This is a genomic window from Streptomyces termitum (assembly GCF_014650175.1).
Taxonomy (GTDB): Bacteria; Actinomycetota; Actinomycetes; order Streptomycetales; family Streptomycetaceae; genus Streptomyces; species Streptomyces termitum.
This window is the reverse complement of the sequence record NZ_BMUL01000012.1, coordinates 1-56494: the sequence shown is the minus strand read 5'-3', so window position 1 is coordinate 56494 and position 56494 is coordinate 1. Positions and strand designations below refer to the sequence as shown.

Here is a 56494-nt window from a genome sequence, read left to right as displayed (position 1 = left end):
GCGGAGGAACGCCTCCTCGACGGCCTGGGCGCGCTCCAGCAGGGAGGAGGGCGGCAGGGTGGTCCGGACGAGGGCCACGGCGTTCAGGTACGAGGGCTGGCTGCCGGGCTCGACGCCCCAGGGCTCGGTCTCGTACACCGGGGAGACGGCCTTGACGCGCAGGCCGGGGGTGTCGGCGAGGGCGTCCAGCGCCCCCTGGAGGTTCTCCAGGCGGTTGCCGAGGTTGGCGCCGAGGGCGATGACGGCCCAGCGCGGGTTGGAGAGGGTGGTGTCGGCGGCGTCCACGGCGGCGACGACGGAGGCCGGCACGGGCTGGACGGTGGGGTCGCTCTGGGTGGGTTTCATCGTCGGCTCCGGGTGATCGTGACGGTGACGTCGTCGAAGGGGACGGTGATGGGGGCGTCGGGCTTGTGGACGACCACCTCCACCTCCTGGACGCCGGAGTGGCTGAGGCACTGCTGGGCGATGCGCTCGGCGAGCGTCTCGATCAGGTCGACGGGGTCGCCCTGGACGACCTCGACGACCTCCTCGGCGACGATGCCGTAATGGACGGTCTTGGTGAGGTCGTCGTCGGCGGCCGCCGGGCGGGTGTCCAGACCGAGGACGAGGTCCACGATGAAGGTCTGGCCCTCTTCGCGCTCCTTGGGGAAGACGCCGTGGTGGCCCCGGGCCTTGAGGCCGCGCAGCGCGACACGATCCACGCGAATCACTCCTGCTGTCGTAGTTGCGGGGGCACACAGCCGGGTGCGGACGGCCGGGTGTCCTCTCTCGAATCTACCCGCGCCCCCCGACAGCGCTTGCCGTCGGGGCCGCCGGGTGGGAGATCAGGGCTGGTCGGAGGGGGGTCCGGGAGGTGCGTCCTCGTCCGGCTCGGTGAGGACGGGGGAGGCGTGGTGGGACCAGATCCGCCAGCCCTCGGGGGTGCGGCGGAAGGCGTTGGTGGCGACGACGAGCTGCCCGACGAGGGGGCCGAGCTCGGCGCCGTCCTCGGCGGGGCCGCCGCTGAGGATGTTCTCGGTGCAGGTGACGAGGGCGGTGTCGCCGGCGAGGGAGATCCGCAGGTCGGTGAGGAAGAACTGGATGTAGTCGGTGTGCGCCATGATCAGCGCGTACGAGCGGAGCACCTCGGCGCGGCCGGTGAGGACGGGCCAGCCGGGGTGCACGCAGGAGGTGTCGGTGGCGCCGTCGTCGAGCCAGAGCTCCTTCAGCCCGTCGAAGTCGCCCTCCTCCAGCGCGGTGTAGAAGGCGGTGTTGGCGGCCTCCACGGCGGCACGGTCGGCGGCGGAGCCGCTGCCGGCCCGGTCGGCGGGGGTCCCGGGGTCGCCGGGGGTCCCGGGGTCGCCGGGGGTCTCCGCGGGGTCCGGGGGCGCGTCGCTCATCCGGCTCCCTCGACGGCGCGGGCGACGCGGACGGCGTCGGCGGTGGCGCGCACCTCGTGGACGCGGACGGCCCAGGCGCCCGCGTGGGCGGCGAGGGCGGAGACGGCGGCGGTGGCGGCGTCGCGCTCGCGGGCGGGCGGCGGGGCGGCGCCGGGTCCGCGGGTGAGGACGTGGCCGAGGAACCGCTTGCGGGAGGCGGCGACGAGGAGGGGGCGGCCCAGGGCGCGCAGCTCGGGGAGGTGGGCGACGAGGGCGAGGTCGTGGGGGGCGAGCTTGGCGAAGCCGAGGCCGGGGTCGACGACGATCCGCTCGGGGTCGACGCCGCCGTCGACGACGGCCTCCAGGCGGGTGCGGAGTTCGGTGACGACCTCGGTGACGACGTCGTCGTAGACGGCGAGGCCGTTCATGTCCCGGCTGAAGCCGCGCCAGTGCATGACGACGAAGGGGACCCGCGCGGCGGCGACGGCGGGGACCATGGCGGGGTCGGCGAGGCCGCCACTGACGTCGTTGACGAGGACGGCGCCGACGTCGACGGCGGCGGTGGCGACGGAGGCCCGCATGGTGTCGACGGAGACCGTGACGCCCTCGGCGGCGAGGCCCCGGACGACGGGGACGACCCGGCGCAGCTCCTCGTCCTCGTCGACGCGGACGGCGCCGGGCCGGGTGGACTCGCCGCCGACGTCGACGAGGTCGGCGCCCTGGGCGACCAGGTCGAGGCCGTGCTTGACGGCGGCGGTGGTGTCGAACCAGCGACCGCCGTCGGAGAAGGAGTCCGGGGTCACGTTGACCACGCCCATGACCGCGCAGCGGTCCCACTCCGGGAGGCCGGGGACGCGGCCCCGGTGGTTCGTCGTACTCATATGACCAGCGTAGGGCCCGTGGGGGCGGTGAGCGGTGTCAGGCCGCGCTGACCTCGTGCTCCCGGTGGCTCCGGGCGGGCACGGTGTGGAGGCAGGGGCGGGGCGCGCGGGCGGGCCGGCGGCGGGCGAAGGGGCGGGGCAGCGCGAGGGTCAGGAAGCCCTCGGCCTGCATGGCGGCGAGGCCGATGCGGGGCAGGTCGCGGCCGGTCCGGTAGACGACGAAGCGGGGTTCCCAGCGCGGCTGGAACTTGTCGTTGAACTTGTAGAGGGACTCGATCTGGAACCAGCGGGAGAGGAAGAGGAGGAGGCCGCGCCAGAGGCGGAGGACGGGGCCGGCGCCGAGGCGCTCGCCGCGGGCGAGGGTGGAGCGGAACATGGCGAAGTTGAGGGAGACGCGCCGGATGCGGAGCTCGGGGGCGGCCTGGAGGGCGGCGACGATGAGCAGCTCGTTCATGCCGGGGTCGGCGGCGCGGTCGCGGCGCATGAGTTCGAGGGACATGCCGTCGGGGCCCCAGGGCACGAAGTGGATCATCGCTTTGAGGTCGCCGTAGGGGCTGTCGGCGTCGTCGCCGGGGTCGGTGCGGTGGGCGGTCGCTATGACGGCGTCGCCGTCGCCGGGGGCGCCGATGCGGCCGAGGGCCATGGAGAAGCCGCGCTCGGTGTCGGTGCCGCGCCAGGCGGCGGCGGCCTCGCGGACGCGGGCGAGTTCGTCGGCGTCGAGGTCGCGCACGCGCCGCACGCGCGTGGTGTAGCCGTTGCGCTCGATGCGCTTGACCATCTGGCGGACGTTGCGCATGGCGCGGCCGGAGAGGGAGAAGTCGGCGACGTCGATGACGGCCTCGTCGCCGAGTTCGAGGGCGTCGAGTCCGGTCTCGCGGGTCCAGACCTGGCCGCCGGTCTCGGAGCAGCCCATGACGGCGGGGGTCCAGGAGTGGGCGCGGGCCTCGTCCATGAAGCGTTCGATGGCGCCGGGCCACGCCTCGACGTCGCCGATGGGGTCGCCGCTGGCGAGCATGACGCCGGAGACGACGCGGTAGCAGACGGCGGCCTTGCCGCTGGGGGAGAAGACGACGCCCTTGTCGTGGCGGAGGGCGAAGTGGCCGAGGGAGTCGCGGCCGCCGTGGCGTTCGAGGAGGGCGCGCAGCCGGGTCTCGTCGTCCTCGGTGAGGAGGGAGGCGGGGTGCTCGGGGCGCAGCGCGAGGTAGATGGTGGTGAGCGCGGTGAGCATGCCGAGGGCGCCGAGGGAGTAGCCGACGGTCCAGTCGACGCCGTGGGTGTAGGCGACGGGGCCCTCGACGCCGAGCAGTCCGAGGAGGACGTGTTCGAGGCGGTCGGCGAGGCTGGGGTCGCCGACGACACGGCGGGGGTGGGCGCTGACGACGACGAGGCCGAGGGTGAGGGAGGCGGCGCCCAGGACGACGAAGTTGGCGAGGGCGCGCCAGCGGCTGCGCGGGTCGGGGAGGGCGGCGAACTGGTCGCGGTGGTGGTGCAGGAGGACGAGGAGGGCGACGGAGAGGAGGGCGCCGAGGACGGAGTGGCGCCAGACGAACTGGGCGGCGGCGCCGAGGGGGAGCAGGAGGACGGCGGCCCGCCAGGCGCGGCGCTTGCGGCGCTTGAGGCCGTGGGCGAGGAGGAGCAGGAGGACGCCGATGCTCAGGGAGAGGGCGGCGGAGAGGGGGCCGAGGGTGCCGGGGAGGACCTCGGCGAGGGCGTGGACGCGGCTGGCCCGGAAGCGGGGGAAGACTCCGGCGGCGATGTCGACGGCGCCGATGAGGGCGCAGGCGGTGCCGATGAAGGAGGGCACCCGTTCGGGGCTCGGTCCGCGCAGAATTCGGCGGACCCGAGCCGGAACCGATGATGTTTTGTCTCCATCTACCGTGACAGACATCGCTTCCTGCGCTTCCCGTGCTTCCGTGGTCTTTTGCGGCCCCGTGCGGGGCGCTCCTTAGGACGGAGCAGAGCGGGGGAGGGTTCATCGGTGTCCGGAAAATCTCGGTAAGTGACCGGTCCGTCCGGTGGTGGGCGTCGGCCGGTACGGCGCCCGGCCGCGGGCCGGCGCGGTGCTGGGCCGCCGGTGGGTCCGGTGGCGCGCGTGACAGGAAGGTTCGTCCGTCTCATGGGTCTCACCAGCGGCGTTCTGCTCGTCAGTACGGTGGCGCTGGCCGTCGTGCTGTTCTCGGCCACAGTGATGCTGTGGCCCCGGCTGGCACGGCGGGGGTGGCTGCCGGTGTCCGGCAGGGTCGGGCTGCTCCTGGCGACGCAGCTGGTGCTGTTCGCGGCGGTGGGCCTGGCGGCGAACCGCTCCTTCCTCTTCTACGGCTCGTGGGCGGACCTGTTCGGCCAGGAGCAGGAGATCGGGGTGGTGGTCGACCACGGCGCCGCCTCGAAGGACCTGCGGGTGGTGGGGACCCGGGCGATGGACGTGCCGGGGGGCTCCCGGCCGTCGGCGGGCGGGCAGATACAGGAGGTGGTGGTCCGGGGCGAGCGGTCGGGGATCACCTCACCGGCCTTCGTCTACCTGCCGCCGGAGTACTTCCAGGCGCGGTACGAGGGCCGGTCGTTCCCGGCGGCGGTGGTGCTGACGGGGTACCCGGGCACGGCGGAGAACCTGATCAAGGGGCTCAAGTACCCCCAGACGGCGTACCTTCAGGCGAAGGCCGGGAAGATGCAGCCGATGGTCCTGGTGATGCTGCGGCCGACGGTGGCGCCGCCGCGCGACACGGAGTGCGTGGACATCCCGGGCGGGCCGCGGACGGAGACCTTCTTCGCCGAGGACCTGCCGAAGGCGGTGTCGGGGGCGTACCGGGTGGGGACGAAGCCGCGGAACTGGGGCTTCATGGGGAACTCGACGGGCGGCTACTGCGCGCTGAAGATCGCGCTGCACCACCCGGACCGGTTCGCGGCGGGCGCGGGCCTCTCGGCGTACTACAAGGCGGCGGAGGACATGACGACCGGTGACCTGTTCCACGGCGACCAGGCGCTGCGGCAGCGCGGTGACCTGCTGTGGAGCCTGGACCACCGGCCGCCGTCGGCCTCGTCGTTCCTGGTGACGACGTCGAAGAAGGGCGAGGGGAACCTGAAGGCGACGCGGCAGTTCATCGCGAAGGTGAAGAAGCCGGCCCAGGTCTCGTCGATCGTCCTGGACAGCGGCGGCCACAACTTCCAGACCTGGCGCCGGGAGATCCCGCCGGGCCTGGTGTGGCTGGGCGGGAAGCTCCAGGCGGACTGACCGGGCAGTCCCTAGGCCCTGTCCGGCGGATCTTCGCCGGACAGGGCCTGGACCCGCTCCGGGGAGGCGCGGCGCAGGGCGCGGTGGACCCCGGCGGGGGTGAGGACGCCGGCGGGCCGGCCGTCCGGGCCGGTGACGGTCAGGCGGCCGGAGTCGTCCTGGAGGAGCAGGGCCAGGGCGTCCTTGAGGGAGCCGCCGAGGGGGACGGTCGTACGGGCCGTGCCGCCGGTGTCCGTACGCGCGCGCGTGCCGCCCGTTCCGCCGTCGGGGGCGCCGCCGTCCGGCAGCGGTTCCAGGTCGTCGGCGGTGAGCGGGGTGACGGCCAGCCGCTTGAGGGCGCGGTCGCCGCCCACGAAGTCGGCGACGTACGGGGTGGCGGGGGCGGCGAGCACGGTGGCCGGGGTGTCGAACTGCTCGATGCGGCCCTGCCCGTAGACGGCCATCCGGTCGCCCATCCGGACGGCTTCCTCGATGTCGTGGGTGACGAGGAGGACCGTCTTGCGGACGGTCGCCTGGAGGGCCAGGAACTCGTTCTGGAGCCGTTCGCGGACGACCGGGTCGACGGCGCCGAAGGGCTCGTCCATCAGCAGGACGGGCGGGTCGGCGGCGAGGGCGCGGGCGACGCCGACGCGCTGGCGCTGCCCGCCGGAGAGCTGGGCGGGGTAGCGGGGGCCGTGCACGGCGGGGTCGAGGCCGACGAGTTCGAGGAGTTCGGCGGCACGCGCGCGTGCGGCGGCCTTCTTCCAGCCGAGCAGGGCGGGCACGGTCGCGGTGTTGTCGAGGACGGTGCGGTGGGGGAAGAGGCCGACCTGCTGGATGACGTATCCGATCTTGCGGCGCAGGGCGACCGGGTCGGTGCCGGCGATGTCCCGGCCGTCGACGAGGACGCGCCCGGAGGTCGGTTCGACCAGCCGGTTGACCATCATCATGGTGGTCGTCTTGCCGCAGCCGGAGGGGCCGACGAGGGTGACGAGCTCGCCCTCGGCGACCTCGAAGGAGAGGCCGTCCACCGCGGTGGTGCCGTCCGGATAGCGCTTGGTCACCTGTTCGAACCGGATCATGGATCCATTCTGGCCCCCCGTCATCCGCCATGTGTGAAGACCGCGTTGCGGGGACGTGGCGGAACGGCGGTACGGGCTCCGGATCGCCTCCTCTGTCGGTGGCGGCGGCTAGGGTCGCCATACACACGTTCTAGCGGCGGCGACCTGGGGGAGGTCCGGAAATGAGCCCGTCGAACTGCCTGGTCGCCAACGACTGGATCTGCGGGGAGTACCTGCGCACCCGGCGCGGCGAGCTGACCGACGCCCTGGTGCAGCACGTCGGCATCACCGCCGCCTCGGTGGCGATCGCCCTGCTGGTGGCCGTGCCGCTGGCGCTCCTGGTCCGGGCCCGGCCCCGGCTCGCCGCCCCGGTCCTCGGCCTCACCACCCTGCTCTACACGGTGCCGTCGCTCGCGATGTTCTCGCTGCTGCTGCCGGTCTTCGGGCTCTCCTCGGCGCTCGTCGTCACCGGTCTGGTGCTGTACGCGCTGACCATCCTGGTCCGCAACGCGCTGGCCGGCCTCGAAGCCGTCCCGGCGGAGACCCGGGAGGCCGCCCGCGGCCTCGGCTACAGCCGCGGGCAGCTCCTCTGGCGGGTCGAACTGCCGCTCGCCCTGCCGGTCCTGATGGCCGGCGTCCGGATGGCGACCGTCTCCACGGTCGCGCTCACCACCATCGGCTCGGTCGTCGGCCGCGGCGGCCTCGGCAACCTGATCGAGGACGCCCTGCCCACCTTCTTCAAGGCGCAGGTGCTCGCCGCCTCGGTGCTCTGCGTCCTCCTCGCCGTCGTCGCCGACCTGCTGCTCCTGGGCGCCCAGCGGCTCCTCACGCCCTGGGCCCGGCACCGCGGCGCCCCGGGAGGTGCGTGAGATGGGGGTCGTGGCGGACGCCTGGACCTGGCTGACCACCGGCGCGCACTGGACCGGCGCCGAGGGGATCGGCGCGCGCCTCGCCGAGCACGCGTACGTGAGCGGGCTGGCGCTGCTGATCGCCGGGGCGCTCGCCCTGCCGCTGGGCCTGTGGCTCGGCCACCTGGGGCGCGGCGGCGCGCTGGCGGTCAACGTGTCGAACGTGGGGCGGGCGGTCCCGGTCTTCGCCGTCCTCGCCCTCTTCATGGTCTCCCCGCTGCGGAACGCGGGATACGTGCCGACGGTGACCGCCCTGGTGCTGTTCGCCGTGCCGCCGCTGCTCACCAACGCGTACGTGGGCGTGCGCGAGGTGGACCGGGCGGCCGTCCGGGCGTCCCGGGGCATGGGCATGACCGGCGGCCAGGTCTTCCGGCGGGTCGAACTCCCGCTGGCGGCGCCGGTGGTGACGGCCGGCATCCGGTCGGCCGCCGTCCAGGTGGTCGCCACCGCGACCATCGCCGCGCTGGCCGGACAGGGCGGCCTCGGCCGGATCATCACCGCCGGCTTCGCGCTGTACGACACCGCCCAGGTGGTGGCGGGCGCCGTCCTGGTGGCGCTGCTCGCGCTGCTGGTGGAGGGCCTGCTCGTGCTCCTGGACCGGCTCCTCGTGCCCCGGCCGCCGAGGACCTGAGACGGACCGGGCCGCCGGGGGCCCGGCGTGGACAAGCCGCAACCGAAAGCGAAGGACGGAACTCGTGAACAGGATCTCGCGCGCCACGGGCGCGCTGCTGGGCGCCGCCGCACTGGCCGTCTCGCTCGCCGCCTGCGGCGGCGACAGCCTGGAGCAGGGCAGGGAGAAGGCGTCCGGCCCCTCCGGCGGCGGCAAGGGCCCGCTCGTGGTGGGCGCGGCGGCGTTCACCGAGTCGAAGGTGCTCGCCGAGCTGTACGCGCTGGCGCTGCGCGACGCGGGCTACTCGGTCTCGGTCACCACGGTGAAGAACCGGGAACTCTACGAACCCTCGCTGGAGAAGGGCGAGATCGACGTCGTGCCGGAATACGCGGCGACGCTCGCGGAATTCCTCAACGCCAAGGCGAACGGTCCGAAGGCGCCGGAGGAGAAGCCGGTCGCCTCCGGTGACGCGAAGGCCACCGTCGACGCGCTGCGCGCGCTCGCGGAACCGCGCGGACTGAAGGTCCTGGACGCCGGGGAGGCCGTCGACCAGAACGCCTTCGCGGTCTCGAAGGAATTCGCCGCCGAGAACAAGCTGGCGACCCTTTCCGATCTCGGCGCGGCGAAGCTGAAGGTGAAGATCGCGGCCGGTGACGAATGCGCGGTCCGCCCCTTCTGCGCGCCCGGCCTGAAGAAGGTGTACGGCATCGACGTGGCGGGGATCGACCCCAAGGGCGTCGGCACCCCGCAGGCCAAGCAGGCCGTCAAGGACGGGGTGGACCAGCTGGTCCTGACCACCACGACGGACGCCACGGTGGACTCCTTCGGCCTGGTCTTCCTGACCGACGACAAGAAGCTCCAGAACGCCGACAACGTGCTGCCGGTGCTGAACGCGAAGGACGCCGGGGACCCCGCCGTCGCCACCGCCCTCGACAAGATCACCAAGGTGCTGACCACGGCGGATCTCGCCGAACTCAACCGCAAGGTGGACGCCGAGCGGGCGAAGCCCGAGGACGTCGCCGCCGCCTATCTGAAGGAGAAGGGGCTGGTCGGCAAGTAGCCGCCGAAGTGGGGAAGTCGGCCCGAAACGGAAGCGGAACGCGGTCTCTCCGATTCCGGCGTCGAGAAGTGGCCAAGAGATTACCGGGCCGACCTCCCACGCCCTCCCTACGCACGGTAAATTTCAGGCCATGCCACGTGGACGCCACCGCCATTCCCCGCCTCTGCACAAACTGATGCCGCCCTCCGCGGTCGCCGGGGCCGCGGCCGTCTGCGCCGCGGCCGCCTGGCTGCCCGGGGAACTCGTGGTCGTCCGGCTGCTCGCCACCGCGGCGGCGGCCGCCGCCGTCACCGGCGCCGTCCTCATGCGCGGCTGGGACCGCAGCGCCGGCCGCCAGGTCGCCGAACTGTCCCGGGCCCGCACCGCCGACCAGTGGAAGGCCGAGGAGCGCCTCGCCGAACTGGAGGCGGACCTGGAGGAGTCCCGCGCCCTGCGCATCCGCCTCGACGCCAAGCTCCGCGCCAAGCGCGTCGAACTCGCCGCCCTGCGCGGCGAGCACGCCGACCTGCTCCGCCGCTACGCCACCGCCGAGACCGAGCGCGCCGGCGCTCTGGAGGAGACCCGCCTCCTCGCCCGCAACGCCGCCGAGGCCCCTCGGGAGCTGACCGCCGCCGGCACCGCGCCCACCCCGGAGGCGTACCGGCGCGCCGCCGGGGCCCTGCGGGACCTCGCCCGCAACGCCGCCGCCCAGAAGGCCCGCCGCACCGCCGAGGCCGCCCGCGCCCGCGACCTCGCCGAGCGCGCCGCCGAGAGCGAGGAGCCGCGCGGCCGGCACGCCGCCGAGCAGCACACCCGCCCGGAGGCCCCGGCCGCCCTGCCCCCGGCCGCCCCCGCCAAGGCCCTGCCCCCGGCGGCCCCCGCCGCCCCGGACCGGACCCCGGCCGTCCCGGTCGCCCACGCGATCGTCCCGTACACGGCCCGCCGGGTCGCCCGCACCGAGGGCGGCTTCGACTTCTTCGGCACCCAGAAGACCGCCATCGAGGCCGTCGAGGACACCGACCTCGCCGACGTGGTGGGCCAGGAGGCCCTGGAGGAGGCCCGCGCGGCGGCCCTCCCGCTCACACCGGTCCCGGCCCCCGCCCCGGTCCGCCCGCCGACCGCGCCCGGCGCCATCGGCCAGGTCATCGACCTCACCGCGCACGACGAGACGGAGCAGCTCGACGTGGCCGAGCTGCGCGGCGCCGTCAACCAGTGACCGCCCGCACCGCCCCCCTCCCCCGCGAGGAGGTGCCCGGCCGCCGCGACGAGCTGATCGCCCTGTGCGCCCAGGCGTTCGGCGGCGCCCCCTGGCACGACCCGCCGCGCGGCGCCGTACGGACCGCCGACCGGCTCGTCGCCTCCGCGGCCCGCCGCGCGGACTTCCGCGCGGTGGCCGCCCTCGGCCCCGACGGCGCCCTGCGCGGCCTCGCCGCCGGCTGGACCGACACCGCCCTCTCCGGCGCCGGCCCCGCCTTCGAACTGGCCGAGCTCGCCGTCGTCCCCGCCCACCAGGGCCGCGGCCTCGGCCGTGCCCTCCACGACGCGCTGCTGGCCGCCGCCCCCGCCGGGCCCGCCTTCCTGATGACCCTCGACGTGCCGGAACTCACCGGCCGCTACGCCCGCTGGGGCTGGACGGTCGCCGACCGCCGCCGCCCCGACGGCGACGACCGCGCCTACGTGCTCATGCGCCGCCCCTGAGCGGCCCGGCTCACTTGTCGATGTCGCCGACGACGAAGAAGAACGACCCCAGGATCGCGACCATGTCCGCGACCAGCGTCCCCGGCAGCAGCTCCACCAGCGCCTGGATGTTGTTGTACGAGGCCGAGCGCAGCTTCAGCCGGTAGGGCGTCTTCTCGCCCTTCGACACCAGGTAGTAGCCGTTCAGCCCGAGCGGGTTCTCCGTCCAGGCGTACGTGTGGCCCTCCGGGGCCTTCAGCACCTTCGGCAGCCGCTGGTTCACCGGCCCCCGGGGCAGCTCCTCCATCCGGTCCAGACAGGCGTCCGCCAGCTCCAGCGCGTTGTGCGTCTGCTCCAGCAGGCACTCGAAGCGGGCCAGGCAGTCGCCGTCCTCGCGGACCACCACCCGCAGCACGTCCCGGAGCTCCCCGTACGCCAGGTACGGCTCGTCGCGCCGCAGGTCGAAGTCGACGCCGGAGGCGCGGGCGATCGGCCCCGACACCCCGAAGGCGTGCACGGTCTCCCGGTCCAGCACGCCGATCCCGCGCGTACGGCCCCGGAAGATCTCGTTGCCGAGGACCAGCCGGTCGTACACGTCCATCCGCGACCGCACCGACGCCACCGCCTGCCGCACCCGGCCCGTCCACCCCGCCGGCAGGTCCTCCTTGAGACCGCCGACCCGGTTGAACATGTAGTGCATCCGGCCGCCGGAGACCTCCTCCATCACCGCCTGGAGCTCCTCGCGCTCCCGGAAGGCGTGGAAGACCGGCGTGATCCCGCCCAGCTCCAGCGGGTACGAGCCCAGGAACATCAGGTGGTTCAGGACCCGGTTCAGCTCCGCGAGCAGCGTCCGCGTCCACACCGCCCGCTCCGGCACCTCCATGCCGAGCATCCGCTCCACGGCCATCACCACGCCGAGCTCGTTCGAGAACGCCGACAGCCAGTCGTGCCGGTTGGCCAGCATCACGATCTGCCGGTAGTCCCGTGCCTCGAACAGCTTCTCGGCGCCCCGGTGCATGTAGCCCACGACCGGCTCGGCGTGCCGGATCACCTCGCCGTCCAGCACCAGCCGCAGCCGGAGCACCCCGTGCGTGGAGGGGTGCTGCGGGCCGATGTTCAGCACCATGTCGGTGCTCTCCGCCGCGCCGCCGATGCCGACCGTGGTCTCCGTCATGCCGGACAGTATCCCCCGCCCCGGGGCCCGCCGACGGGCCGGACCCCAGCCTGTGGACAACCCCGCCGCCCGCCCGCGGCCCCTCACCCGGACGGCTCAGCCGGCCGCGGTCGCGGCGCCCCCGCCCACCCGGTGGACCAGCCACAGGAAGTCCCCCAGCCCGCCGCGCGCCGTCAGCTCCGCCGCCTCCCCGGCGGCGGCCAGCGCCCGCACGTACCCGGCGGGGTCCGACGAGGCCAGCGCCAGCGGCGGCCGGGCCCCCGACACCCCCAGCCGGGCCAGCTCCTCCCGCTGGACGGTCAGCACGCCCGGCGCGCGCGCGTGCGCCGCCGCCGCGCACGCGTCCATCGCCACGTGGGAGGTGAGGTCACCGGAGCCGTCCGGCACCGGCGCCACCTCGCGGCCCGCCCGGAAACCGGTCAGCGTCCCGAACGGCGGCCGGGCCCCCCGCACGTGCCCGTAGTCCACCGCCACCGCCCGGCCCGCCGCCAGCGACCCCACCGCCGCCGCCCACGCCTCGTCCCGGGGCCGGCCGATCTCCGCCCGAGCCCCCGGCTCCGCCAGTGGCCACCAGCGCTCCAGCCACGCCGCGTCCGCACCCCCCACCGGCGCCCCCAGCCGCTCCGCGCCGTCCGCGCGGACCTCCACGTACCGCACCGTGCCGTCGCCGTCCGCCTCCGCGACGTCCACCGGCACGTTGTCCAGCCACTCGTTGGCGAACAGCAGCCCGCGCACCCCCTCGGGCAGCCGGCCGGTCCACTCCACCCGGGGATCGAGCCCCGCCGGCCGGGCGGCCCGCTCGACCGCGTACGCCCGCACCCGCAGCCCCGCCGGGACCGCCGCCAGCACCCCGGCCACCAGCTCGCCCCGGCCCGCGCCCACGTCCACCAGGTCGACCTCGCCGGTGCCCAGCTCCTCCGCCGTCGCCACCAGCAGCCGGGCCACCGCCGCCGCGAACAGCGGCGAGGCGTGCACCGAGGTCCGGAAGTGCCCGGCCGGCCCCTCCGGCCGCAGGAAGAACCCCTCAGGGCCGTACAGCGCCCGCTCCGTCGCCTCCCGCCAGCCCCGCCACTCCCGCCCGTCCCCGGACTCCCGGACCGTCCCGCCCGCCGCGTCATACGTCACGGGCACCAGTCTCCACCCCGGGAAGTAGGAGCTCCGGGGCAAGGATCGGCCGCACGGTTGATCCCCCGCCCACCCGCCTTCCCTACTCTGGGTTACGTGCAGCGCCTCTACGACTTCCTCCGCAGCCACCCGACGGGCGTCGACGTCTTCTGGGCCGTCGCCCTCCTCGGGATGTCCCTGCTGTGGATCTCGTCGGGGGCCCCCATGACGGGCGCCCCCCTCGGCTACGGGGCGGTCGCCGTCCTGTTCTCCCTCGTCGTCGCCCTGCGGCGGCGGGCGCCGGAGAAGATGCTCCTCCTCACCGTCGCCCTCGGCCTCGCCCAGCTCGCGTGCGACGTCCCGCCGTTCCTGGCGAACTTCGCCATGCTCGTGATCATCTTCACCGTCGCCGCCCACGACGGCCCCCGGTGGGCCTCCCGGCTCGCCCTCGCCGGCGGCCTCTCCGCCGCCACCCTCTCCCAGCTGAGATGGCCCCTGGAGGGCAACAACTCGGTCCCCGTCCAGGTCTTCTTCACGGTGATCATGACCGTGCCGTTCGCGCTCGCCTGGGTCCTCGGCGACTCCCTGCGCACCCGCCGCGCCTACTTCGCGCAGCTGGAGGAGCGGGCCGCCCGCCTGGAGCAGGAGCGCGAGGCCCAGGCCAAGGTCGCGGTCGCCGCCGAGCGCGCCCGGATCGCCCGCGAACTCCACGACGTCGTCGCCCACAACGTCTCCGTGATGGTCGTGCAGGCCGACGGTGCCGCCTACGTCATGGACTCCTCCCCGGAGACCGCCAAGCAGGCCCTGGAGACCATCGCCGGCACCGGCCGGCAGGCGCTCGCCGAGATGCGCCGCCTGCTCGGCATCCTGCGCACCGGCGAGCACCAGGAGGCCGGCGAATACGTGCCCCAGCCCGACGTGGAGCAGATCGCGGAACTCGTCGAGCAGGTCCGGGGCGCCGGCCTCACCGTCGACCTCACCGTCGAGGGCACCCCGCGCGACCTGCCCACCGGCGTCGGCCTCACCGCCTACCGGATCGTGCAGGAGGCCCTCACCAACACCCGCAAGCACGGCGGGCCCGACGCGGGCGCCCGCGTGCGGCTCGTCTACTTCGACGACGGCCTCGGCCTCCTCGTCGAGGACGACGGCCGGGGCGCCCCGCAGGAGATGTACGAGGACGGGGGCGCCGACGGCCGCGGCCACGGCATGATCGGCATGCGGGAGCGGGTCGGCATGGTCGGCGGCACCCTGGACGCGGGCCCGCGCCCCGGCGGCGGCTTCCGGGTCAGCGCCCTCCTGCCGCTCAAGCCCGCCCCCTGACCGGACCCGCAGCCCCGTCCCCCTCAGTGAAGGAACCCCATGTCCATCCGCGTGATGCTCGTCGACGACCAGGCGCTGCTGCGCACCGGCTTCCGCATGGTGCTGGCCGCCCAGCCGGACATGGAGGTCGTGGCCGAGGCGGGCGACGGCGCGGAGGCGCTGGAGGTGCTGCGCACCGCCGAGGTCGACGTGGTCCTCATGGACGTCCGCATGCCCCGCCTCGACGGCGTCGAGGCCACCCGCCGGATCTGTGCCGCCCCCGACGCCCCGAAGGTGCTCATCCTCACCACCTTCGACCTGGACGAGTACGCCTTCTCCGGCCTGAAGGCGGGCGCCAGCGGCTTCATGCTCAAGGACGTGCCGCCCGCCGAGCTGCTCACCGCGATCCGCTCGGTGCACAGCGGCGACGCCGTGGTGGCCCCCTCGACCACCCGCCGCCTCCTGGACCGCTTCTCCCCGATGCTGCCCTCCTCCGGCCGGGACCCCGAGCACCGCGAACTGGACCGGCTGACCGACCGCGAGCGCGAGGTCATGCTGCTCGTCGCCCAGGGCCTGTCCAACGGCGAGATCGCCGCCCGCCTCGTCCTCTCCGAGGCGACCGTGAAGACCCACGTCGGCCGCATCCTCACCAAGCTCGGCCTGCGCGACCGCGTCCAGGTCGTGGTCCTCGCCTACGAGACCGGCCTGGTCCGCGCGGGCGGCGCGAAGGGCTGACCGGCGCGCTCAGCGCAGGACCGACTCCAGGAAGTCGCTGCCCAGCCGGGCCACGACCGACACGTCGAGCTGGTGGAGCACGTACCGGCCGCGCCGCTGCGTGGTGAGCAGCCCCGCCCTCTTCAGGACGGCCAGGTGCCGGGAGACCTCCGGGGCGGTGATGCCGTACGCGTCCGCCAGCTCGCTCGTCGAGTACGTGCCGCGCGCCAGGCTGCGGCACAGCCGCATCCGCATCGGATGGGCCACCGCCTCCAGCCGGAGCCGCACCGTCCCGACCGGCTCGGCGCCGCCGACCTCCCGGGCGGAGACCGGGTACTGCACCACCGGCCGCCGGCCCGGCGCGTGCACGGCGAACAGGTGCGGCCAGCCGAAGGCGGTCGGCAGGAACGCCACCGGGCGGCCCTCCGCCGCCGTCGCGCCGTGCGTCAGCTTGTCCACCGTGATCCGGGTGGCCGGCCCGTCCTCCTCCAGGGCGAGCGCGGGCGAGGCGTCGGCGAGCGCCTCGGCCAGGCCCCGGCGGCGCAGCAGCTCCGTCTTGTGCCGGGCGTCGGCGGCGAGCTGGACCCGGACCCGCCGCCAGGTGTCCGCGAAGAACGCCTCGTCGCAGTCCTCCAGGAGACGGCGGATCCACGCGCGCGTGGCCGCCGGATCGGCGAGCGTCCGCTCCACGAAGGCCGCCTGCCGGGGGCCGCGCGCCGCCGCCAGGTCCAGGGTCCGGCGCCGGCTCGCCGCGTCCACCAGCGGCGAGGGCACCCCCTCGCCGTACCGGGGGCTGCACGAGATCTCCAGGGCCGCGCCGACGAAGTCCTCGTCGTCCATCCGGTCCAGGTCGTCCAGCTCCTCCGCCAGCGTCTCGCGCGGCTCGGCGGGCAGCAGCAGGTCGGAGCGGGTCGAGCGCCACATGAAGTCGGCCTCGTGCAGCCGGTCCGCCAGGCACGGGTCGAGCCCGGCCGAGACCGTCGTCGTCCAGGCGTGCAGCCGGGGGTGGTGGGCCGGCTCGGCGAGCGCGTGCAGGGCGGCGCCCAGCTCCGCCAGCGGCGAGGGCGAGAAGTGGATCCGCTCGGGCGGCAGGCCGGTGATGTCGATGGTCACGCTCACGCCCCCCATGGTGCGGTACGCCCCCGGGACGCCGTCGCGCCGATTGACGGGGGCCGTCAATCGGCGCGACGGCCCGGACGCCCGCCCGCGCCGCCTCAGCCGCCGACGAGCCCCAGGAAGTCCCGTACCGCGGTCCGGACGTCGTCCGCGGCCCACTCCAGGCCCGGCGCCGCCACCGTCACCTCGGTCACCGCGACCCCCGGCGGGCCGCCCGCGCCCGGGGCCGACCAGCGGCGGAACAGACAGGTCCCGGTCCGCTCGGTCAGGGCCAGGGAGGCCGCCGTCAGGACCTCCGGGGCGTACGGCAGCCACACCTGGAACTGGTGGGTGTGCGGCTCCTCCGGGTGGACCCGGAACCAGCCCGGCCCGCCCTCCCCGGCCAGCGCCTCCCGCAGCGCCCCGGCGACCACGCGCGCGTGCGCCGCGTACGCGGGCAGCCGGGGCAGCTCGACGTCCAGGCCGCGCAGCGCGGCGAGCACCGCCGGGTACTGCTGGAAGACCCGCCCCCCGTACCGGTGCAGCCACACCCGGGCCTCGGCCACGAGCTCCTCGGGCCCGGCCAGCACCGCCCCCGACAGGCCGTCGAGGGACTTGTAGAACGACACGTAGACGCTGTCCGCGAGCCCGGCGACCTCCGCGAGCGGCCGGCCGAACCAGGCGGCGGCCTCCCACAGCCGGGCGCCGTCGAAGTGCACCGCGGCGTCCCGCTCCCGGGCCGCCCCGACCGCCCCGGCCAGCTCCTCCCAGGAGGGCAGCACGAAACCGGCGTCCCGCAGCGGCAGCTCCAGCATCAGCGTCCCGAACGGCTCCGGATGGTCCCGCACCTCCTCGGCCGACGGCAGCCGGGGCGCGTCCGTCGGGTGCGTCGTCCGCAGCCCCGACACGGCCCCCAGGGCCCCGCCCTCGTGGACCTCCGGATGGGCGAGCGGGTGCAGCGCGACGACCGGGTTCCCGGTCCGCGCCGCCCAGCACCGCAGCGCCACCTGCTGGGCCATCGTGCCGGTGGGGAAGAAGACGGCCGCGGGCATGCCCAGCTCCCGGGCCACCCGCTCCTCCAGGACCTCCACCAGGCCGCCGCCGTACACGTCGGGCAGCTCGCCGCCGAGGCCCGCCTCCCCGGCCCACCGCGCCAGCCCGGCCAGCAGCTCCCCGACCGAGCCCTCCGCGGACGGGCTCCACAGGGAGCGGGCGGCACCGCCCCACACCCGCGCCCGGTGCCGCCGCGCGGCCTCCTCGTCCACCTCTCCGAGAGCTTCCCCGGCCGTCCCGTCCACCACGTCGTCCACATCCATGCACCGATCATCACACCGTCGCCCGCGGCCTGTGGACAGCCCGGGAGGGGCACGAAACGCTGGCGTAGCATGACCAGAAATCGTCCGGTACCCGCCGAGGACTGGAACGGAAGGCCGTACCCACCGTGAACGCACCCGCAGCGCCAGAACCCCGGGCCGAGGACCGACCCGCCCGGCTCACCGTCGGAGTCGTCGGCGCCGGCCGCGTCGGCCCCGCGCTCGCCGCCTCCCTCCGCCTCGCCGGACACCGCCCCGTCGCCGTCTCCGCCGTCTCCGACGCCTCCCGCCGCCGGGCCGCCGCCCTGCTGCCGGACGTCCCGGTGGTCGAGCCCGCGCGCGTGCTCGCCCTCGCCGACCTCGTCCTGCTCACCGTCCCCGACGACGCCCTGCCCGGCCTCGTCGAAGGACTCGCCGGCACCGGCGCCGTCCGCCCCGGCCAGCTGATCGTCCACACCTCCGGGCGGTACGGGGCCCGGGTCCTGGACCCGGCCCGCCGCGCCGGCGCCCTCCCGCTGGCCCTCCACCCCGCCATGACCTTCACCGGCACCGCCGTCGACGTCCAGCGGCTGGCCGGCTGCTCCTTCGGGGTGACCGCCCCCGAGGAGCTGCGGCTCGCCGCCGAGGCCCTCGTCATCGAGATGGGCGGGGAGCCCGAGTGGATCGCCGAGGAGGCCCGGCCGCTCTACCACGCGGCCCTCGCCCTCGGCGCGAACCACCTGGTCACCCTGGTCGCCCAGTCGATGGAACTGCTCCGCACGGCCGGCGTGACCGCCCCCGACCGGATGCTCGGCCCGCTCCTCGGCGCCGCCCTCGACAACGCCCTGCGCTCCGGCGACGCCGCCCTCACCGGCCCCGTCGCCCGGGGCGACGCCGGCACCGTCGCCGCCCACGTGGCCGAACTGCGCAAGCACGCCCCCGGCACCGTCGCCGGCTACCTGGCGATGGCCCGCACCACCGCCGACCGGGCCCTCGCGCACGGCCTGCTCCGGCCCGAACTGGCCCAGGACCTGCTGGGCGTCCTCGCCGGCGACGCCCCCGACACCGACACCACCGGCCCCGCCGACGGGCCGCGAGGAGACGACCGATGAGCCCCGCCCCGCACACCCCCGGGCACCCCGTGCCGGCGGAGCTCGCCTCCACCGTCGCGGAGCTGCGCCACGCGCGCGTGCGCGGCGCAGCCGCCCCCGGCGCCACCGCCGTCGTCATGACCATGGGCGCCCTCCACGAGGGCCACGCCACCCTCGTCCGCGCCGCCCGCGAGCGCGTCGGACCGGACGGCACCGTCATCGTCACCGTCTTCGTCAACCCGCTCCAGTTCGGCGCCGGCGAGGACCTCGACCGCTACCCCCGCACCCTGAAGGCCGACCTGGAACTCGCCTCCGAGGCGGGCGCCGGCATCGTCTTCGCCCCCGCCGCCGACGAGGTCTACCCCGGCGGACAGCCCCAGGTGCGGATCACCGCCGGACCCATGGGCGGGCTCCTGGAGGGCGCCTCCCGCCCCGGCCACTTCGACGGCGTCCTCACCGTCGTCGCCAAACTGCTCCACCTCACCCAGCCCGACCTGGCCTTCTTCGGCCAGAAGGACGCCCAGCAGCTCGCCGTCATCCGCCGCATGGCGCAGGACCTGAACTTCCCCGTCGAGATCGTCGGGGTGCCCACCGTCCGCGAGACCGACGGCCTCGCCCTGTCGAGCCGCAACCGCTACCTGTCGGCCGAGGAGCGCCGCACCGCGCTCGCCCTCTCCCGCGCCCTCTTCGCCGGCCGCGACCGGCTCGCCGCCCAGGAGGCGCTGCGCGCGCGTGCCGACGCGCTGCCCGGCGCGCAGGGCCGGGCCGGACAGCGCGCCGAGGCGCTGACCCGGCTGGGCGAGGCCCGCGCCGCCGCCGACGTCCACGCGGTCGCCCAGGCCGCCGAGGGCGGCGCCGCCGGAGCCGTCCGGGCCGCCGCCCGCGCGGTCCTCGAGGAGGCCGCCGCCGCCGAACCGCCCCTCGTCCTGGACTACCTCGCCCTGGTTGACCCGGCCGACTTCACCGAGGCCGGCGACGCCCACCGGGGCGAGGCGATCCTCGCGGTCGCCGCCCGCGTGGGCACCACCCGTCTGATCGACAACATCCCGCTGACCTTCGGAGACCCCGAAGGCACCCCCCAGGGAGCCGCCAAGTGACCGGAATACGGCTGCACGCCCCCGCGCCGGGCTGGGCCATCGACGCCGACGTCGTCGTGGTCGGCTCCGGCGTCGCCGGACTGACCGCCGCCCTGCGCTGCACCGCCGCCGGACTGCGCACCGTCGTCGTCACCAAGGCCAACCTCGACGACGGCTCCACCCGCTGGGCCCAGGGCGGCGTCGCCGCCGCCCTCGGCGAGGGCGACACCCCCGGCCAGCACCTGGACGACACCCTCGTCGCCGGGGCCGGGCTCTGCGACGAGCCGGCCGTCCGCCTCCTCGTCACCGAGGGCCCCGACGCGGTCCGCCGCCTCATCGCCACCGGCGCCTCCTTCGACCTCGCCGACGACGGCGAGATCGCCCTCACCCGGGAGGGCGGCCACCACCGCCGCCGGATCGCGCACGCCGGCGGCGACGCCACCGGCGCGGAGATCTCCCGCGCCCTGGTCGAGGCCATCAGGGAGCAGGGCGTGCGCACCATCGAGCACGCCCTCGTCCTCGACCTCCTGAAGGACGCCGAGGGCCGCACGGCGGGCGTCACCCTGCACGTCATGGGCGAGGGCCAGCACGACGGCGTCGGCGCCGTCCGCGCCCCCGCCGTGGTCCTCGCCACCGGCGGCATGGGCCAGGTCTTCTCCGCCACCACCAACCCGCCGGTCGCCACCGGCGACGGCGTCGCCCTCGCGCTGCGCGCCGGCGCCGAGGTCTCCGACCTGGAGTTCGTCCAGTTCCACCCGACGGTCCTCTTCCTCGGGGCGGGTGCCGAGGGCCAGCAGCCGCTGGTCTCCGAGGCGGTCCGCGGCGAGGGCGCCCACCTGGTCGACGCCGACGGCGTCCGCTTCATGGTCGGGCAGCACGAGCTGGCCGAACTGGCGCCCCGGGACGTCGTCGCCAAGGCGATCACCCGCCGCATGCGGGAGCAGGGCGCCGCGCACATGTACCTCGACGCCCGGCACTTCGGCGCCGCCATGTGGGAGCACCGCTTCCCGACGATCCTGGCCGCCTGCCGGGCGCACGGCATCGACCCGGTCACCGAGCCGATCCCGATCTCCCCGGCCGCCCACCACGCCTCCGGCGGCGTCCGCACCGACCTGAACGGCCGCACCACCGTCCCCGGCCTGTACGCGTGCGGGGAGGTGGCCTGCACGGGCGTGCACGGCGCCAACCGGCTCGCCTCGAACTCCCTCCTGGAGGGCCTGGTCTTCGCGGAGCGGATCGCCGCGGACATCGCCGAGCACGGCCCGCACCGCGAGGGCGTGCCGCGCACCGAGCCCGCGGGCACGGTGCTCACCCTCCTCGCCCCCGAGGTCCGCCGCGAGATCCAGCGGATCATGACCCAGGGCGCGGGCGTGCTCCGGTCGGCCGCCGGGCTGACCGACGCCGCCGACGCCCTCGAAGCGCTCCGGCAGGACGCCGAGGAGGACGGCAAGGCCGCCGAGCCGGGCGTGGACTCCTGGGAGACCACCAACCTGCTGTGCGTGGCCCGGGTCCTCGCCGCGGCGGCCCTGGAGCGCGAGGAGACGCGGGGCTGCCACTGGCGCGAGGACCGTCCCGACCGGGACGACGAGCGGTGGTGCCGCCACCTGGTCGTCCGCCTGACGCCCGACCGCCACCCGGTGGTGCGCACCACCCGGACCGCCGACTTTCCGCCCGTCACCCCCGAAGCAGCCAGGGAGCAGCAGTCGTGAGCACGCCCGAGGAAGCCCGTCCCGAGCCCGTGGACGTCCCTCTCATCCAGATCAGCTCCGTCGAGGCCGGGGAGACCGGCGGCTGCGGCGACGGCTGCGGCTGCGGCGGCGAGGAGGAGTACGAGTGCGGGCTGGACCCGGCGCTCGCCCAGCTTCTCGCCGACGCCGGTCTCGACCCCGTCCAGGTCGAGGACATCGCCCACCTGGCGCTCGTCGAGGACCTCGACGGCGGCGTGGACGTGACGACCGTGGCGACCGTCCCCGAGGACGCCGTCGCGACCGCCGACTTCGTGGCCCGCGAGGCCGGCGTGGTCTCCGGCCTGCGGGTGGCGGAGGCGGTCCTGTCGCTGGTCTGCTCCGAGGAGTTCGAGGTCGAGCGGCACCGCGAGGACGGCGAGCGCGTCGCCCCCGGCGACCTGCTGCTCAGCGTCACCGCCCGGACCCGCGACCTGCTCACCGGCGAGCGCAGCGCGCTGAACATCCTGTGCCGCCTCTCCGGCATCGCCACCGCCACGCGCGCGTGGGCCGACGCCCTGGAGGGCACGAAGGCCAAGGTCCGCGACACCCGCAAGACGACGCCGGGGCTGCGCGCCCTGGAGAAGTACGCGGTCCGCTGCGGCGGCGGCGTCAACCACCGGATGTCGCTGTCGGACGCGGCCCTGGTGAAGGACAACCACGTGGTGGCCGCCGGCGGCGTCGCCGAGGCGTTCCGGGCCGTCCGCGAGGCGTTCCCCGAGGTGCCGATCGAGGTCGAGGTCGACACCATGCACCAGGTCCGCGAGGTGCTGGACGCGGGCGCCGACCTGATCCTGCTGGACAACTTCACCCCGGACGAGACCGAGGAGGCGGTGGCCCTGGTCGCCGGCCGCGCGGTCCTGGAGTCCTCGGGCCGGCTCACCCTGGAGAACGCGGCGGCGTACGCGGCGACCGGCGTGGACTACCTGGCGGTCGGCGGCCTCACGCACTCCTCGCCGATCCTCGACATCGGCCTGGACCTGCGCGAGGTGCGCGGCTGATGCTGCTCACCATCGACGTCGGCAACACGCACACGGTCCTGGGCCTCTTCGACGGCGAGGAGATCGTCGAGCACTGGCGGATCTCCACGGACCCCAGCAGGACCGCCGACGAGATGGCGGTCCTGCTCCAGGGCCTCATGGGCATGCACCCGCTGCTCGGCGCCGAGCTGAGCGACGGCATCGAGGGCATCGCCATCTGCGCGACGGTCCCCTCGGTCCTGCACGAGCTGCGCGAGGTGACCCGCCGCTACTACGGCGACGTGCCGGCGGTCCTCGTCGAGCCCGGCGTGAAGACGGGCGTGCCGATCCTCACGGACAACCCCAAGGAGGTCGGCGCGGACCGCATCATCAACGCGGTCGCGGCGGTCGAGCTCTACGGCGGCCCGGCGATCGTGGTCGACTTCGGCACGGCGACCACGTACGACGCGGTCACCGCGCGCGGCGAGTACGCGGGCGGCGCGATCGCCCCGGGCATCGAGATCTCGGTCGAGGCGCTCGGCGTGAAGGGCGCGATGCTCCGCAAGATCGAGCTGGTCCGGCCGCGCGGGGTGATCGGCAAGAACACCGTGGAGGCGATGCAGTCCGGCATCGTCTTCGGCTACGCGGGCCAGGTCGACGGCGTCGTCTCCCGGATGAAGCGCGAGCTGGTCGGCCCGCAGGGCGACCCGTCGGCCGTCACGGTGATCGCCACCGGCGGCCTCGCGCCGATGGTCCTGCGGGACTCGGCCGAGATCGACCGGCACGAGCCCTGGCTGACCCTGATCGGCCTCCGCCTCGTCTACGAGCGGAACGTCTCCCGCATGTGACCCCCGCCGCCGTACGGCCCCGGCCCGGACGCGACCGCCCGGACGCGACCGCCCGGACCGGAGCCGTACGGGCCCGGCCCGCGCGGTCGCACCCGCCGGCCGGAGCCGTACGACGGCCGTCCCGCCGGCCGTCCGCGTCCCACGGGCCGCCGGTGTCCCACCGGGCGTCCGCGCCCCGCCGGGCGGGTGAGCCCGTGCCGTCCGTACGGCGTCCCGGAGCGGGTGGGAAGCGCAGGTGGGAGGGGTGGGAGCGCGGCGACGCGCCGAAAGATCGCTAAGCGAACTTTGTCCGATTAGCACGTATCGTCGGTCCATGCCCACGCCCTACGGAACCCGCGGCGGCATGGCGTTCAGCGCGGACGAGCTGCGTGTGCTCCGACGCGCCCTCGCCAACGCCCTCCACCCCGCCCCCCTCCCGGACGAGGACGTCAGGGACGCCCTGCGCCTGGCCGATTCCGTGGACGAGGCCGTGCGCGAGGCCGGCCGGCTGCGCGCCTTCCTCCTCGACGACCTGGTCCGCTACCGCGCCGCCCTCCCCGCCGCCCTCCCCGGCTACCTGGAGCTCCTGGAGGACGCCCTGGCGGCCGGTTACGACCCCGGTGCCGACGACCTCGCCGCCCTGCGCGCCCTGCGCGGCAACCCGGCCGCCGCCCGGCTGCTCGACCGCTGCCAGGCCCTCGCCGAGCACTCCGTCCGCGCCCGCCTCGCCCGGGTCTCCCAGGCCGGCCCGACGTCCCCGGCGGCCTCCCGGGCCCGCCTGCTCGCCCTCCCCGGCGGCCGGGCGGCCGAGGAGCCCCGCCCCACCCCGCCCTCCCCGACGCCGGCCGAGCGCCCGGTCCCCAAGCCCTCCGAGGTCTTCCCGCCACGCCGCCGCCCGGTCCCCCCGCCCCCGCCTGAAGAGCGGGTCGCCGGCTAGCTACCCTGGTCGCCATGGAATACGTATCCGCGCTTGTGCCTCCGGTCGTGATGGCCGCCTTCTTCATCGGCCTCATCGTGGTGATCGTCAAGAGCCAGGGTGGTCCCAACAAGGCCAAGGAGGACGCCGCCGTCGACGCGGCCCTGGCCCGCGCGGAGAGCACCCGCCAGGGCGACGGCCCCGCCGCGTAGCGTCCGCGGCTCCCCGGCAGGCGCACGACCGCACGGTCGTGCGCCTTTTGTCGTCGCGTGTGGTCACTGCGTGACCGATCGGGGAAGGTGCGAGAAAGATCTGCGGCGCGTTCCGCCCCCTTTCACCCATCAATAGGCGTTATCCGCCGCTTCTCGCACTAGGCTGAACCCGTGCCCCGTCCCCTGGGAGAACTCGAAGACGCCGTCATGACGCGCGTCTGGCAATGGAACCGCCCGGTGACCGTCCGGGAAGTCCTGGAAGACCTCCAGCAGGAACGCTCCATCGCCTACACGACCGTCATGACCGTCCTGGACAATCTCCACCAGAAGGGCTGGGTGCGCCGGGAAGTGGAAGGCCGCGCCTATCGATATACGGCGGTCTCCTCCCGCGCCGCCTACTCGGCCGCGCTGATGAACGAGGCGTGGGCCCGCAGCGACAACCCCGCCGCCGCCCTGGTCGCCTTCTTCGGGATGATGTCCCCGGAACAGCGCGAGGCCCTGAACGACGCCGTCCGCATCGTCCAGCGCGACACCCCGCTCAGTGCCGCGCCGGAGGAGGGCGGCGCGGAAGAAGCCGCCTCCTAGCGATACCGTCCCCCCATGTCGAAAGCCCTCACGGTCCGCCGCGCCCGTACCTCCGACGTGGCCGCCGTGCGGCGCCTGGTCGACCCCTACGTGCGCCGCGGGATCCTGCTCGACAAGGCGACGGTGACGCTTTACGAGCACATCCAGGAGTTCTGGGTCGCGGAACGCGACGAGGACGCCGAGGTCGTCGGAGTCGGCGCCCTGCACGTCATGTGGGAAGACCTCGCGGAAGTCCGCACGCTCGCCGTCGATCCCGAGTTCAAGGGCGCCGGCGTCGGCCATCAACTGCTCGCGAAGTTGTTGCAGACGGCCCGCTGGCTCGGTGTGCGCAGGGTTTTCTGTCTCACCTTCGAAGTGGACTTCTTCGCGAAGCACGGCTTCGTCGAGATCGGCGAGACCCCGGTCGACGGAGATGTCTACAGCGAGCTCCTCCGTTCCTATGACGAGGGCGTCGCCGAGTTCCTCGGTCTCGAACGGGTGAAGCCGAACACCTTGGGCAACAGCCGGATGCTTCTGCACCTGTGACCGGGAAGCCCGGCGGAACCCCGGGGTGAAGCCGGACGGAAGCCGAGCGTAGCCCTATGTCCGAATCGCGCACGTTTCCCGCGATGCCGAGGATCTGAACCTCTCCCAGGGGTTTGTGTTTTGCCGGGAAAAGCGGTTTCCTTTCCGCGTACTGCATTTTCGATGAAAGGAAATCCGGTGGCACAGAAGGTTCAGGTCCTTCTTGTCGACGACCTCGACGGCGTCGAGGCGGACGAGACCGTGACGTTCGCGCTGGACGGCAAGACCTACGAGATCGACCTCACCACCGCCAACGCGGAAAAGCTCCGCGGCCTTCTTGAGCCGTACACCGCGAACGGGCGCCGCACCGGCGGCCGTGCCGCCACCGGCCGCGGAAAGGGCCGCGCCGCGGCTTCCGGCAGCGGTCCGGAGACGGCGAAGATGCGCGCGTGGGCCAAGGAGAACGGCCACGAGGTCAACGACCGCGGCCGCATCCCCGCGCACGTCAAGGCGGCCTACGAGGAGGCGAACCGCTGAGGCGCCCCCCGCCGGGCAGCCGGCCCGCGGGCCGGGACGCCCAGCAGTCGCGCCCGGTGACACTCCACCGCGGCCGCGGCCACCAGGCGCGCCAGGCACGGGGCCCCCGCACGGCCCCAGGGCCCCGACCGCGGGGCCGGCAGCGAGGACTCGACCTCCCGCCCCGGCTCGGGGGCCCGCAGCCACACGGCGGCACCCGGCGCGCCGGATCCGCCCCGCCCCGGCGGCGGGGGAGCGGTCATCCGGCCGTCGGCGCCCAGCGCCGCGAGATCCAGTGAGATCCCGCCCCACTCCAGCCATTCCAGCAGGCCCGGCAGCTCCTCGGCGCTCCCGGCGGCCACCAGGAAACGCATCCGGCGCCCCCGCAGGGCCACCGGCCCGGTCGCCGCGCCCACCCGGCGCAGCACCCTCCGGCCGGCCGCCGCGGGCAGGTCGAGGACGTCGAACCTGAGCCCGGTCACCAGCCGCGCCGGCGGCCCCGGCACCGCCGCCCAGCCCAGCTCCCGCTCGTACCACAGCGCGAGCTCCCGGCCGCCGTCGAGCGGCGTGCGGGGGGACGGGACGGTGGCGGCCATGTCCGGGGAACTCCCGGGGGGCCGGGGAGGTTACGGCTCCGGCCGCGAGCGGTGACGTAACGTTCCGGTCCGGAGACCCGAGGTGTCCGGTAATGAGGCGTACGCGCGCATTCGACGACGCGAACGTGTTCGCTGGTAGCGGAGGGACCCCGGGTGCGCCGCATGGACTGTCGGACCATACGGGTAAGACATTCCTAGTGGAGAGGGGTGACTCGTCCGGCCGGACCGTCTCACGTTCGCCGAAGGCGTACTCAAGGCGGGGGTAACTACTTGGCCTGCGGGAACATCGTCTCGCACCATCGAGTTGGAGCATTTGTCGACTGTTCGGCAGCGGACCGCCCCGCGGACAAGGGGGTGATCCGGACGGATGTCGGCAGTTGGAATGAGCGGTCCCCGCTTGCGGGACTAAGCTGCGGAAGGACAGGGAGGGGATCGACCCCTAACTGACTGACCGCTCTGAGGAGCGATTAACGATGTTCGAGAGGTTCACCGACCGCGCGCGGCGGGTTGTCGTCCTGGCTCAGGAAGAAGCCCGGATGCTCAACCACAACTACATCGGCACCGAGCACATCCTTCTGGGCCTTATCCACGAGGGTGAGGGTGTCGCCGCTAAGGCCCTGGAGAGCCTCGGGATTTCGCTCGAGGCGGTCCGCCAGCAGGTGGAGGAGATCATCGGCCAGGGCCAGCAGGCCCCGTCCGGTCACATCCCCTTCACCCCTCGTGCCAAGAAGGTCCTGGAGCTCTCGCTCCGCGAGGCCCTCCAGCTCGGCCACAACTACATCGGCACCGAGCACATCCTGCTCGGCCTGATCCGCGAGGGCGAGGGCGTCGCCGCCCAGGTCCTCGTGAAGCTGGGCGCCGATCTCAACCGGGTGCGGCAGCAGGTCATCCAGCTGCTCTCCGGCTACCAGGGCAAGGAAGCCGCCACCGCCGGCGGTCCTGCTGAGGGCACCCCCTCGACGTCCCTGGTCCTCGACCAGTTCGGCCGCAACCTCACCCAGGCGGCCCGCGAGTCCAAGCTCGACCCGGTCATCGGGCGCGAGAAGGAGATCGAGCGGGTCATGCAGGTGCTGTCCCGCCGCACCAAGAACAACCCGGTCCTCATCGGCGAGCCCGGCGTCGGCAAGACCGCCGTCGTCGAGGGTCTGGCCCAGGCCATCGTCAAGGGCGAGGTGCCCGAGACCCTCAAGGACAAGCACCTCTACACCCTGGACCTCGGCGCCCTGGTCGCCGGCTCCCGCTACCGCGGTGACTTCGAGGAGCGCCTGAAGAAGGTCCTCAAGGAGATCCGCACCCGCGGCGACATCATCCTGTTCATCGACGAGCTCCACACCCTCGTGGGTGCGGGCGCCGCCGAGGGCGCGATCGACGCCGCCAGCATCCTCAAGCCGATGCTGGCCCGCGGTGAGCTCCAGACCATCGGTGCCACCACGCTCGACGAGTACCGCAAGTACCTGGAGAAGGACGCCGCGCTGGAGCGCCGCTTCCAGCCCATCCAGGTCGCGGAGCCGTCGCTGCCGCACACCATCGAGATCCTCAAGGGCCTGCGCGACCGGTACGAGGCGCACCACCGCGTCTCCATCACCGACGAGGCCCTCGTCCAGGCCGCGACCCTGGCCGACCGGTACATCTCGGACCGCTTCCTCCCGGACAAGGCGATCGACCTGATCGACGAGGCCGGCTCCCGGATGCGCATCCGCCGGATGACCGCGCCGCCGGACCTCCGCGAGTTCGACGAGAAGATCGCCGACGTCCGCCGGGACAAGGAGTCCGCGATCGACTCGCAGGACTTCGAGAAGGCCGCCTCCCTGCGCGACAAGGAGAAGCAGCTCCTTGCCGCGAAGGCCAAGCGGGAGAAGGAGTGGAAGGCCGGCGACATGGACGTCGTCGCCGAGGTCGACGGCGAGCTGATCGCCGAGGTCCTCGCGACCGCCACCGGCATCCCGGTCTTCAAGCTGACCGAGGAGGAGTCCTCGCGCCTGCTCCGCATGGAGGACGAGCTCCACAAGCGCGTCATCGGCCAGAAGGACGCCGTCAAGGGCCTCTCGCGGGCGATCCGCCGCACGCGGGCCGGCCTGAAGGACCCGAAGCGTCCCGGCGGCTCGTTCATCTTCGCCGGTCCGTCCGGCGTCGGTAAGACCGAGCTGTCCAAGGCGCTCGCCGAATTCCTCTTCGGCGACGAGGACGCGATGATCTCCCTCGACATGTCGGAGTTCAGCGAGAAGCACACGGTTTCCCGCCTCTTCGGTTCGCCGCCCGGATACGTCGGCTACGAAGAGGGCGGCCAGCTCACCGAGAAGGTGCGCCGCAAGCCGTTCTCCGTCGTCCTCTTCGACGAGGTCGAGAAGGCCCACCCCGATATCTTCAATTCCCTGCTCCAGATCCTGGAGGACGGTCGCCTGACCGACTCCCAGGGCCGGGTCGTGGACTTCAAGAACACGGTCATCATCATGACGACCAACCTCGGGACCAGGGACATCTCGAAGGGCTTCAACCTGGGCTTCGCGGCCCAGGGCGACACGAAGTCCAACTACGAGCGGATGAAGGCGAAGGTCAGCGAGGAGCTGAAGCAGCACTTCCGCCCCGAGTTCCTCAACCGCGTCGACGACATCATCGTCTTCCCGCAGCTGACCCAGGACGACATCCTCCAGATCGTCGACCTGATGATCGGCCGCGTGGACGAGCGCCTGAAGGACCGGGACATGGGCATCGAGCTCTCCCAGTCCGCGAAGGAGCTCCTGGCGAAGAAGGGCTACGACCCGGTCCTGGGCGCCCGCCCGCTCCGCCGGACGATCCAGCGCGAGATCGAGGACACGCTGTCCGAGAAGATCCTCTTCGGCGACCTCCGCCCCGGCCACATCGTGGTCGTGGACACGGAGGGCGACGGCGAGGAGCGGAAGTTCACCTTCCGTGGCGAGGAGAAGTCGGCCCTGCCGGACGCCCCGCCGGTCGCGGCGGGCGAGGCGGGCCCGAACCTGTCGAAGGACGCGTAAGCGGCAGCCGCACCGAAGGGGCGGCCCCGGAACCTGGTGGTTCCGGGGCCGCCCCTTTTTCCGGTTTCCGGCTCCTCAGCGCTCCACGACCTCCACGTGCGGGGGTAGGTGCTCGGCGCCCGGGAGCGGCGAGCGGAGCCCGACGACCTTCCGGAGCCGGGGGAAGATCCGCTCCAGGGGGATCCAGGTGGGCACCTGGCGGAGGTGGAGGGTCGTCACCGACGGCAGGACGACCCCGGGCGGGCAGGAGCGGAGCACGTCCGGCTCCACCGCCAGGGAGACGAGGCCGGTCAGGCCGGCCAGCGTCCGCCAGTAGTCCCCGGGCTGCCACACGGCGAGGTGGCGCAGGTCCGGGTAGCGGTCGAGGCCGTCGAGGCCGTCGTCGGGGAGGGTGCTGACGTACAGCTCGCGCAGCGGCGCCGGGGGCAGGTCGGAGAGCTTCCACGGCAGTCCGGGCGGCAGCATCAGGGAGAGGGAGGCGAGCCCCTCCTGCCGCCGCAGGGCCGCGCGCGGGAACCGTTCGACGGCCAGCGTCGTCAGGTCGCAGCGCTCCAGCAGCGCCGCCGTGCGCGCGTCGCCGACCTGCTCGTCGATCTGGAGCAGCCGGGGCGCCAGGCCCAGGCGGAGGAGTTCGTCCGCCCGCTCGTCGTCGGTGACGATGTAGCGCAGGTCCGCCGGGTCGAGGGCGGCGACGACCTCCTCCGCGTACGGGCGGGGCTCGAAGCGCTGCCAGGCCCAGACGAGCTGGGCCCGGACGTCGAGGGACGGGTGGCGGGCGAAGCGCGCGAGGTAGGGGACGGCCGCGTCGACCGTGACGTGGCTCGCGGTGACCACCACCATCTCGGCCTCCCGGTCGGTCAGCCCCTCCGGGCCCGGCAGCAGGTCCAGGACCATCCGGCCGACGGAGGCCAGCTCGCGGGCCTCGTCCGGGTCCCGGGGCGGGATGATCTCCCCCGTACGCCGCGTGATCTCCTCCCGTACCTCCTGGGCGACCTCCGTGGCGTGGCCCAGGGCGGTCGCCGCGAGGAGGACCAGGCGGAGGTGGGCCGGGCGGTCGGCGGCGGCGTCCGCCGCGCGCAGCAGTTCGCGCAGGATCTCCGCGGCCTCGCGGGGGCGGGCGTGGCCGACGGCCATGCGCAGCACGTCCTCCCAGCGGTCGTCGGTCGCGTGGCGGACGAGGACGCCGATGTCCCAGCGGTCCACGAGGGCCTTCGCCGCCAGGTGGTCCTGGAAGGTGCGGTGGACGAAGTCGACGGTGTCGGCGGTGGGCTCGCGCAGCAGGCCGCTGCGGTGCAGCAGGTGGGTGAAGACCTGGCGCGGGGTGTGGCCGGGGAGGCCCAGCGCGGGGAGGGCCTCGGCGACCAGGGACTCGGCGTGCCCGCGGTCCATGACGAAGCGGTCGTTGAGCGTCAGCCAGTACGCCAGGCGCTGCACGAGCTGGATCTGCGGGGCCTCCTCCAGGGTGATCCCGTACGGGGCGCCCATGCCGCGCTCGCGGTCGCGGCGGGTGAGCAGCATGGAGAGGGCCGCGTCGTAGAGGGGTTTGCGGCCGTACGGGAGGTAGCCGCGCCGGTCGCGGTGGAGGGCGCAGATCAGGCCGCACATGAGGGGGTTGGTGGCGAGCTGGGCGACGTGCTCGGCGGTGCGGAGGGAGTCGAGGAGCCGCTGCTCGTACGGGGCGGCGTCGGGGCCGGCCGCGCGGTGCCAGCGGCGGACGAAGGTGGCGACCTCGGCGGGGGACATGGGGGAGAGGGTCAGTTCGGTGAAGCCGTCACGGGCCAGCCAGTCGTCGCGGACGGCGGTGGGGCGGGAGGTGACGAGCCAGCGGTTGCCGTCGCCGTACGCGTCGAGCAGGCCGCGCAGCCAGTCGCGGGCCCGGTCGCGCTCGGTCTCGGGGATCTCGTCGATGCCGTCGACGAGGACGAGGCCCCGGCCGGCGGCGAGGACGCGGTCGGCCCAGCCGGGGGGCGGGGTGAGCGGGCAGCCGGCGGCGGCGAGGAGGCGCTCGGCGTCGGGGAGGCGCTCGCCGTGCCGGGCGAGGGCGCGCAGCGGCAGGACGAAGGGGACGCGTCCGCGCAGGTACGCCGTCCCGGGGGCGGTGGCGGGGGAGCAGGCGGAGACCGTCAGCCACTGGACGAGGGTCGTCTTGCCGGAGCCCGCCTGGCCCCGGAGGAGGACGCGGTCGTGGGCGGCGGGGGCCAGGTCGGCGCGGAGGGAGGGGCGGTCCTGGGGGTCGGCGTGGGGGCCGCGGGGCTCGCCCGTCGCCTCCAGGGAGAGGTAGGCGACGTCGAGCGGCCACTCCTCCTCGGGGTTCTGGAGGTCGACGCCGTAGAGGGTGAGGCGGCCGTGCCGCCGCGTCAGGTGGGCCAGGTAGCGGCGCTCGAACTCCGCGTCCCGGACGGGGGTGCCGGGGTGGGCCGCCGCCAGCCCGCCGACCGCGGCGGCCAGGTCGGCCTGGCGCCGGGACTGCTCGACGAGGGTGCGGGGGACGAAGGAGGGGCGGCGGGTGAAGTGGTCGAGGAGGTGGCGGCAGGACTCCTCGACGGCGGTCTCCAGGTAGTGGAGGGAGTCGCCGGAGAGGCCGTCGGGGGCGGGGGCGGCGGAGCGCAGCCGGTCGGCGAGGGCGCGGGGGCCGAAGTGGACGGCCTGGGCGTCGTCCATGTCCAGCTCGCCGAGGGCGAGCAGGGTGGCGGCGAGGGCGTCGGTGACGGCCTCGGTCTCGTCGGCGGGGAAGAGGGGTTCGCCGGGGCCTTCGCAGGTGCGGTCGACGAGGGTGGCGGCGAGCCGGCGGACGTCCTTCTCGGCGAGGGCGGGCGGCTCGCGGCGGAAGGAGAGGAGGGCGGAGAGCCGTACGGGGCGGGCGGCGCCGGTGAGGCCCGCTCCCGGCACTTCGCTGACCAGCAGTTTCTTGAGGATCGGGCCGATCGCGGCGGATGCGATGCGGGCGCCGAGGACGGTCGGTTCCACGTGTGTCCCCCCGTTGGATGCCGAGGGGGTCAGCGTAGTGCGGGAGGGGGTGCGGGGGTCCCGGATCGGGTGACCTGGCTCCCATCGCGGGGCGGGGCGCGGTGACAAGGCGCACAAGCGTTTCGAGGGGTACTAGACAGGGTCGTAGTTCTTATATCGGGCGAATGGGATGTTTATGCGGCGACGGTCGCTTTCCCGGCCCCGGGCGGCCCGGAGTGCGGGGCGGGGCCGCCCCCGGGGCTCGCGCGATCCCGGCGACGTGCGTGTAAACCCGAACTCTTGGGTAGATATGTCCGATTTGCAGGGCAGGGTTCGAGGGTGTCAAGGCTGGAGGGCTGGGGGAGATCGCTACGACCTTCTGTCGTAGATGGGGTGTTTTGGGATGTCCTGGGGGGCGGGTTACCAAAGAACGGCCAACCCGGCGCAACGCACCGTTCGCGTCCGGTCCGTTCCGTCCGGAGGTCTCCCCCGCATGTCGAAGCGCGTCACGAACCCCACCGTCCGCACCGCCGCCGTCGCCCTCGTCGTCACCGGCCTGGGAGCGTCGCTGGTCGCCGGCGCCGGTTCCGCCTTCGCCGCCGAGAGCAAGGCCGCTCCGGTCGCCGTCACCGCGGCCGCCGCCGTCAAGGTGCAGGCCCAGACGCAGGCCGCCCAGGCCGCCAAGGCCCAGGCCGCCGTGAAGGCGCAGGCCGCGAAGACCGCCCAGGTGAAGGCCGCGGCGAAGAAGGCCGTCGCCAAGCCGGCCGCGGTCAAGAAGGCCACCGGCTGGGTCAAGCCGGTCTCCTCCTACGCCCTCAGCGCCAGCTACAACCAGGGCGGCGCCATGTGGGCCCACAAGCACTCCGGCCAGGACTTCGCCGTCCCGGTCGGCACCTCGGTCCGCGCCGCCGCGGCCGGCACCGTCGTGAAGGCCGGCCCGTACGGCGGCGGCGACGGCCCCGCCTACGGCAACGCGATCGTGGTCAAGCACGCCAACGGCCGCTACTCGCAGTACGCCCACCTGTCGAAGATCAAGGTCCGCATCGGCCAGAAGGTCGCCGCCGGCCAGCAGATCGCCCTCTCGGGCAACACCGGCAACTCCTCCGGCCCGCACCTGCACTTCGAGATCCGTACGACCCCGAACTACGGCTCGGCCCTGAACCCGGCCGCGTTCCTGCGCGCGCACGGCGTCTTCATCTGATCCGTCCGCCGCATCCGGACCCGTCCGGACTCAGTGCCCCTCGTGGGCCCGGTCCAGCAGGTCGAGGGCGACTTCGAGGGTGGCCGCGTGCTTCTCCTCGGGGTCGCCCTCGACGCTCTGGAGGAAGAAGGCCCCCGCGTGCAGGGTGAAGATCGCACTCACGCACCGGACCTTGTCCGCCACGGCGAAGTCCTCGTCCTGGATCAGCCCGGTCAGGGTGAACATCCGCTCCTTGAGCGTGTGCCCGACGCTCAGCTCGCGGACCGTCGCCTGGTTCTCCTGCATGAAGCGGAACAGCGGGGCCGCCCCCCGCAGCGCCGCCTGGTAGCGGCGCAGCACCTCGCGCCGGGTCTCCAGGGTCGGCGGCTGCTCCTGCGCCCAGGCCATCAGCTCGTCCACGGGCCGGGTGAGGTCCTCGAAGATGCCGACGAGGATGTCCTCCTTGGTCTTGAAGTGGTAGTAGAGCGCGGCCTTGGTGACGTCGAGCCGTTCCGCGATCTCCCGCAGCGAGGTCTTCTCGTAGCCCTGCTCGGCGAAGAGTTCGAGAGCCACGTCCTGGATGCGCTGGCGGGTGTTGCCTCGGGCCATGCCTGTTCACTCCCACTTTCCGAAAAACTTACTTGACGACCGGCAAGTGACGGCTCTACTTTCCCCAGTGTAGTAACTAGCCGGGCGGCAAGTAAGGGGATGGACGGGCGATGGCCACCGAGACGACCGACACGACGGAGCAGGGCCGGGAGGGGGCGGACGCCGCACCGCGCAGCGTGCGCGTCGTCCTCCTCGCCCTCATGATCGCGATGCTCCTCGCGATGCTGGACAACATGATCATCGGCACCGCGATGCCGACGATCGTCGGCGAGCTGGGCGGCCTGGAGCACCTCTCCTGGGTCGTCACCGCCTACACCCTGGCCACCGCCGCCTCCACCCCCATCTGGGGCAAGGTCGGCGACATGTACGGCCGCAAGGGCGTCTTCCTCACCTCGATCGTGATCTTCCTGATCGGCTCCGCGCTCAGCGGCATGGCCCAGGACATGGGCCAGCTCATCGGCTTCCGCACGGTCCAGGGCCTCGGCGCCGGCGGCCTCATGGTCGGCGTCATGGCCATCATCGGCGACCTCATCCCGCCCCGCGAGCGGGGCAAGTACCAAGGCATGATGGCCGGCGTGATGGCCCTCGCCATGATCGGCGGCCCGCTGGTCGGCGGCACCATCACCGACCACTGGGGCTGGCGCTGGTCCTTCTACATCAACCTGCCGCTGGGCGCCGTCGCCCTCGCCATGATCACCACGGTCCTCCACCTGCCGCGCAAGGAGCGGGCCGCCGGCACCCGGATCGACTTCCTCGGCGCCGCGCTGCTGACCGTCGGCATCACCGCGATCGTCCTCGTCACCACCTGGGGCGGCACCGAGTACGCCTGGGGCTCGGCCACCATCGTCGGCCTCTCCACCGGCGGCCTCGCCGCGCTCGCCGCCTTCCTGTACGTGGAGACCCGCGCGAGCGACCCGATCGTGCCGCTGCACATCTTCCGCAGCCGCAACTTCACCCTGATGTCCCTGATCGGCTTCGTCACCGGCTTCGTGATGTTCGGCGCGGTCCTCTACCTGCCGATCTTCCAGCAGTCCGTGCAGGGCGCCTCGGCCACCAACTCCGGCCTGCTCCTCCTGCCGATGCTGCTGTCGATGATGGTCGTCTCGCTGGTCGTCGGCCGCTTCACCACCAGCACCGGCAAGTACAAGGTCTTCCCCATCGCCGGCGGCGCGCTGATGATCGCCGGCCTCTTCCTGCTCTCCACCATGGACACCGGCACCGGCCGCCTGGTCTCCGGCGTGTACATGGCCGTCCTCGGCGCCGGCATGGGCTTCCTGATGCAGATCACCATGCTCGTCGCGCAGAACAGCGTCGAGATGCGGGACATGGGCGTGGCCTCCAGCTCCACCACCCTCTTCCGGACCCTCGGCTCCTCCTTCGGCGTCGCCGTCATGGGCGCCCTCTTCACCTCCCGGGTGAAGGACGAGATGGCCGCCCGCGGCGGCTCCGCCCTCACCGAGCGGACCGCCCAGCTCGACGCGGCGAGCCTGGCCAAGCTGCCGGAGGCGCTGCGCGAGGCGTACCAGCACGCGGTCGCGGCCGGCACCCACTCCGCCTTCCTGCTCGGCTCGGCGATCGCGGTCCTCGGCTTCGTCCTCGCCTTCTTCGTCAAGGAGGTGGCGCTGCGCGGCGCCGGACCGGCCGCCCCGAAGGCGTCCTCCGGCGACGACACCCCGAAGGTCGCCGAGACGGTCTGATCCGGGACGGCGGTACGTCCGCGCGGGGCCGGGTTCCTGATCCGGGAACCCGGCCCCGCGCGCGTACGACCCGAAAACGGCCCCCGCGCGCGTACGACCCGAAAACGGCCCCCCGCGCGCGTACGACCGGAAAACGGCTTCCCGCGCGCGTGCGCGTGCGGGGAGGGACCGGGACCGTCAGTCCGCGACCCGGAGGATCGGGAAGCTGCCCGTGTTCGTCGGCGCGTGGTCCGGCAGCCACAGCACCGCGACCGCCCCGCCGACGCCCTCCGGCGCGCCCTCCGAGGCCACGTTGCGGAAGGTCAGCCGGGCGCCGAGGACCCGGGCCTGCCCGGAGGCGATCGTCAGGCCCAGGCCGTGGCCCTGGCCCGCGCGGTCGCTGGTGCCGGTGCGGAAGCGGCTGGGGCCGTCCCGGAGCAGTGCCTCGGGGAAGCCGGGGCCGTGGTCCCTGACCCGCACCACCCGGCCCTCGACGGCGACCTCGACCGGGCCCCTGCCGTGCTTGGCCGCGTTGGCCAGCAGGTTGCCGAGGATGCGCTCCAGGCGGCGCGGGTCGGTGGCGACCCACGACTCGTGCACCACCCGGACCTCCGCGTCCGGGAACATCGACCGCACCCGCCGGTCCACGAACTCGCCGAGCGCGATCTCCTGGAGCTCGGCCCGCTCGGAGGCCCCGTCGAGCCGGGCCACCTCCAGCACGTCCTCGACCAGCGTCCGCATCGCCTGCGCCCGGTCCCGCACCAGCTCGGTCGGCCGGCCCGGCGGCAGCAGCTCGGCGGCGGTGAGCAGCCCGGTCACCGGGGTGCGCAGCTCGTGCGCGATGTCGGCGGTGACCCGCCGCTCGGCCTCGATCCGCTCGTTCAGGGCGTCGGTGAGGGAGTCGATCGCCCACGCCAGGTCGTCGGTCTCGTCCCGGACGAAGCCGCCGACGGCCTCCCGGACCCGCACCTCGCCGTTGCCCTGCGCGACCCGCCCGGCCGCCGCCGCGGCCCGCCGCAGCCGCCGGGAGATCTGCCCGCCGATGAGGACGCCGCTGGCGCAGCCGGCGAAGACGACCGAGACCGAGCCGATGACCAGCGCCCGGTCGAGGTCCTTCATGATCGTGGCGCTGCGGTCGGCGAAGGGGATGTGGAGGGAGAGCACGTCGCCGTTGGCCAGCGGGACCGCCGCCCAGACGTCCGGTGGCCCGCCGTGCCGGTGTTCCTGCACGTACGTGCCCCGCCGCTGGTCCCGCATCAGCTGGTCGAGCTGGCCGGGCAGCGACGGGTCGTTGATCTTGGCGCCGAAGCGGGGCTCCTTCGGCTTGGAGGTCTCGTACAGCCGCTGGGCGAAGAGGAGCCGCTCCATCTGCACCTCGCGCGCGTTGTCCAGCATGGAGATGCGCGCGGCGTTGTGCACGATCACGCTGAGCGTGACCGCGATGAAGGCGCCGACCGCCGCGATGGCGACGGCGATCTTCCAGCGGATCCCGGTCCGCAGCGGGAGACCTCGCACCCGTCAGCCCCTGAGCTTGTAGCCGAAGCCGCGGACCGTCTCGATCCGGTCCTGGCCGATCTTGGCCCGCAGCCGCTGCACGTGGACGTCGACGACGCGGGTGTCGCCGCCCCAGCCGTAGTCCCAGACCCGCTCCAGGAGCTTGTCGCGGGAGAGCACCGTGTTCGGCGCGGAGGAGAACTCCAGGAGGAGCCGCATCTCGGTCGGGGTCAGGGCGACCGGCGCGCCGCCCCGGCGGACCTCCATGCCCTCGGTGTCCACCTCCAGGTCGCCGCCGCCGAAGACCAGCGGCCCGTCGGCGGCCGGCGCCTCCCGGCCGTCGCCCGCGCCGCCGCCGGCGTTGCCGAAGCGGCGCAGCACGGCCCGGATGCGGGCCATCAGCACGGAGCCGTCGAAGGGCTTGGTGACGTAGTCGTCGGCCCCGGCCTCCAGGCCGAGGACGACGTCGATGGAGTCGGCCCGCGCCGACAGCATGATCACCGGCACGGTCGACTCGTCGCGGATGCGGCGGCACAGGCTCACCCCGTCCATGCCCGGCAGCATCACGTCGAGCAGCGCGATGTCCGGCCGGTGGGCGCGGAAGGCGTCCAGCCCGGAGAGCCCGTCGGGCATCGCGGTCACCCGGAAGCCGTCCCGCTCCAGGGCGAGCTGGGTGGCTTCGCGGATGACGTCGTCGTCCTCGACGAACAGGACATGGGTCTCGGCCATCGGGCGCGTCCTTCGGTGGGGGGTCCTTCGGCGGGGGAGGGGTGCGGCGGTACGGGGCGGGCTCAGCCGACCGGGACGGACGGGCGCGGTACGGGCTCCGCCTCCGCGGTGGGCTCCTCCTCGCCGACCGCCCGGCTGTACTCGTTGTGCACCAGGTCGTGCTGGGTGAAGCGGGTCCCCGCCCAGCGGTACGTGAGCACGTCCTCGCCCGACGGGTAGGCGACCGAGTCGCCCTTCGCGTACACCTGCTTCGTCACGATCAGGTCGCCGCGGTCGATGGTGCCGTACACGGCCGCGTCCTCGGCGGTGAAGACGTTCTCGTAGCCGGTGCCGCCGGTGCCGCTCCCGGCGGGCGCCCTGCGGTAGACGTAGGTGCCGATGCCGACCGCGTCGCCGCAGGTCATCACGTTGACCACGACGTCGGGCTCGGCGCCGCCGGTGAGGTTGCCGTACGAGGTGTCCACCGGGTACGCGTCGGCCACGCAGGGCTTCAGGTCGTCCTTCACCCGGTCGTCGATCTTCGGGTCGGCCTTCAGGAGCGCGATCGGGTCCACCCGGGCGCCCTCCTTCTCCCGGGGGGAGGCGGGCGCGGCGGCGGGCGGGGTGGGCACGGTCGCGGCGGACGCGTCGGGGCGGGCCGCGCCCTCGTCGCGCGAGCCCGTCCCGCCGGTGGAGCACGCGGCCATGAACAGGCCGGCGGCGGCCAGCCCGGCCACCGCCGCGACGCCCGCCACCCGGGGGCCGCCCGCCCGCGGCGGCGCCGTCCGGACGGGGCCGGGCATGCCGGTCCCCCCGTGGCTCCCGCCGCCGGCTCTGCCGGCGGCGTCGCCCTCGTCTAGGCCGCGCACCGCTCGCGTCCCCCTCCGTCACCTCGCACGGCCGCAGCTGCCGACCGCTGTCCTCCGGTCCGCTCCCCGGTCCGCCCGAGGGAGCGGGCGTCCAGGTCGCGGCTCTCCAGCTCCTGGCGGAGCCGGGCGAGCGCGCGGTGGAGCGTCGACTTCACCGTACCCGTCGACATGCCGAGGGCGGCGGCGGTCTCCTCCGTGCTCATCTGCTCCCAGTGCCGCAGCACGACGACGCTGCGCTGCTTGGGGGCGAGGACCCGCAGGATGTCCATGAGGAGGGCGCGGTCGGCGTGCTGCTCGGTCGGGTCGTCGACGCTCGCGTCGGGCAGCTGCTCGGTGGGGACCTCCTCCAGGCGACGGGCCCGCCACCACTCGGTCCGCGTGTTGATCATGACCCGGCGCAGGTAGGCGTCGGCCAGCGACTTGTCCGCGATGCCGTCCCAGCGGCCGTACGTGCGGACCAGGGCGGTCTGGAGGAGGTCCTGCGCGTCCACCGGGTCCGGGACGAGACGGCGGGCGCTGCGCAGCAGCGCGTCCTGCCGTGTGCGGACGTACTCCTCGAAGTCGAGCACCTCGCCCTGGCTCATCCCGCCGCCTCCGCATCCCCGTTGACCTGCTTGTTCTCCGTGTCGACGCTGACGCTACGGAGCGCTTGTCACGGGGGTGTGCGGGGCAGCCGTCGGTGGGCGCACGGCTGCCCATCGGTTGTGTAACAGCGCACCACGCGCGCGGGGGGAGGCTCTCCCCGCACGGGTGCCGGGTGCGGGCCGGTCAGGTCAGGGGCAGCCGGTAGCGGCCGCCGTCCAGCGGCTCCACCAGGCCGTCCGAGACCAGGCCGTCCAGGGCCCGGCCGCGCTGCACCGGCTCGTCCCAGACGGCGTCCAGGGCGGCCTGGGGGACCGGCCCGGGGGCGTCGCGCAGGACGGCGAGGAGCCGGCCGCGGACCTGGCGGTCGGTCCCGGCGTAGCTCTGGCCCCGGCGCGGCGGCCCGTCGTGCGGGGGCTTGCCCGCGAGCAGCCAGCCGCACCGGTCCGCGATCGGGCAGCGCCCGCAGTCCTCGTTCTTCGCCGTGCAGACCAGGGCGCCGAGCTCCATCGAGGCGGCGGCCCAGCGGGCCGCGGTCGCCTCGTCGTCGGGGAGCAGCTCCCGGGCCAGCCGCCGCTCGGCCGCGGTGGTGGCGTTCGGCGGGTACTGGACGCCGGTCGCGGCGCGGGCGAAGACCCGGCGGACGTTGGTGTCGAGGACCGCGTGGCGCTGTCCGTACGCGAAGGAGGCGACGGCCGCGGCGGTGTACTCGCCGATGCCGGGGAGGGCGAGGAGCTGCGCGTGGTCGCTCGGCACGTCGCCCTGGTGGCGGTCCCTTATCGCCACGGCCGCCGCGTGCAGCCGCAGCGCCCGGCGGGGGTAGCCGAGCCGGCCCCAGGCGCGGACGGCCTCGCCGGGCGGCTCGGCGGCCAGGTCGGCCGGGCGCGGCCAGCGCGCCAGCCACTGCTCGTACACCGGGAGCACCCGGACGACGGGGGTCTGCTGGAGCATGAACTCGCTGACCATGACCCCCCAGGCGCCGGCCTCGGGGCGGCGCCAGGGGAGGTCGCGGGCGTGCCGGTCGAACCAGGCGAGGACCGGGCCGTGCAGCTCGGCCGGCTCGGCGGCACCGGGGGCGTGGCCGGTCCCGGCGGACGGGACGGGCGGGAAGGAGGGGGCATCGGTGGAAGTCATGGCACCCCCGATCCTGGCACGTCCCGGGAGCGATCAGCGCGCGCCGTGGCGGGCCCGCGCCCGGCGCGCGGGGCGCGCGGAGGCGTCCGCGGGGGTCGCGGAGCCGTGTCCCGCGCACCAGACGACGGCCGCGCTCCGGCTGGACCTGGCCGTCTCCACCAGGGCCAGCATCGGCTTGCGGCCGATCCGGACGAAGAGGAAGGCGGCCGCGCCGCCGAGGAGCAGGCCCACGGTCACGTCGTGCGGGTAGTGGACGCCGACGAAGACGCGGGAGAAGGCCATCAGGATCGCCATGGGCACGGTCAGCAGGGCGATCCCGCGCCAGGAGAGGGCGAGCGCGACGGCGGCGGCGCCGGCGATGGCCGCGTGGTTGCTGGGGAAGGACCAGTCGCCGTGCGGCGGGCACTGGATCAGCGAGGCGGGCGCCCCGGCGACCGCCCGGCACGGCCGTTCCTCGTCGACCAGGGACTTCAGGGCCTCGCTGACCAGGTAGCCGAAGGCGGTGGCGAGCGGGGCGAGGAACGCCAGGGCCATGGCGGTGCTCGAACCGTTCCGCGACCGCCACCATCCGGCCAGGAACAGGGCGCCGAACAGCAGCAGCCCGAGCTCCGTCCAGACCTCGGCGAGCCACTGGAACCAGCCGGGTGTGGAGTGCGCGAAGTCGAGCACGTCGACGTAGAGACGGTCGGAGAGGTCGAGGAGGTTGTCCATGGTGCATGACGCTAACCGGAATCCGGGGCGCCGTGCCCCGGGCCAAGGGACGATCCGACCCCTGACGAAAGTGGGGGATGCCCGGGGCGGCGGCCGATCACCGGCCGGGGCGCGGGAGTTCCGGCCGTCACGCAGGGTACGGGAAAGCGGCCCGCGGATGTGATCATCGGCAAAACTTGGGCTCTCGGGCGGCGGGTGGGGCGGGAGTTGGGCCGGATCTCTCGTAAGGTTCGGTCGTGGGATCTTTGCGCAATCCGGTCGGGCCGCTTCCCTCCACCATCTACTGGCGACGGAGGGCGGTCGCGCTGTGCCTGATGGCGCTCCTGGCCCTCCTCACCGTGTGGTTCCTCGTCTCCGGCGGCGAGGACGGGAAGCGACCGGGCGACGCCGCGAACGGCTCGTCCTCCGCGCCGCCCTCCATCACCCCCGGCCCCTCCGGCACCGGCCCGGCGATCAGCCAACAGCCCGGCGGACGCGACGAGTCGGATGATTCGGGCGAATCAGGCGATAACGGTACGGGTGGGGACGGCGGTTCCGGTACGGGCGCGGGCGACGGCTCCTCCGGCGCGGACGGCGCGACCGGTTCCGGTACGGGCGCGGACGGTTCCGGCTCCGGTACGGCCGGGAAGAACGGCGACACCGACGGCGCGGGCGCCGACGGCGGCGCGGGCACCGGTGCCGGGCAGCGCGTCCCGGCCGGCTCCCCGCTCCCGAACTGCCCCTCCGGAAGCCTCCTGTTGACGCTCCGCACCCCCCAGGTCGGCTACGCGCCCGGCGAGAAGCCCCGCTTCGACCTCCTCGTGCGGAACACCTCGGCCACCGACTGCAAGGCCGACCTCGGCCCCCGCGCCGCGGTCCTCACCGTCCGCGACTCCCGCAACGAGCGGCTCTGGTCCACCGACGACTGCCCCGGCCCCGGCGCCCCCGTCCTGCTCCGGATCCCCGCGCGCACCACGGTCACCCACGCCGTGGAGTGGGACCTGCGGCGCAGCGTCCCGGGCTGCGCCACCACCCCGGCGGACCGGCCCGGCCCCGGCACCTACGTGGTGGAGGCGACGGTCTCCGGCGCGAAGGTGCTCCCGGCGTCCTTCACCCTCACCAAGGACTGAGCCGCGGCGCTCGGCGACGTACAGGAGCCCCGGGCGATCCGCCCGGGGCTCCCGTCATGTCTCCCGCGCTCCCGGGGTCAGACGTACCGCTCCAGGATCGAGGACTCGGCCAGCCGCGACAGGCCCTCGCGCACGCTGCGGGCCCGCGCCTCGCCGACGCCGTCCACGGTCTGGAGGTCGTCCACGCTCGCGGCGAGCAGCTTCTGGAGCCCGCCGAAGTGCTCCACCAGCCGCTCGATGATCGCGCCCGGCAGCCGCGGCACCTTGGCCAGGAGCCGGTAACCGCGCGGCGAGACGGCGGAGTCGAGCGTCTCGGGCGAGCCGCTGTACCCCAGCGCCCGCGCCACGACGGGCAGTTCGAGCAGCTCGGTGTGGGAGAGGGCGTCCAGTTCGGTCAGCGCCTCGGCGACCGTGCGGGACCGCTTGGCGGTGGGCTCCGGCACGTAGTCCCGGATCACCAGCTCGCGCTCCGGCTCCACGCCCGCGATCAACTCGTCGAGCTGGAGCGACAGGAGCCGGCCGTCGGTGCCGAGCTCGACCACGTACTCCGCGATCTCGGTGGCGATCCGGCGGACCATCTCCAGGCGCTGGGCGACCGCCGTCACGTCCCGGACGGTCACCAGGTCCTCGATCTCCAGCGCGGAGAGCGTGCCCGCCACCTCGTCGAGCCGGAGCTTGTACCGCTCCAGGGTCGCGAGCGCCTGGTTGGCCCGGGACAGGATGGCCGCCGACTCCTCCAGGACCCGCCGCTCGCCGTTCACGTACAGCGCGATCAGGCGCATCGACTGCGAGACGGAGACCACGGGGAAGTTGCACTGCTTGGAGACCCGGTCCGCGGTGCGGTGGCGGGTGCCGGTCTCCTCGGTGGGGATCGACGCGTCCGGGACCAGCTGCACACCGGCCCGGTGGATCTTGCTGATGTCCTTGTCGAGGACCAGCGCCCCGTCCAGCTTGCACAGCTCCCGCAGCCGGGTCGCGGCGAACTCGACGTCGATGACGAAGCCGCCGGTGCACATCGAGTCGACCGTCTTGTCCATGCCCAGGACGATCAGACCGCCGGTGTTCCCCCGGAGGATCCGCTCCAGGCCGTCGCGCAGCGCGGTGCCGGGCGCGACCGCGCTCAGGGCCGCGCGCATCAGCGCTTCGTTGCCGGAGCCCGCGCCGGACTTTCCAGGAGCTGCTGCCCCGTCCTTGGCTGCCACTGCACTCCTCCGGCTCGTACGGATGGGCGAGACCAGGGCAAAGTCTAGCGACACCACCCCGCCACCCTGGGCCGCGCGCCGGTCCGGGACGCTCCCGAGGGCCCCGCCGGGGCGCCCCCGGTCGCGTCCGCCCTACCCGCCGGGGCGCCGCTCTACCCCTCGGTTCCCCCGGCGCGCCCCCGCCGGGCCGTGCCCGGAACCGGTCCGGGGCGCCCTCGGCCGGCCTTCCCGGGAGGTTTCTCAGCCCTCGCCCTCCTCCGCCTTTCTGGACGGGCGGCGGCCGCGGGGGAGGACGCGCAGGGCGTCGCCCATGTCCGCGACCTCCGTCACGCGCATGCCCGCGGGCACCTTGCCGGGGTCCGTCGGGACCAGCGCGTGGGTGAAGCCCAGGCGGTGCGCCTCCGCGAGGCGGCGCTGCACGCCGGTCACCCGCCGCACCTCGCCCGCGAGGCCGACCTCGCCGATCGCCACCAGGTTCTTCGGCAGCGGGGTGTCGCTCGCGGCGGACGCCAGCGCCAGCGCGATGGCCAGGTCGGCGGCGGGCTCGGAGAGCTTCACCCCGCCGACGGTGGCGCTGTAGATGTCCCGCTTGCCGAGCGCGCTGATCCGGCCCCGCTGCTCCAGGACCGCCAGCATCATCGAGACCCGGGAGGTCTCCAGGCCGGAGGTGGTCCGGCGCGGGGACGGGATCTGCGAGTCCACCGTCAGCGCCTGCACCTCGGCGACCAGCGGCCGGCGGCCCTCCAGGGTGACCGTGAGGCAGGTGCCGGGCACGGCCACGTCGCGCCGGGTCAGGAACAGGCCCGACGGGTCGGCGAGCCCGGTGATCCCCTCGTCGTGCAGCTCGAAGCAGCCGACCTCGTCCGTCGTCCCGTACCGGTTCTTCACGCCCCGGACCAGGCGCAGGCGCGCGTGCCGGTCGCCCTCGAAGTGCAGGACGACGTCCACCAGGTGCTCCAGCAGCCGGGGACCGGCGATCGCCCCGTCCTTCGTCACGTGGCCGACGAGCAGCGTCGACATCCCGCGCTCCTTGGAGGCCCGGATCAGCGCGCCCGCGACCTCCCGCACCTGCGCCATGCCGCCGGGCGCCCCGTCGATCTCCGGGGAGGCGACGGTCTGCACCGAGTCGAGGATCAGCAGCGAGGGCTTCACCGCGTCCAGGTGGCCGAGGACCGCCGACAGGTCGGTCTCCGCCGCCAGGTAGAGGTGGTCGCTCAGCGCGTGGATCCGGTCGGCGCGCAGCCGGACCTGACTGGCGGACTCCTCGCCCGTCACGTACAGCGTGCGGTGCTCGTCGCTGGCCGCCTTCGCCGCCACGTCCAGCAGCAGCGTGGACTTGCCGACGCCCGGCTCGCCCGCCAGCAGCACCACGGCGCCGGGCACCAGGCCGCCGCCGAGGACCCGGTCCAGCTCGTCGACGCCGGTCGTGCGGGCGGTCGCCTGCCGGCCGTCCACCTGGGCGATCGGGACGGCCGCGGTCGAGACCCGGCCCGCCGCGGTGGTCCGCACGGCGGGCGCGCCGTACTCCTCGACCGTGCCCCACGCCTGGCATTCGGGGCAGCGGCCGAGCCATTTGGCCGTCTGCCAGCCGCACTCGGTGCAGCGGTAGGACGGCCGTTCCTTGGCGGTTTTCGTACGGGCAGCCATGCCCCACACCGTAGCCGCCGCCACCGACAACGGGCCGCCGCCCGGCCCTCGGCCGACGGACCCCCGCCCGCCGCCCGCCCGGCCCGCGACCGGCGGCCGGCTCCGCCCCGGCAGCGGAACGCCCTCCTCCTGTCCCCTTTCGAGTGAAGGCTTCACCTGTACGGGTGAGAAGAACGGATCCGGTATGAAAAGCGCCCGCGCCCGCGCCTACGGTCTCCCAGTGACGAGCAGCAGGCTGGACCCCTCCCGCACCCCCGGCGCGCACCGGGCGCACCGCGGCCCGCAGCAGGGGTCGCGCACGCACGGCCGGTGTCCCCCCGTCCGCTACGAGGCCGCCCTCGACGGCCTCTTCACGTACTGCCTCTCGGTCCTCTGCGACCACGACACGGCCACCGCCGTCCTCGGCGAGGTCCTCGCCGCCGCCGAGCGCCACCACGGCCGCTGCCCCTCCGACGAGGAGGGCCGCACCGCCTGGCTGTACGCGCTCGCCCGCTGGGCCTGCCTGCGCAGCCTCGGCGAGCAGCGCCGCAGGCGCCAGGGCGCCCACACCGGCCGCCCCGCCGTCCCCCCGGCCGCCCCGCCGCCGGTCTCCGACGAGACCGCCGAGCGCCGCCGCGAGGAGCTCGCCGCCCTCGCCTGGCCCGAGGCCGCCGGGACCACCCCCGAACAGCGCGAGGCCCTCGAACTCGCCGTCCGGCACGGCCTGGCCCCCGGCCAGGTCGCCGCCGTCCTCGCCCTCGACCCGCAGGCCGCCCGCGACCTGCTCGCCACCGCCGCCTGCGAGGTCGAGCGCACCCGCGCCGCCCTCGCCGTCGTCTCCACCGGCAGCTGTCCCACCGTCGCCCGCCTCCTCAGCGGCGGCCGCCGCATGATCCTCTCGGCGGCCCTGCGCGCCGAACTCGTCCGGCACGTCGACGACTGCCCGACCTGCCGCCGCACCGCCGAGCGGGTCGGCGCCGCCGCCCCCTGGCCGGGCGGCGGGCCGCGCGCCGTCCAGGACCGCCTGCCGCTGGTCGAGGCCCCCCGGGCCGCCGCCTACATGGCGATGCTCCACGTGCCGCGCGCGCGTGCGGGCGCCCCGCGCTTCGCGCCCACCGGCTTCCCCCTCGACCCCAAGGACCTCGTCGCCCGCCGCGACCGCATCCGGTCCCGCGCGGTCACCACCACCGTGGTCGCCGCCGTCGTCGCCGCCCCGGTCCTCGCCCTGTGGACCTCGTACCGGGGCGTCCCGGCGGGCGCGGAGGTGCGGGGCGGCCCCGGCGTCAGCGCGGGCGAGCGCGACGGCGCCGCCGACGGCCGGCCGGACGACCCCTACGAGAACGCGGGCAACGCCCGCACCACCGGCGGCCCCGACCGCTCCCCGGACGTCTCCGTCGAGGTCGTCACCCCCGCCCGGCCCGGCGGCCCGGCCACCCCCGCGCGCGCCGGCGACCCGGCCCCCGGCTGGATCGGCGTCACCGCCCGCTGCACCGGCGACGTCACCCTGATCACCCTCACCGGGCAGGGCGGCGGCCCCGTCGACTGGGCGCTGTGGACCGACGCCCCCTGGCTGTACGTGAGCCGCTCCTCCGGCACCCTGCGCCCCGGCGAGACCCTCACCGTCGCCGTCCGCGTGGACCACGCGCGCGAACCGCGCGGCCCCTGGCACGCCAGGATCGGCGTCGACCCCACCGGCGCGGTGCTGCGGATCAGCGGCCGGGGGCCCGTCGTCCCGATCGACGACCGCGTGGTGCCGCCCCCGCCGGTCACCGTCGCCCCCACCACCCCGCCGACCGCGCCGCCCACCGGCGGCCCGACCGAGCCGACCACCGGCCCCACCACCCCGGCCACGACCCCGCCGACGACCGGGCCCGTGACCGAACCGCCGACCACGGAACCCACCACCCCGCCGCCCACCACGACCGAGCCCGCGACCGAACCGCCGACGACCCCGCCGCCCACGACCGACCCGGGCACCACCGGCCCCGGCACCCCGCCGCCCACGGAACCGACGAGCGAACCGCCCGCCTCCTGAGGGCCCGGCGGGGCCCCGCCGCTACGGCGCCGGGTCGGCCGGGTGCGGCGCCACCATCGGCAGCGCCGACGCGAGCCGCGCCTCGCACAGCCCGACCAGCACCCCGTACGCCTCCTCGCCCATCATCTCGACCAGCTCCGGCCGGTACGAGACGTAGACCGGCTCCCCGCCGCCGTGCGCGGAGGCCGCCGAGGTGCACCACCAGTGCAGGTCGTGCCCGCCCGGACCCCAGCCCCGCCGGTCGTACTCGCCGATCGAGACCTGGAGCACGCGCGTGTCGTCCGGCCGGTCGATCCAGTCGTACGTCCGCCGGACCGGCAGCTGCCAGCACACGTCCGGCTTCGTCTCCAGCGGCTCCCGGCCCTCCTTCAGGGCCAGGATGTGCAGCGAGCAGCCCGCGCCGCCCGCGAACCCCGGCCGGTTCTGGAAGATGCACGAGCCCTTCCAGCGGCGGGTCTGCCGCTCGCCGTCGTCGTCGGTCTGCGTCCACCCCGACTCCGCGCCGACCTCGTGGAACTGCCACATCTCCGGAGTCAGCCGCGCCACGTGCTCCGCGACCCGCTTCTCGTCGTCCTCGTCGGAGAAGTGGGCGCCCAGGGTGCAGCAGCCGTCCTCGGCCCGCCCCTCCCGGATGCCCTGGCAGCCGCTGCCGAAGACACAGGTCCAGCGCGAGGTCAGCCAGGTCAGGTCGCAGCGGAAGAGCTGCTCCTCGTCGGCCGGGTCCGCGAACTCCACCCACGCGCGCGGGAAGTCGAGCCCCTTCTCGTCGGGCTCCGCTCCCTTGCGCCGCTTCTTCACACCCTTGACCGGCGGTTTCCCGCCCTTCACGTCCTGGGCGTACTTGACGTCCCGCACGTCCCGCGCGGCCCCGTCACCGCCGGAGGCACTGTTCTCGCCCGGCTTCGCCTTGTTCGTCTTTGGCACAACGCCAAGCGTATGCGGGTGCGCGCAGTAGCGTTTCCGCCATGAGACTCGGAGTCCTCGACGTCGGTTCGAACACGGTGCACCTGCTGGTGGTGGACGCGCACCCCGGCGCGCGCCCGCTGCCCGCCCACTCCCACAAGGCCGAGCTGCGGCTCGCCGAACTCCTCGACGCGCGCGGGGCCATCGCCCCCGACGGGGTCGAGCGGCTCACCGCGACCGTCCGGGACGCCCTCCAGGCCGCCGAGGACAAGGGCTGCGAAGAGGTCCTGCCGTTCGCCACCTCGGCCGTCCGCGAGGCCACCAACGCCGACGAGGTCCTCGCCCGGGTCCGCGCGGAGACCGGCGTCGACCTCCAGGTCCTCAGCGGCGACGAGGAGGCCCGGCTGACCTTCCTGGCCGCCCGCCGCTGGTTCGGCTGGTCCTCCGGCAAGCTCCTCCTCCTCGACATCGGCGGCGGCTCCCTGGAGGTCGCGTACGGCATCGACGAGGACCCCGACGCGGCCGTCTCCCTGCCGCTCGGCGCGGGCCGCCTCACCGCCGGCTGGCTGCCCGGCGACCCGCCCGACCAGGACGACGTCAAGGCCCTGCGCCGCCACGTCCGCGCCCAGATCGCCCGCACCGTCGGCGAGTTCAGCCGCTTCGGCCGGCCCGACCACGTCGTCGCCACCTCCAAGACCTTCAAGCAGCTCGCCCGCATCGCCGGCGCCCCCGGCTCCGGCGAGGGCCTCTACGTGGAGCGGATCCTCACCCGCGGCGCCCTGGAGGAGTGGGTGCCGCGCCTCGCCGCCATGCCCGGCGGCGAGCGCGCCGCCCTCCCCGGCGTCTCCGAGGGCCGCGCCGGCCAGCTCCTCGCCGGCGCCCTGGTCGCGGAGGGCGCCATGGACCTCCTCGGCGTCGAGCGGCTGGAGATCTGCCCCTGGGCGCTGCGCGAGGGCGTCATCCTGCGCCGCCTCGACCACCTCCCCGCGGTCCTCGCGGACGCCTGACGCCCTTTCCGCGCACCCCGCGCGCGTGGCGCGCGAGAACGGCCGTCCCGGAGGCGCGCGGAGGGTGACGGGAAGCACCCTCCCGCGCCCGGGCGCGCCCCGTACCCTGTCTGTCGTGGCAGAACCAGCGGTGCGCGTCCCGGATGCGAAGGTCGCCCTGTCGACGGCCTCGGTCTACCCGGAGTCGACGGCGACGGCCTTCGAGGTCGCCGCGCGCCTCGGCTACGACGGCGTCGAGGTCATGGTGTGGACCGACCCGGTCAGCCAGGACGTCGAGGCCCTGCGCCGGCTCTCCGACCACCACCGGGTCCCGATCCTCGCCGTGCACGCCCCCTGCCTCCTCATCACCCAGCGGGTCTGGTCCACCGACCCGTGGACCAAGCTCCAGCGCGCGCGTGCCGCCGCCGAGCGGCTCGGCGCCTCCACCGTCGTCGTCCACCCGCCGTTCCGCTGGCAGCGCCAGTACGCGCGCGACTTCGTGACCGGCATCGGGCGGATGGCCGGGGAGACCGACGTCCGGTTCGCCGTCGAGAACATGTACCCGTGGCGGTACAAGGACCGCGAGATGCTCGCGTACGCCCCCGAGTGGGACGTCACCAAGGACGACTACCGGCACTTCACGCTGGACCTGTCGCACACCTCGACCGCCCGCACCGACACCCTCGCGATGCTCGACCGCATGGGCGACCGGCTCGGCCACCTCCACCTCGCCGACGGGCGCGGCTCCGCCAAGGACGAGCACCTGGTGCCCGGCCGCGGCGTCCAGCCGTGCGCCGAGGTCCTGGAGCGGCTGGCCACGACCGGCTTCGACGGGCACGTCGTCATCGAGGTCAACACCCGGCGCGCGATGTCCTCCGCCGAACGCGAGGCCGACCTCGCCGAGGCGCTCGCCTTCACCCGGCTCCACCTCGCCGCGGCGTCCCGGGGCACGCGCGCGTGAGCGCCGAAGCGCCCCGGCGCCGGGGCCGCCCGGCCCGCGCCGCCGCCGACGACACCGGCCCCGGCGCGCGCGAGCGCATCCTGGAGGCGGCCCGGGAGCAGTTCGCCGAGCGCGGGTACGACAAGACCTCGGTGCGCGGCATCGCCAAGGCCGCCGGGGTCGATCCGGCCCTGGTCCACCACTACTTCGGCACCAAGGACGAGGTCTTCGCGGCGGCGATCGAGGTCTCCTTCGAGCCCGCCCTCGTCGTCCCCGCCCTCCTCGACGGCCCGCGCGACGCGGTCGGCGAGCGGCTGGCCCGCTTCTTCGTCGGCATCTGGGAGAACCCGGCCACCCGGGCCCCGCTGCTCGCCGTCATCCGCTCCGCCGTCACCCACGAGGCGGCGGCGAAGGTGCTGCGGGGCTTCGTGCTGCGCCGCCTCCTGGAGCGGGTCGCGGACGGCCTCGCCGTACCGGATCCGAAGTTCCGGGCGGAGCTGGCCGCCTCCCAGATGATGGGGATCGTGCTCCTGCGGTACGTGATCCGGGTGGAGCCGCTGGCCTCGGAGGACCCGGAGCGGATCGTGGCGGAGGTCGCCCCGACCCTCCAGCGGTACCTGACGGCCCCGGACCTCCGCACTCCGTGATCCCCGGGTCCCGACGGCCCCGGCCGGGCCCTGACCGCGTCCTGGCCGGCCCCGCCGGAGACCCCTCCGGACCCTGACCGGACCCTGGAATCCCGTCCCGCATGCCGGACACCATGTCCAGATCTTGGAGCGGCGGCGTACGCTCGGGGCAAGCACATCCATCACGAGGAGCGAGCGACGATGCCCGAGCTGAGGTCCCGCACTGTCACCCACGGCCGCAACATGGCGGGCGCCCGCGCCCTTATGCGCGCCTCCGGTGTACCGGGCGCGGACATCGGCCGCAAGCCGATCATCGCGGTCGCCAACTCCTTCACCGAGTTCGTCCCCGGCCACACCCACCTCCAGCCGGTCGGCCGGATCGTCTCCGAGGCCATCACCGCCGCCGGAGGCATCGCCCGCGAGTTCAACACGATCGCCGTCGACGACGGCATCGCCATGGGCCACGGCGGCATGCTCTACAGCCTGCCCTCCCGCGACCTGATCGCCGACAGCGTGGAGTACATGGTCGAGGCGCACTGCGCCGACGCCCTGATCTGCGTCTCCAACTGCGACAAGATCACCCCCGGCATGCTGATGGCCGCCCTGCGCCTCAACATCCCGACGGTCTTCGTCTCCGGCGGCCCCATGGAGTCCGGCCGCGCCACCCTGGTCGACGGCTCGGTCCGCACCCTCGACCTGGTCGACGCGATCTCCGACGCGGTGAACCCGAAGATCTCGGACGAGGACATCTCCCGCATCGAGGAGAACGCCTGTCCGACCTGCGGCTCCTGTTCCGGCATGTTCACCGCCAACTCGATGAACTGCCTGACCGAGGCCATCGGCCTCTCCCTCCCCGGCAACGGCTCCGTCCTCGCCACCCACACCGCCCGCCGCGCGCTGTACGAGAACGCGGCCCGCACGGTCGTCGAGATCACCCGCCGGTACTACGACGAGGACGACGCCTCCGTCCTGCCGCGCTCCATCGCCACCCGCGCGGCCTTCGAGAACGCCATGGCGCTCGACATCGCCATGGGCGGCTCCACCAACACGATCCTGCACCTGCTGGCCGCCGCCCAGGAGGCCGAACTCGACTACGGCCTGCCGGACATGGACGAGGTCTCGCGCCGCGTCCCCTGCCTCGCCAAGGTCGCGCCGAACGTCGCCAAGGACCGCACGTACTACATGGAGGACGTGCACCGGGCCGGCGGCATCCCCGCCATCCTCGGCGAGCTGTACCGCGCGGGCCTCCTCAACGAGGACGTCCACTCCGTGCACTCCCGCTCCGTCAAGGAGTGGCTGGACGCCTGGGACGTGCGCGGCGGCGCGGCCTCCGAGGAGGCCGTCGAGCTGTTCCACGCGGCCCCCGGCTGCGTCCGCTCCGCGACCGCCTTCTCCCAGTCCGAGCGCTGGCAGAGCCTCGACACCGACGCGGCGAACGGCTGCATCCGCGACGCCGCCCACGCCTACTCGAAGGACGGCGGCCTCGCCGTCCTGCACGGCAACCTCGCCGCCGACGGCTGCGTCGTGAAGACCGCCGGCGTCGACGAGTCGATCTGGACCTTCGAGGGCCCGGCCGTCGTCTGCGAGTCGCAGGAGGAGGCCGTCGAGAAGATCCTGAACAAGCGGGTCACCGACGGCGACGTGGTCGTCATCCGCTACGAGGGCCCCAAGGGTGGCCCCGGCATGCAGGAGATGCTCTACCCGACCTCCTTCCTCAAGGGCCGCGGCCTGGGCAAGACCTGCGCCCTGGTCACCGACGGCCGCTTCTCCGGCGGCACCTCGGGCCTCTCCATCGGCCACGCCTCCCCGGAGGCGGCCTCGGGCGGCACCATCGCCCTGGTCGAGGACGGCGACCGCATCCGCATCGACATCCCGAACCGCTCGATCGAGCTGCTGGTGGACGAGGAGACCCTCGCCGCCCGCCGCGAGGCCCTCGGCGGGGTGTACGCCCCGAAGAACCGCGAGCGGAAGGTCTCGGCGGCCCTCCGCGCCTACGCGGCCATGGCCACCAGCGCCGACAAGGGCGCCGTCCGCGACGTCTCCAGGCTCGGCTGACCCCGCCCCTCCCCACCGCACCTCCGGGCGCGGGCCGCGGACCCCCTCCGCGCCCCGCGCCCGCGCGCGTACGACCGCCGAAAACGCCGCCCCGCGCGCGTGCGACTCCGTACGGCTCCCGGAAACGCCGCCCCGCCCCCCGTACAGCCACCGGAAACGCCGCCCCGCGCGCGTACCGCTCGAAAAGTCCCGCTTCTACCAGGACTCCGCCGCGCGGCCGTCCACCGCGAAGACCGAGCCGTCGGGGGCGGTGCCGAAGACGCGGTCGCCGGCGACGACGGGGGCCGGGACCTGGGCGGCGTACCCGAGGCGGCCGTCGCCCATCCGGGGCCGGGTCTGGCCGAGGACCGCGCCGCGCGCGGTGTCCACGGCGAACAGGCGCCCGTCCGCCGCCGACAGGTACAGCCGGTCGCCGGGTCCGGCCACCGGCCGGGAGACGTTCGAGGCGCCCGTCTCCAGCCCCCACAGCGGGCGCCCCCGCTCCGGCGCCGTGTCGAGGGCGAGCAGCCGCCCCTCCGGGGAGAGCAGGTAGGCGACCGTGCCGCGCACCACCACCCCGCCGAGCGGCATCCGCTCCTGGAGCGCGACGCGCCGCACCGGGCCCGTGCCGCCCCCGCCCGGGGCGAGCAGCACCAGCCCGTCGACGAGGTCGCCCTGGTAGCGCGAGGCGAGCACCAGGGTGCCGTCGCCGGTGCGGCCGACCGGGACGAGGTCCCCGTCCAGCACCCGGCTCCAGGCGACCGCCCCGGTGTCGGGCCGCAGCGCCCCCACACGCGTGCGGCGCCCGTCGGCGGAGATCTCGGAGAGGGCGAGCAGCCCGCTCGGGGCGTCGTACGCGCCGACGACCGGCGTCTCGAAACCGCCACCCACCCGGTGCGCCCACCGCTGGGTCCCGGCGCGCGCGTCGAGCCCCCGCAGCGCGCCCAGCCCGTCGGAGAGGACGACGGTCCGCCCGGCCGGGTGGTACGTCTCCGGCCGCTCCGCGCGCGCGGTCCAGCCGGGCGTCCCGTCGCCCGCCCCGTACGCGCGCAGGGGACCGGTCCTCGGGGCGGCACCGACCAGCGGGCCGGTCCCGTCGGCGAGCGGCGCGGGCGCGTCCGGCGGCTCCTCGTCGACGGGCCCGGTCCGCTTCCACAGGACCTCCCCGGTCGCCGGGTCGAGCCGGGCGAGCACCACGCCGCGCGCCGCGCAGTAGAGGGAGCCGGTGGTGTGGACGCAGGCCGGGGCGGCGGGGTCGCCGTGCTCCTGGAGCGGGGTGCGCCAGCCGTCGACGGCGGTGGCGACCTCGTCCGGGTGGGCGGGCGGCCCGACGGCGGACCCGGCCGGGCGCAGCGCCGCGTACGCCCCGGCCCCGGCGAGGACGAGGACGGCGGCGGCGGAGACGGTCAGGCGCGGGACGAGCCGGGACCGGCGGCGCGGGGGGACGCCGGGCGCGGCGTCCCGGGTGGCGGTGTCCCCGACCCCGCCCCCGAATCCGGCCCCGCCCCCGGCCCCGCTTCCGCCCCCGAAGCCGCCACCGGCCCCGTACCCGCCCGCCGCCACGGCCTCCGGCGCGTCCGGGTCCGCGTCCGCCGGCAGCGCGGGCCGCCGCCGCTGTGCCGGTATGAAGGCTTCCGCCTCGTACGAGGGCGGCAGCAGCGCCGTCATGATCTCGGCGGGGGTGGGCCGCAGCCCGGGGTCCTTCGCCAGGCAGCGCGCGACCAGCGGCGCGAGGTCGGCGGGGACCCCGGTGAGGTCCGCCTCGTCGTGCACCACCTGGTAGGCCACGATGTACGGGCTGTCGGAGTCGAAGGGCCCGTGCCCGGTCGCCGCGTGCACCAGCACCGAGCCGAGCGCGAAGACGTCGGCGGCCGGACCGACCTCGCGGGGCCGCTGGAACTGCTCGGGCGCCATGAACGGCGGCGAGCCGATCAGCTTCCCGGTCTCCGTGTGCAGATCGCTGTCGACGGGCCGGGAGATGCCGAAATCGATGACCTTGGGGCCGGCGTCGGTGAGGAGCACGTTGCTCGGCTTGAGGTCCCGGTGCACCACCCCCGCGCGGTGGATGTCGCGCAGCGCCTCGGCGAGCCCGGCGGTCAGCCGCCGCAGGGCGGCGGGGGAGAGCGGGCCGCGCTGGCGCACCTGGTCGGCGAGGGTGGGGCCGGGCACGTAGAGGGTCGCCATCCAGGGCAGCGCGGCGTCCGGGTCGGCGTCCACGACCGGGGCGGTGAAGGCGCCGCTGACCCGGCGGGCGGCGGCCACCTCCTGCCGGAAGCGGGCCCGGAAGTCGGGATCCTCCGCGTGGCGCGCGTGCACCACCTTCACCGCGAGCCGCAGCCCGGACGGCGAGGCGGCCAGGTGGACCACCCCCATGCCGCCCGCGCCGAGCACCGCCTGGAGCCGGTACTCACCGGCGTACTCGGGACCCTCGGCGCCCAGACCGGCGTCGCTCCTGCTCAACGGCGGCATCTCCCACCCCCGTGTGGTTCCGCTCGTTTCGTCCACGCGCGCGTGCGCGACGCGAGGAGCCTAGTCGATGGTGCCGGGTATGACGGAGGAGCTTGCTAGCCTGCGCGCGTCGCACAGAGTGAAGCCAAGGGGGGAACATCATGGCGGTGAAGTACTACCCGGTGGCACCGGGCTACCGGCTCAACGTCCGCTCGGGTCCGGGCACCCACTACCCGGTCGTCCGGGTGCTCGCGGAGGGCGCGACCGTCCCGGTCCACTGCCAGAAGCCGGGCGAGTGGGTCACCGGACCGTACGGGACCAGCTGCGTCTGGGACAGCATCGGCGCGGGCCAGTACGTCTCCGACTCGTACGTGCGGACCGGCAGCGACGGCTACGTGGCGCCGCGCTGCGCCTGAGGACCTTCGCCTCGACCGGCTCCGGGCCGGTCCGGGGATAATCGACCTCGTGAGCGAGGACAAGCAGACCCCCCGGACCGGCACCAGCGGACCCCAGCCCGAGGAGATCCGTTTCTTCGGAACGACCTGGGTCGACCACAGCGGTCATTACGGAGCGCGCCGCGCTGGCCTCGCCGTCGGCGCGCTGGCGGCGGCCGTCGCGGGCGCGTTCGTGCTGCGCTTCGCCTATCAGGGGCTTGAGGTCGCCGACGTGGGCGGCCTCGTCAGCATCCTGATGATCGTGATGTTCGCGATCTGCTCGGCCATCGCCTTCGCCAGGACCTGGGAGGGCTTCGGCCGCCGCCCGGCCGACCAGGCGCGCGAGGACTCGCTGCGCACCCTGAAGGCGATCGGTTTCATCGGCGGCCTCCTCGCGTACGCCCTCCGGTGCCTCGTGGAGGCCCCCGGCGAGAAGCTCCGCCGCGCGGAGTACGAGGCGGCCCGCACCCGCCACGAGAAGCGCCGCACCACCCGTACGGGGAACCCCGCCGCGCGCAAGAAGCCCAAGCGCTCCTGAACGCGCCGGGGCACGCCCCCGCCACCCTTCCGAAGCCCCCGCGATCCTTGACGCGGGGGCTTTTCCGTCCCCACAATTCAACACATGATGAATTACCCGCGCAGCGAACCCCCGGAGCCCCCCGACCCCTCCGACACCCCTCCCGCCGACACGACAGCAGGCACGACCCCCGGCACCGCCCCCACCCCGGACGCCACCCCCACGCCGGACCCCGGCCCCACGCCGGGCCCCGCCCCCACCCCCGCCCTCACCGCCCGCTCCCTCACCGCCGTCCGAGGCACCCGC

General features: G+C 74.6%; 52 protein-coding genes and 1 pseudogene (1 of these 53 cut by a window edge). 30 read left to right on the top strand and 23 right to left on the bottom strand.

What is annotated here, in order from left to right:
• The 5 genes from folK to IE219_RS22135 all read right to left on the bottom strand — a co-directional run.
• A protein-coding gene (folK, locus tag IE219_RS22155) for a 2-amino-4-hydroxy-6-hydroxymethyldihydropteridine diphosphokinase (RefSeq protein WP_189980170.1) crosses the window boundary here: on the bottom strand, positions 1-345 show its 5' portion. It extends 255 nt beyond the left edge of the window; only the first 345 of its 600 coding nucleotides appear in the window; it begins with the start codon at positions 343-345; its stop codon lies off the left edge, out of view.
• Entirely contained in the window at positions 342-701 is a 360-nt protein-coding gene (folB, locus tag IE219_RS22150; protein ID WP_189980168.1) for a dihydroneopterin aldolase, read from the bottom strand. Before folB ends, folK begins: the two co-directional genes overlap by 4 nt.
• Positions 702-824: 123 nt before the next feature.
• Entirely contained in the window at positions 825-1379 is a 555-nt protein-coding gene (locus IE219_RS22145) for a nuclear transport factor 2 family protein (RefSeq protein ID WP_189980166.1), read from the bottom strand.
• Entirely contained in the window at positions 1376-2239 is an 864-nt protein-coding gene (gene folP, locus IE219_RS22140) for a dihydropteroate synthase (RefSeq protein WP_189980164.1), read from the bottom strand. Before folP ends, IE219_RS22145 begins: the two co-directional genes overlap by 4 nt.
• A 37-nt stretch (positions 2240-2276) precedes the next feature.
• Entirely contained in the window at positions 2277-4127 is a 1851-nt protein-coding gene (locus IE219_RS22135; RefSeq protein WP_189980162.1) for a phosphatidylglycerol lysyltransferase domain-containing protein, read from the bottom strand.
• Positions 4128-4355: 228 nt separating this feature from the next.
• Here IE219_RS22135 and IE219_RS22130 point away from each other — a divergent pair, with 228 nt between their 5' ends.
• Positions 4356-5468: an alpha/beta hydrolase gene (locus tag IE219_RS22130; protein WP_189980160.1), complete on the top strand. Its 1113-nt coding sequence runs from the start codon at positions 4356-4358 to the stop codon at positions 5466-5468.
• 11 nt (positions 5469-5479) lie between these two features.
• Here the strand turns inward: IE219_RS22130 and IE219_RS22125 are convergent, their stop codons facing one another.
• Positions 5480-6529, bottom strand: a complete 1050-nt coding sequence (locus tag IE219_RS22125; protein ID WP_189980158.1) for an ABC transporter ATP-binding protein — start codon at positions 6527-6529, stop codon at positions 5480-5482.
• Positions 6530-6690: 161 nt separating this feature from the next.
• On the opposite strand from IE219_RS22125, the gene IE219_RS22120 reads away from it, so the two are divergent.
• From IE219_RS22120 to IE219_RS22100, 5 genes are all read left to right on the top strand, one after another.
• Positions 6691-7377, top strand: a complete 687-nt coding sequence (locus tag IE219_RS22120) for an ABC transporter permease (RefSeq protein WP_189980151.1) — start codon at positions 6691-6693, stop codon at positions 7375-7377.
• Position 7378: 1 nt separating this feature from the next.
• Positions 7379-8047: an ABC transporter permease gene (locus IE219_RS22115; RefSeq protein WP_189980148.1), complete on the top strand. Its 669-nt coding sequence runs from the start codon at positions 7379-7381 to the stop codon at positions 8045-8047.
• Between the two features lie 64 nt (positions 8048-8111).
• Positions 8112-9086, top strand: a complete 975-nt coding sequence (locus IE219_RS22110; protein ID WP_189980146.1) for an ABC transporter substrate-binding protein — start codon at positions 8112-8114, stop codon at positions 9084-9086.
• Positions 9087-9216: 130 nt separating this feature from the next.
• Positions 9217-10281 carry a hypothetical protein gene (locus IE219_RS22105; protein WP_189980144.1) on the top strand — a complete coding sequence of 355 codons (1065 nt, stop codon included), beginning with the start codon at positions 9217-9219 and terminating at the stop codon, positions 10279-10281.
• The gene (locus IE219_RS22100; RefSeq protein WP_189980142.1) at positions 10278-10763 is read left to right on the top strand and encodes a GNAT family N-acetyltransferase; all 486 of its coding nucleotides are present in this window, start codon (positions 10278-10280) and stop codon (positions 10761-10763) included. The genes IE219_RS22105 and IE219_RS22100 overlap by 4 nt, the downstream gene beginning before the upstream one ends.
• A gap of 10 nt (positions 10764-10773) precedes the next feature.
• Here IE219_RS22100 and IE219_RS22095 read toward each other — a convergent pair whose 3' ends face one another.
• Positions 10774-11916 carry an NADH-quinone oxidoreductase subunit D gene (locus IE219_RS22095; RefSeq protein WP_189980139.1) on the bottom strand — a complete coding sequence of 381 codons (1143 nt, stop codon included), beginning with the start codon at positions 11914-11916 and terminating at the stop codon, positions 10774-10776.
• A 96-nt stretch (positions 11917-12012) separates the two neighbouring features.
• Positions 12013-13041, bottom strand: a complete 1029-nt coding sequence (locus tag IE219_RS22090; protein WP_189980137.1) for an SAM-dependent methyltransferase — start codon at positions 13039-13041, stop codon at positions 12013-12015.
• Between the two features lie 96 nt (positions 13042-13137).
• Between IE219_RS22090 and IE219_RS22085 the strand changes: the two genes are divergently transcribed.
• Positions 13138-14340: a sensor histidine kinase gene (locus IE219_RS22085; protein ID WP_189980135.1), complete on the top strand. Its 1203-nt coding sequence runs from the start codon at positions 13138-13140 to the stop codon at positions 14338-14340.
• A gap of 39 nt (positions 14341-14379) precedes the next feature.
• Positions 14380-15054: a response regulator gene (locus IE219_RS22080; protein WP_189980133.1), complete on the top strand. Its 675-nt coding sequence runs from the start codon at positions 14380-14382 to the stop codon at positions 15052-15054.
• 9 nt (positions 15055-15063) lie between these two features.
• Here IE219_RS22080 and IE219_RS22075 read toward each other — a convergent pair whose 3' ends face one another.
• Complete coding sequence (locus IE219_RS22075; RefSeq protein WP_373298869.1) at positions 15064-16161, bottom strand: DUF5937 family protein; 1098 nt, start codon at positions 16159-16161, stop codon at positions 15064-15066.
• Between the two features lie 86 nt (positions 16162-16247).
• The gene (locus IE219_RS22070; protein WP_189980129.1) at positions 16248-17444 is read right to left on the bottom strand and encodes a threonine aldolase family protein; all 1197 of its coding nucleotides are present in this window, start codon (positions 17442-17444) and stop codon (positions 16248-16250) included.
• Between the two features lie 125 nt (positions 17445-17569).
• Between IE219_RS22070 and IE219_RS22065 the strand changes: the two genes are divergently transcribed.
• The 10 genes from IE219_RS22065 to IE219_RS22020 all read left to right on the top strand — a co-directional run bounded on the left by IE219_RS22065 (position 17570) and on the right by IE219_RS22020 (position 25851).
• The gene (locus tag IE219_RS22065; RefSeq protein WP_189980127.1) at positions 17570-18532 is read left to right on the top strand and encodes a Rossmann-like and DUF2520 domain-containing protein; all 963 of its coding nucleotides are present in this window, start codon (positions 17570-17572) and stop codon (positions 18530-18532) included.
• Positions 18529-19608 carry a pantoate--beta-alanine ligase gene (panC, locus tag IE219_RS22060; protein WP_189980125.1) on the top strand — a complete coding sequence of 360 codons (1080 nt, stop codon included), beginning with the start codon at positions 18529-18531 and terminating at the stop codon, positions 19606-19608. The genes IE219_RS22065 and panC overlap by 4 nt, the downstream gene beginning before the upstream one ends.
• Positions 19605-21296 carry an L-aspartate oxidase gene (locus IE219_RS22055; protein WP_189980122.1) on the top strand — a complete coding sequence of 564 codons (1692 nt, stop codon included), beginning with the start codon at positions 19605-19607 and terminating at the stop codon, positions 21294-21296. The genes panC and IE219_RS22055 overlap by 4 nt, the downstream gene beginning before the upstream one ends.
• Positions 21293-22312, top strand: coding sequence for a carboxylating nicotinate-nucleotide diphosphorylase (gene nadC / locus IE219_RS22050; protein ID WP_189980115.1), 1020 nt, complete (start codon positions 21293-21295; stop codon positions 22310-22312). The genes IE219_RS22055 and nadC overlap by 4 nt, the downstream gene beginning before the upstream one ends.
• Entirely contained in the window at positions 22312-23118 is an 807-nt protein-coding gene (locus IE219_RS22045; protein WP_189980113.1) for a type III pantothenate kinase, read from the top strand. The genes nadC and IE219_RS22045 overlap by 1 nt, the downstream gene beginning before the upstream one ends.
• 343 nt (positions 23119-23461) lie before the next feature.
• Positions 23462-24034, top strand: coding sequence for a hypothetical protein (locus tag IE219_RS22040; RefSeq protein ID WP_189980523.1), 573 nt, complete (start codon positions 23462-23464; stop codon positions 24032-24034).
• Between the two features lie 14 nt (positions 24035-24048).
• Positions 24049-24225 (top strand): hypothetical protein, encoded by a 177-nt coding sequence (locus tag IE219_RS22035; protein WP_189980111.1) that lies wholly within the window; start codon positions 24049-24051, stop codon positions 24223-24225.
• A 171-nt stretch (positions 24226-24396) separates the two neighbouring features.
• Complete coding sequence (locus IE219_RS22030; RefSeq protein WP_189980108.1) at positions 24397-24810, top strand: BlaI/MecI/CopY family transcriptional regulator; 414 nt, start codon at positions 24397-24399, stop codon at positions 24808-24810.
• Positions 24811-24825: 15 nt separating this feature from the next.
• Positions 24826-25335: an amino-acid N-acetyltransferase gene (locus IE219_RS22025; RefSeq protein WP_189980106.1), complete on the top strand. Its 510-nt coding sequence runs from the start codon at positions 24826-24828 to the stop codon at positions 25333-25335.
• Between the two features lie 177 nt (positions 25336-25512).
• Positions 25513-25851 carry a histone-like nucleoid-structuring protein Lsr2 gene (locus IE219_RS22020; protein WP_189980104.1) on the top strand — a complete coding sequence of 113 codons (339 nt, stop codon included), beginning with the start codon at positions 25513-25515 and terminating at the stop codon, positions 25849-25851.
• Here the strand turns inward: IE219_RS22020 and IE219_RS22015 are convergent.
• A complete protein-coding gene (locus tag IE219_RS22015; RefSeq protein ID WP_189980102.1) occupies positions 25830-26426 on the bottom strand; it encodes an SCO3374 family protein in 597 nt (198 codons plus the stop codon). The two genes, IE219_RS22020 and IE219_RS22015, sit on opposite strands and share 22 nt — an antisense overlap.
• A 473-nt stretch (positions 26427-26899) precedes the next feature.
• On the opposite strand from IE219_RS22015, the gene IE219_RS22010 reads away from it, so the two are divergent.
• Complete coding sequence (locus IE219_RS22010; protein WP_189980100.1) at positions 26900-29419, top strand: ATP-dependent Clp protease ATP-binding subunit; 2520 nt, start codon at positions 26900-26902, stop codon at positions 29417-29419.
• A gap of 75 nt (positions 29420-29494) precedes the next feature.
• Here IE219_RS22010 and IE219_RS22005 read toward each other — a convergent pair whose 3' ends face one another.
• Positions 29495-32386 carry an NACHT domain-containing protein gene (locus tag IE219_RS22005; RefSeq protein WP_189980098.1) on the bottom strand — a complete coding sequence of 964 codons (2892 nt, stop codon included), beginning with the start codon at positions 32384-32386 and terminating at the stop codon, positions 29495-29497.
• Positions 32387-32858: 472 nt separating this feature from the next.
• Between IE219_RS22005 and IE219_RS22000 the strand changes: the two genes are divergently transcribed.
• On the top strand, positions 32859-33566 hold the full coding sequence (locus IE219_RS22000; protein ID WP_189980096.1) for a M23 family metallopeptidase: 708 nt from the start codon (positions 32859-32861) through the stop codon (positions 33564-33566).
• A gap of 30 nt (positions 33567-33596) precedes the next feature.
• Here the strand turns inward: IE219_RS22000 and IE219_RS21995 are convergent, their stop codons facing one another.
• Positions 33597-34154 (bottom strand): TetR/AcrR family transcriptional regulator, encoded by a 558-nt coding sequence (locus tag IE219_RS21995; protein ID WP_189980094.1) that lies wholly within the window; start codon positions 34152-34154, stop codon positions 33597-33599.
• Between the two features lie 110 nt (positions 34155-34264).
• Between IE219_RS21995 and IE219_RS21990 the strand changes: the two genes are divergently transcribed.
• Entirely contained in the window at positions 34265-35851 is a 1587-nt protein-coding gene (locus IE219_RS21990; protein ID WP_189980092.1) for an MDR family MFS transporter, read from the top strand.
• A gap of 177 nt (positions 35852-36028) precedes the next feature.
• On the opposite strand, the gene cseC is transcribed toward IE219_RS21990, so the two are convergent.
• From cseC to IE219_RS21960, 6 genes are all read right to left on the bottom strand, one after another.
• Complete coding sequence (gene cseC / locus IE219_RS21985; RefSeq protein ID WP_189980090.1) at positions 36029-37345, bottom strand: two-component system sensor histidine kinase CseC; 1317 nt, start codon at positions 37343-37345, stop codon at positions 36029-36031.
• 3 nt (positions 37346-37348) lie between these two features.
• The gene (gene cseB / locus IE219_RS21980) at positions 37349-38053 is read right to left on the bottom strand and encodes a two-component system response regulator CseB (RefSeq protein ID WP_189980088.1); all 705 of its coding nucleotides are present in this window, start codon (positions 38051-38053) and stop codon (positions 37349-37351) included.
• A 62-nt stretch (positions 38054-38115) separates the two neighbouring features.
• Entirely contained in the window at positions 38116-38901 is a 786-nt protein-coding gene (locus IE219_RS21975) for a hypothetical protein (RefSeq protein WP_189980086.1), read from the bottom strand.
• Positions 38889-39485 (bottom strand): SigE family RNA polymerase sigma factor, encoded by a 597-nt coding sequence (locus tag IE219_RS21970; RefSeq protein WP_189980085.1) that lies wholly within the window; start codon positions 39483-39485, stop codon positions 38889-38891. Before IE219_RS21970 ends, IE219_RS21975 begins: the two co-directional genes overlap by 13 nt.
• 184 nt (positions 39486-39669) lie before the next feature.
• Positions 39670-40617: an iron-sulfur binding domain-containing protein gene (locus IE219_RS21965; protein ID WP_229849935.1), complete on the bottom strand. Its 948-nt coding sequence runs from the start codon at positions 40615-40617 to the stop codon at positions 39670-39672.
• 33 nt (positions 40618-40650) lie between these two features.
• A complete protein-coding gene (locus IE219_RS21960; RefSeq protein ID WP_189980083.1) occupies positions 40651-41328 on the bottom strand; it encodes a phosphatase PAP2 family protein in 678 nt (225 codons plus the stop codon).
• 236 nt (positions 41329-41564) lie between these two features.
• Between IE219_RS21960 and IE219_RS21955 the strand changes: the two genes are divergently transcribed.
• Positions 41565-42437: a hypothetical protein gene (locus IE219_RS21955; protein WP_189980081.1), complete on the top strand. Its 873-nt coding sequence runs from the start codon at positions 41565-41567 to the stop codon at positions 42435-42437.
• A 77-nt stretch (positions 42438-42514) separates the two neighbouring features.
• Here IE219_RS21955 and disA read toward each other — a convergent pair whose 3' ends face one another.
• Positions 42515-43639, bottom strand: a complete 1125-nt coding sequence (disA, locus tag IE219_RS21950) for a DNA integrity scanning diadenylate cyclase DisA (RefSeq protein WP_189980079.1) — start codon at positions 43637-43639, stop codon at positions 42515-42517.
• 240 nt (positions 43640-43879) lie between these two features.
• Entirely contained in the window at positions 43880-45286 is a 1407-nt protein-coding gene (radA, locus tag IE219_RS21945; RefSeq protein ID WP_189980077.1) for a DNA repair protein RadA, read from the bottom strand.
• 220 nt (positions 45287-45506) lie between these two features.
• On the opposite strand from radA, the gene IE219_RS21940 reads away from it, so the two are divergent.
• A complete protein-coding gene (locus IE219_RS21940) occupies positions 45507-47300 on the top strand; it encodes a hypothetical protein (RefSeq protein ID WP_189980075.1) in 1794 nt (597 codons plus the stop codon).
• Positions 47301-47321: 21 nt separating this feature from the next.
• Here IE219_RS21940 and IE219_RS21935 read toward each other — a convergent pair whose 3' ends face one another.
• Positions 47322-48224: a DUF3109 family protein gene (locus IE219_RS21935; protein ID WP_373298868.1), complete on the bottom strand. Its 903-nt coding sequence runs from the start codon at positions 48222-48224 to the stop codon at positions 47322-47324.
• Between the two features lie 41 nt (positions 48225-48265).
• Between IE219_RS21935 and IE219_RS21930 the strand changes: the two genes are divergently transcribed.
• The 4 genes from IE219_RS21930 to ilvD all read left to right on the top strand — a co-directional run bounded on the left by IE219_RS21930 (position 48266) and on the right by ilvD (position 52810).
• A complete protein-coding gene (locus IE219_RS21930; protein WP_189980073.1) occupies positions 48266-49210 on the top strand; it encodes a Ppx/GppA family phosphatase in 945 nt (314 codons plus the stop codon).
• Between the two features lie 115 nt (positions 49211-49325).
• Positions 49326-50150 (top strand): sugar phosphate isomerase/epimerase family protein, encoded by an 825-nt coding sequence (locus tag IE219_RS21925; RefSeq protein ID WP_189980071.1) that lies wholly within the window; start codon positions 49326-49328, stop codon positions 50148-50150.
• Positions 50147-50776: a TetR/AcrR family transcriptional regulator gene (locus IE219_RS21920; protein ID WP_189980069.1), complete on the top strand. Its 630-nt coding sequence runs from the start codon at positions 50147-50149 to the stop codon at positions 50774-50776. Before IE219_RS21925 ends, IE219_RS21920 begins: the two co-directional genes overlap by 4 nt.
• A gap of 180 nt (positions 50777-50956) precedes the next feature.
• Positions 50957-52810: a dihydroxy-acid dehydratase gene (gene ilvD, locus IE219_RS21915; protein ID WP_189980067.1), complete on the top strand. Its 1854-nt coding sequence runs from the start codon at positions 50957-50959 to the stop codon at positions 52808-52810.
• Positions 52811-53005: 195 nt separating this feature from the next.
• Here ilvD and IE219_RS21910 read toward each other — a convergent pair whose 3' ends face one another.
• Positions 53006-55258 (bottom strand): serine/threonine-protein kinase, encoded by a 2253-nt coding sequence (locus IE219_RS21910; RefSeq protein ID WP_189980065.1) that lies wholly within the window; start codon positions 55256-55258, stop codon positions 53006-53008.
• A gap of 143 nt (positions 55259-55401) precedes the next feature.
• On the opposite strand from IE219_RS21910, the pseudogene IE219_RS21905 reads away from it, so the two are divergent.
• From IE219_RS21905 to IE219_RS21895, 3 genes and pseudogenes are all read left to right on the top strand, one after another.
• Positions 55402-55653, top strand: a pseudogene (locus tag IE219_RS21905) (SH3 domain-containing protein); the annotation flags it as partial.
• Between the two features lie 49 nt (positions 55654-55702).
• Entirely contained in the window at positions 55703-56209 is a 507-nt protein-coding gene (locus tag IE219_RS21900; protein ID WP_189980061.1) for a hypothetical protein, read from the top strand.
• A gap of 84 nt (positions 56210-56293) precedes the next feature.
• A partial coding sequence (locus IE219_RS21895; RefSeq protein WP_189980059.1) for a hypothetical protein occupies positions 56294-56494 on the top strand: 201 nt, incomplete at its 3' end.

What these genes read in the sequence shown, in the direction of transcription:
- IE219_RS22145 (WP_189980166.1), bottom strand. Translation starts at nt 1,379, where the DNA reads ATGAGCGACGCGCCCCCGGACCCCGCGGAGACCCCCGGCGACCCCGGG.
- folP (WP_189980164.1), bottom strand. Translation starts at nt 2,239, where the DNA reads ATGAGTACGACGAACCACCGGGGCCGCGTCCCCGGCCTCCCGGAGTGG.
- IE219_RS22135 (WP_189980162.1), bottom strand. Translation starts at nt 4,127, where the DNA reads ATGTCTGTCACGGTAGATGGAGACAAAACATCATCGGTTCCGGCTCGG.
- IE219_RS22130 (WP_189980160.1), top strand. Translation starts at nt 4,356, where the DNA reads ATGGGTCTCACCAGCGGCGTTCTGCTCGTCAGTACGGTGGCGCTGGCC.
- IE219_RS22125 (WP_189980158.1), bottom strand. Translation starts at nt 6,529, where the DNA reads ATGATCCGGTTCGAACAGGTGACCAAGCGCTATCCGGACGGCACCACC.
- IE219_RS22120 (WP_189980151.1), top strand. Translation starts at nt 6,691, where the DNA reads ATGAGCCCGTCGAACTGCCTGGTCGCCAACGACTGGATCTGCGGGGAG.
- IE219_RS22115 (WP_189980148.1), top strand. Translation starts at nt 7,379, where the DNA reads ATGGGGGTCGTGGCGGACGCCTGGACCTGGCTGACCACCGGCGCGCAC.
- IE219_RS22105 (WP_189980144.1), top strand. Translation starts at nt 9,217, where the DNA reads ATGCCACGTGGACGCCACCGCCATTCCCCGCCTCTGCACAAACTGATG.
- IE219_RS22095 (WP_189980139.1), bottom strand. Translation starts at nt 11,916, where the DNA reads ATGACGGAGACCACGGTCGGCATCGGCGGCGCGGCGGAGAGCACCGAC.
- IE219_RS22080 (WP_189980133.1), top strand. Translation starts at nt 14,380, where the DNA reads ATGTCCATCCGCGTGATGCTCGTCGACGACCAGGCGCTGCTGCGCACC.
- IE219_RS22075 (WP_373298869.1), bottom strand. Translation starts at nt 16,161, where the DNA reads ATGGGGGGCGTGAGCGTGACCATCGACATCACCGGCCTGCCGCCCGAG.
- IE219_RS22070 (WP_189980129.1), bottom strand. Translation starts at nt 17,444, where the DNA reads ATGGATGTGGACGACGTGGTGGACGGGACGGCCGGGGAAGCTCTCGGA.
- panC (WP_189980125.1), top strand. Translation starts at nt 18,529, where the DNA reads ATGAGCCCCGCCCCGCACACCCCCGGGCACCCCGTGCCGGCGGAGCTC.
- IE219_RS22045 (WP_189980113.1), top strand. Translation starts at nt 22,312, where the DNA reads ATGCTGCTCACCATCGACGTCGGCAACACGCACACGGTCCTGGGCCTC.
- IE219_RS22040 (WP_189980523.1), top strand. Translation starts at nt 23,462, where the DNA reads ATGGCGTTCAGCGCGGACGAGCTGCGTGTGCTCCGACGCGCCCTCGCC.
- IE219_RS22035 (WP_189980111.1), top strand. Translation starts at nt 24,049, where the DNA reads ATGGAATACGTATCCGCGCTTGTGCCTCCGGTCGTGATGGCCGCCTTC.
- IE219_RS22025 (WP_189980106.1), top strand. Translation starts at nt 24,826, where the DNA reads ATGTCGAAAGCCCTCACGGTCCGCCGCGCCCGTACCTCCGACGTGGCC.
- IE219_RS22015 (WP_189980102.1), bottom strand. Translation starts at nt 26,426, where the DNA reads ATGGCCGCCACCGTCCCGTCCCCCCGCACGCCGCTCGACGGCGGCCGG.
- IE219_RS22010 (WP_189980100.1), top strand. Translation starts at nt 26,900, where the DNA reads ATGTTCGAGAGGTTCACCGACCGCGCGCGGCGGGTTGTCGTCCTGGCT.
- IE219_RS22000 (WP_189980096.1), top strand. Translation starts at nt 32,859, where the DNA reads ATGTCGAAGCGCGTCACGAACCCCACCGTCCGCACCGCCGCCGTCGCC.
- IE219_RS21995 (WP_189980094.1), bottom strand. Translation starts at nt 34,154, where the DNA reads ATGGCCCGAGGCAACACCCGCCAGCGCATCCAGGACGTGGCTCTCGAA.
- IE219_RS21990 (WP_189980092.1), top strand. Translation starts at nt 34,265, where the DNA reads ATGGCCACCGAGACGACCGACACGACGGAGCAGGGCCGGGAGGGGGCG.
- cseB (WP_189980088.1), bottom strand. Translation starts at nt 38,053, where the DNA reads ATGGCCGAGACCCATGTCCTGTTCGTCGAGGACGACGACGTCATCCGC.
- IE219_RS21970 (WP_189980085.1), bottom strand. Translation starts at nt 39,485, where the DNA reads ATGAGCCAGGGCGAGGTGCTCGACTTCGAGGAGTACGTCCGCACACGG.
- IE219_RS21965 (WP_229849935.1), bottom strand. Translation starts at nt 40,617, where the DNA reads ATGACTTCCACCGATGCCCCCTCCTTCCCGCCCGTCCCGTCCGCCGGG.
- IE219_RS21960 (WP_189980083.1), bottom strand. Translation starts at nt 41,328, where the DNA reads ATGGACAACCTCCTCGACCTCTCCGACCGTCTCTACGTCGACGTGCTC.
- radA (WP_189980077.1), bottom strand. Translation starts at nt 45,286, where the DNA reads ATGGCTGCCCGTACGAAAACCGCCAAGGAACGGCCGTCCTACCGCTGC.
- IE219_RS21930 (WP_189980073.1), top strand. Translation starts at nt 48,266, where the DNA reads ATGAGACTCGGAGTCCTCGACGTCGGTTCGAACACGGTGCACCTGCTG.
- ilvD (WP_189980067.1), top strand. Translation starts at nt 50,957, where the DNA reads ATGCCCGAGCTGAGGTCCCGCACTGTCACCCACGGCCGCAACATGGCG.
- IE219_RS21910 (WP_189980065.1), bottom strand. Translation starts at nt 55,258, where the DNA reads ATGCCGCCGTTGAGCAGGAGCGACGCCGGTCTGGGCGCCGAGGGTCCC.